Origin of the sequence: Bartonella acomydis, assembly GCF_039543025.1 — a bacterium.
GTDB lineage: Bacteria > Pseudomonadota > Alphaproteobacteria > Rhizobiales > Rhizobiaceae > Bartonella > Bartonella acomydis.
The window spans coordinates 1-42,743 of record NZ_BAABIY010000096.1; the positions used below are offsets into that span (position 1 = coordinate 1).

34 protein-coding genes and 9 pseudogenes are annotated in these 42,743 nt (G+C 38.4%); 33 read left to right on the forward strand and 10 right to left on the reverse strand.

The features are described 5' to 3' along the window. Nucleotides 1–28: 28 nt before the first annotated feature. From ABD909_RS07770 to ABD909_RS07800, 7 genes are all read left to right on the forward strand, one after another. On the forward strand, nucleotides 29–2,365 hold the full coding sequence (locus ABD909_RS07770) for an autotransporter outer membrane beta-barrel domain-containing protein (RefSeq protein WP_345097360.1): 2,337 nt from the start codon (nucleotides 29–31) through the stop codon (nucleotides 2,363–2,365). A gap of 143 nt (nucleotides 2,366–2,508) precedes the next feature. Continuing rightward, nucleotides 2,509–2,694: a hypothetical protein gene (locus tag ABD909_RS07775; RefSeq protein ID WP_345097361.1), complete on the forward strand. Its 186-nt coding sequence runs from the start codon at nucleotides 2,509–2,511 to the stop codon at nucleotides 2,692–2,694. Beyond that, nucleotides 2,691–3,110 carry a hypothetical protein gene (locus ABD909_RS07780; protein WP_345097362.1) on the forward strand — a complete coding sequence of 140 codons (420 nt, stop codon included), beginning with the start codon at nucleotides 2,691–2,693 and terminating at the stop codon, nucleotides 3,108–3,110. The genes ABD909_RS07775 and ABD909_RS07780 overlap by 4 nt, the downstream gene beginning before the upstream one ends. Nucleotides 3,111–3,272: 162 nt before the next feature. Beyond that, a complete protein-coding gene (locus tag ABD909_RS07785; RefSeq protein WP_345097364.1) occupies nucleotides 3,273–3,560 on the forward strand; it encodes a hypothetical protein in 288 nt (95 codons plus the stop codon). Between the two features lie 63 nt (nucleotides 3,561–3,623). Continuing rightward, on the forward strand, nucleotides 3,624–3,956 hold the full coding sequence (locus ABD909_RS07790; RefSeq protein WP_345097365.1) for a hypothetical protein: 333 nt from the start codon (nucleotides 3,624–3,626) through the stop codon (nucleotides 3,954–3,956). Nucleotides 3,957–4,047: 91 nt separating this feature from the next. Then, the gene (locus ABD909_RS07795; RefSeq protein ID WP_345097395.1) at nucleotides 4,048–4,416 is read left to right on the forward strand and encodes an autotransporter outer membrane beta-barrel domain-containing protein; all 369 of its coding nucleotides are present in this window, start codon (nucleotides 4,048–4,050) and stop codon (nucleotides 4,414–4,416) included. Between the two features lie 253 nt (nucleotides 4,417–4,669). Continuing rightward, on the forward strand, nucleotides 4,670–7,585 hold the full coding sequence (locus tag ABD909_RS07800; RefSeq protein WP_345097366.1) for an autotransporter outer membrane beta-barrel domain-containing protein: 2,916 nt from the start codon (nucleotides 4,670–4,672) through the stop codon (nucleotides 7,583–7,585). Between the two features lie 601 nt (nucleotides 7,586–8,186). Here the strand turns inward: ABD909_RS07800 and ABD909_RS07805 are convergent. From ABD909_RS07805 to parA, 5 genes are all read right to left on the reverse strand, one after another. Continuing rightward, entirely contained in the window at nucleotides 8,187–8,594 is a 408-nt protein-coding gene (locus tag ABD909_RS07805; RefSeq protein ID WP_345097367.1) for a flagellar protein FlgN, read from the reverse strand. Between the two features lie 1,710 nt (nucleotides 8,595–10,304). After that, nucleotides 10,305–10,412: an EexN family lipoprotein gene (locus ABD909_RS07810; RefSeq protein WP_345097368.1), complete on the reverse strand. Its 108-nt coding sequence runs from the start codon at nucleotides 10,410–10,412 to the stop codon at nucleotides 10,305–10,307. Nucleotides 10,413–10,467: 55 nt separating this feature from the next. Beyond that, the gene (locus ABD909_RS07815; RefSeq protein WP_345097369.1) at nucleotides 10,468–10,680 is read right to left on the reverse strand and encodes an EexN family lipoprotein; all 213 of its coding nucleotides are present in this window, start codon (nucleotides 10,678–10,680) and stop codon (nucleotides 10,468–10,470) included. A 693-nt stretch (nucleotides 10,681–11,373) separates the two neighbouring features. Continuing rightward, complete coding sequence (locus ABD909_RS07820) at nucleotides 11,374–11,607, reverse strand: plasmid partition protein ParG (RefSeq protein WP_345097370.1); 234 nt, start codon at nucleotides 11,605–11,607, stop codon at nucleotides 11,374–11,376. Continuing rightward, nucleotides 11,604–12,233 carry a ParA family partition ATPase gene (parA, locus tag ABD909_RS07825; RefSeq protein ID WP_345097371.1) on the reverse strand — a complete coding sequence of 210 codons (630 nt, stop codon included), beginning with the start codon at nucleotides 12,231–12,233 and terminating at the stop codon, nucleotides 11,604–11,606. Before parA ends, ABD909_RS07820 begins: the two co-directional genes overlap by 4 nt. Before the next feature lie 422 nt (nucleotides 12,234–12,655). Between parA and ABD909_RS07830 the strand changes: the two genes are divergently transcribed. Continuing rightward, nucleotides 12,656–12,994 carry a protein tyrosine phosphatase family protein gene (locus ABD909_RS07830; protein ID WP_345097372.1) on the forward strand — a complete coding sequence of 113 codons (339 nt, stop codon included), beginning with the start codon at nucleotides 12,656–12,658 and terminating at the stop codon, nucleotides 12,992–12,994. A gap of 680 nt (nucleotides 12,995–13,674) precedes the next feature. Here ABD909_RS07830 and ABD909_RS07835 read toward each other — a convergent pair. The 3 genes and pseudogenes from ABD909_RS07835 to ABD909_RS08625 form a co-directional block, all read right to left on the reverse strand. Further along, complete coding sequence (locus ABD909_RS07835) at nucleotides 13,675–14,676, reverse strand: bifunctional riboflavin kinase/FAD synthetase (protein ID WP_345097373.1); 1,002 nt, start codon at nucleotides 14,674–14,676, stop codon at nucleotides 13,675–13,677. Then, the gene (locus tag ABD909_RS07840) at nucleotides 14,676–15,521 is read right to left on the reverse strand and encodes a TIGR01459 family HAD-type hydrolase (RefSeq protein WP_345097374.1); all 846 of its coding nucleotides are present in this window, start codon (nucleotides 15,519–15,521) and stop codon (nucleotides 14,676–14,678) included. The genes ABD909_RS07835 and ABD909_RS07840 overlap by 1 nt, the downstream gene beginning before the upstream one ends. A 1,341-nt stretch (nucleotides 15,522–16,862) precedes the next feature. Further along, nucleotides 16,863–17,548: pseudogene (locus ABD909_RS08625) on the reverse strand (nuclease). A 188-nt stretch (nucleotides 17,549–17,736) separates the two neighbouring features. Here ABD909_RS08625 and ABD909_RS07850 point away from each other — a divergent pair. The 11 genes and pseudogenes from ABD909_RS07850 to virB11 (ABD909_RS07900) all read left to right on the forward strand — a co-directional run bounded on the left by ABD909_RS07850 (nucleotide 17,737) and on the right by virB11 (ABD909_RS07900) (nucleotide 26,103). After that, a pseudogene (locus ABD909_RS07850) lies at nucleotides 17,737–18,083 on the forward strand (TrbC/VirB2 family protein). 28 nt (nucleotides 18,084–18,111) lie between these two features. Beyond that, nucleotides 18,112–18,438, forward strand: a pseudogene (locus ABD909_RS07855) (VirB3 family type IV secretion system protein). After that, nucleotides 18,435–19,782 (forward strand): annotated as a pseudogene (locus tag ABD909_RS07860) (VirB4 family type IV secretion/conjugal transfer ATPase); the annotation flags it as partial. The pseudogenes ABD909_RS07855 and ABD909_RS07860, both read left to right, overlap by 4 nt. Before the next feature lie 32 nt (nucleotides 19,783–19,814). Next, nucleotides 19,815–20,540: a TrbJ/VirB5 family protein gene (locus ABD909_RS07865; RefSeq protein WP_345097376.1), complete on the forward strand. Its 726-nt coding sequence runs from the start codon at nucleotides 19,815–19,817 to the stop codon at nucleotides 20,538–20,540. Nucleotides 20,541–20,600: 60 nt separating this feature from the next. Then, nucleotides 20,601–21,003 (forward strand): annotated as a pseudogene (locus tag ABD909_RS07870) (EexN family lipoprotein). A 26-nt stretch (nucleotides 21,004–21,029) separates the two neighbouring features. Continuing rightward, a pseudogene (locus tag ABD909_RS07875) lies at nucleotides 21,030–21,948 on the forward strand (TrbL/VirB6 family protein). A 17-nt stretch (nucleotides 21,949–21,965) separates the two neighbouring features. Beyond that, the gene (locus ABD909_RS07880) at nucleotides 21,966–22,253 is read left to right on the forward strand and encodes a type IV secretion protein VblB7 (RefSeq protein WP_345097377.1); all 288 of its coding nucleotides are present in this window, start codon (nucleotides 21,966–21,968) and stop codon (nucleotides 22,251–22,253) included. Next, nucleotides 22,250–22,918, forward strand: a pseudogene (locus tag ABD909_RS07885) (VirB8 family type IV secretion system protein). The gene ABD909_RS07880 and the pseudogene ABD909_RS07885 overlap by 4 nt, the downstream one beginning before the upstream one ends. Continuing rightward, nucleotides 22,918–23,770: pseudogene (gene virB9, locus ABD909_RS07890) on the forward strand (P-type conjugative transfer protein VirB9). The pseudogenes ABD909_RS07885 and virB9 (ABD909_RS07890) overlap by 1 nt, the downstream one beginning before the upstream one ends. Before the next feature lie 28 nt (nucleotides 23,771–23,798). Then, on the forward strand, nucleotides 23,799–25,010 hold the full coding sequence (gene virB10, locus ABD909_RS07895) for a type IV secretion system protein VirB10 (RefSeq protein ID WP_345097378.1): 1,212 nt from the start codon (nucleotides 23,799–23,801) through the stop codon (nucleotides 25,008–25,010). 12 nt (nucleotides 25,011–25,022) lie between these two features. Further along, a pseudogene (gene virB11, locus ABD909_RS07900) lies at nucleotides 25,023–26,103 on the forward strand (P-type DNA transfer ATPase VirB11). Between the two features lie 449 nt (nucleotides 26,104–26,552). Here the strand turns inward: virB11 (ABD909_RS07900) and ABD909_RS07905 are convergent. After that, nucleotides 26,553–26,900, reverse strand: coding sequence for a hypothetical protein (locus ABD909_RS07905; protein WP_345097379.1), 348 nt, complete (start codon nucleotides 26,898–26,900; stop codon nucleotides 26,553–26,555). Nucleotides 26,901–28,284: 1,384 nt separating this feature from the next. On the opposite strand from ABD909_RS07905, the gene ABD909_RS07910 reads away from it, so the two are divergent. Beyond that, nucleotides 28,285–28,653: a helix-turn-helix domain-containing protein gene (locus ABD909_RS07910; protein WP_345097380.1), complete on the forward strand. Its 369-nt coding sequence runs from the start codon at nucleotides 28,285–28,287 to the stop codon at nucleotides 28,651–28,653. 331 nt (nucleotides 28,654–28,984) lie between these two features. Here ABD909_RS07910 and ABD909_RS07915 read toward each other — a convergent pair whose 3' ends face one another. After that, nucleotides 28,985–29,728, reverse strand: coding sequence for a hypothetical protein (locus tag ABD909_RS07915; protein WP_345097381.1), 744 nt, complete (start codon nucleotides 29,726–29,728; stop codon nucleotides 28,985–28,987). A 352-nt stretch (nucleotides 29,729–30,080) separates the two neighbouring features. Here ABD909_RS07915 and ABD909_RS07920 point away from each other — a divergent pair, with 352 nt between their 5' ends. From ABD909_RS07920 to traG, 13 genes are all read left to right on the forward strand, one after another. Next, nucleotides 30,081–30,407 carry a TrbC/VirB2 family protein gene (locus ABD909_RS07920; RefSeq protein ID WP_345097382.1) on the forward strand — a complete coding sequence of 109 codons (327 nt, stop codon included), beginning with the start codon at nucleotides 30,081–30,083 and terminating at the stop codon, nucleotides 30,405–30,407. Then, on the forward strand, nucleotides 30,408–30,719 hold the full coding sequence (locus ABD909_RS07925) for a VirB3 family type IV secretion system protein (RefSeq protein WP_345097383.1): 312 nt from the start codon (nucleotides 30,408–30,410) through the stop codon (nucleotides 30,717–30,719). Next, nucleotides 30,716–33,079 carry a VirB4 family type IV secretion/conjugal transfer ATPase gene (locus tag ABD909_RS07930; RefSeq protein ID WP_345097384.1) on the forward strand — a complete coding sequence of 788 codons (2,364 nt, stop codon included), beginning with the start codon at nucleotides 30,716–30,718 and terminating at the stop codon, nucleotides 33,077–33,079. Before ABD909_RS07925 ends, ABD909_RS07930 begins: the two co-directional genes overlap by 4 nt. Beyond that, nucleotides 33,076–33,513: a type IV secretion system protein VirB5 gene (locus tag ABD909_RS07935; RefSeq protein WP_345097385.1), complete on the forward strand. Its 438-nt coding sequence runs from the start codon at nucleotides 33,076–33,078 to the stop codon at nucleotides 33,511–33,513. The genes ABD909_RS07930 and ABD909_RS07935 overlap by 4 nt, the downstream gene beginning before the upstream one ends. Continuing rightward, complete coding sequence (locus ABD909_RS07940; RefSeq protein WP_345097386.1) at nucleotides 33,500–34,504, forward strand: TrbL/VirB6 family protein; 1,005 nt, start codon at nucleotides 33,500–33,502, stop codon at nucleotides 34,502–34,504. The genes ABD909_RS07935 and ABD909_RS07940 overlap by 14 nt, the downstream gene beginning before the upstream one ends. A 202-nt stretch (nucleotides 34,505–34,706) precedes the next feature. Continuing rightward, nucleotides 34,707–35,018, forward strand: a complete 312-nt coding sequence (locus tag ABD909_RS07945) for a type IV secretion system protein VirB7 (RefSeq protein WP_345097387.1) — start codon at nucleotides 34,707–34,709, stop codon at nucleotides 35,016–35,018. Beyond that, nucleotides 35,008–35,676: a VirB8 family type IV secretion system protein gene (locus ABD909_RS07950; RefSeq protein ID WP_345097388.1), complete on the forward strand. Its 669-nt coding sequence runs from the start codon at nucleotides 35,008–35,010 to the stop codon at nucleotides 35,674–35,676. Before ABD909_RS07945 ends, ABD909_RS07950 begins: the two co-directional genes overlap by 11 nt. Next, the gene (virB9, locus tag ABD909_RS07955; RefSeq protein ID WP_345097389.1) at nucleotides 35,673–36,536 is read left to right on the forward strand and encodes a P-type conjugative transfer protein VirB9; all 864 of its coding nucleotides are present in this window, start codon (nucleotides 35,673–35,675) and stop codon (nucleotides 36,534–36,536) included. Before ABD909_RS07950 ends, virB9 (ABD909_RS07955) begins: the two co-directional genes overlap by 4 nt. Then, on the forward strand, nucleotides 36,529–37,689 hold the full coding sequence (gene virB10 / locus ABD909_RS07960; RefSeq protein WP_345097390.1) for a type IV secretion system protein VirB10: 1,161 nt from the start codon (nucleotides 36,529–36,531) through the stop codon (nucleotides 37,687–37,689). Before virB9 (ABD909_RS07955) ends, virB10 (ABD909_RS07960) begins: the two co-directional genes overlap by 8 nt. Continuing rightward, nucleotides 37,686–38,756, forward strand: a complete 1,071-nt coding sequence (gene virB11 / locus ABD909_RS07965) for a P-type DNA transfer ATPase VirB11 (RefSeq protein ID WP_345097391.1) — start codon at nucleotides 37,686–37,688, stop codon at nucleotides 38,754–38,756. Before virB10 (ABD909_RS07960) ends, virB11 (ABD909_RS07965) begins: the two co-directional genes overlap by 4 nt. 68 nt (nucleotides 38,757–38,824) lie before the next feature. Beyond that, complete coding sequence (locus ABD909_RS07970; protein WP_345097392.1) at nucleotides 38,825–39,031, forward strand: antitoxin VbhA family protein; 207 nt, start codon at nucleotides 38,825–38,827, stop codon at nucleotides 39,029–39,031. Nucleotides 39,032–39,041: 10 nt separating this feature from the next. Then, nucleotides 39,042–40,676 carry a BID domain-containing T4SS effector gene (locus ABD909_RS07975; RefSeq protein ID WP_345097393.1) on the forward strand — a complete coding sequence of 545 codons (1,635 nt, stop codon included), beginning with the start codon at nucleotides 39,042–39,044 and terminating at the stop codon, nucleotides 40,674–40,676. A gap of 153 nt (nucleotides 40,677–40,829) precedes the next feature. Then, a partial coding sequence (gene traG / locus ABD909_RS07980) for a Ti-type conjugative transfer system protein TraG (RefSeq protein WP_345097394.1) occupies nucleotides 40,830–42,743 on the forward strand: 1,914 nt, incomplete at its 3' end.

Below are 42,743 nucleotides of genomic sequence, written 5' to 3' on the forward strand. Positions count from 1 at the left end.
AAGACATACCAATACTAAAGGCATATCTATGTGTAAGAAATCTATTTATAAGAAAAATCTTTTGTTATGTACAATTGCTGGAACTTTCATTTTTTCTCATTTCGCTCAAACTTATGCAAATACACAACCCCCTACAATGACTATGGTTCGTGCAGATAAGGCAGAAGAAGAAAAAACCTTTAAGAATGTTTTTGTCCGCAGTCGTTATACTACAGGGGTTGCTGATGACAAAGCCTTTATTATCATTAAAGATTCCACAATGCGCTCAGATGGCACTGTGCTTTCTGCATCAACAGGTGGACACATGCACGCTAAAAAAATTGTGGGTAAGGCAGATGTGCGTGGTTTAGATATTACCAACGGAACAATCCATGTTGAGGATTCCATCATAACCGTTCCCGGACACCATAAAAGCTACGGTATCCGTTTTGATTACATTTCGGATTCTTACGTAAAAGAAGGAGAAAAGGTTATCAATAAAGCAATTCTTACCAATACAAAACTTCTTATGACAGATGGCATTGGTATTGTAGGACCACTTTCCTCAAAATCTATTGCTGAGGTCTCTCTTAAAAATTCAGAAATTCGTGCTGATATGTTGTTGAAAAATAAAAGTGTGCGAGAAGATAATAAGCCTAAGATTCTCACATTAACAGCTGATCATTCAATTATGGAAGGAAAAGTAAAAACATTGCCTCAAAATGTAACAGCTTTTACTCTGAACAACGGCAGTAAGTGGCACTTAAAGGCTAGCCAATTTGAAGTAGAAGATGAATTAAGTTCATCTCATTCGTACACGCTCCTTGATATTAAACAACGAACACAATCTGTTGTTTCAATACTGAACCTTAATAATAGCTCTATCATATTTAATGCACCGCATGACTCGGTAAAGGGTTATTATCAAACCTTAAATGTAGGAAAACATCCACAAGCTGAAGAGTCTGAAGCGCAGGAAAATGCATCTCCTAATGAAGCAATAGTTTACAATGCAACGGGTGATGCAAAGATTTATTTCAATACTGAGTGGAGCAATGGTTTAGAGAAAGAACAACAAAAAACGGACCGTCTTCTTGTTCGTGGGAATGTATCAGGCACCACAACAATTTATTTTAATAATCTTTCCAATAGTGAAATATCAAATACCGAGGATTTTCTCCCCTTAAACACACGGGGTCTTTCCCTCATTCAAGTGTTTGGAAAAGCCGATGAAACTGCCTTCAAACTGGCAAATGGCTACGTCACAATGAATGAATTGCCCTATAAATATGTATTAAACGCCTATGGACCAACATCTAGCCGTGGGAATTCTGATGATGAGCAGAGCTTTTTAGAAGAAGGTAAAGATTTTTGGGACTTCCGTCTACAAAATGCTACTCTTGATCTACAAGCTGAAATCAGAGCTCTTGTTCCTCAAGTGGCAAGCTATTTGGTAATGCCTAACGCTGTATTCTCCACTGGACTTTCTGATGTAAGCCAACAAAATGCATTATTAGATCATATGCGCTCATCAACGGTTGGAGCAGCAGACAATAAAAACAAAGGCATCTTCTTCTCAGGCTATGGTAATAAGATGACATTGTCTTCTCACCGCACCCCATTGCAATATGGCTATGGTGCCGATGTTCACTATGGCGCCTTACAAGCAGGCATTACATTAGCAACACTAGAAGATCAAAACATCACGACAAATCTTGGTCTTTTAGGAACCTATGGAAAACTGGCTTTTACCCCAAAAGATATAGAAGGGGCTGATAAGAGTACACTCGATAAATGGTCTCTTGTAGCGTATGGTAGCTTCCACCATGACATTGGTTTTTATGGTAATGCCCTCTTCTCTTACGGCGCTCTTAATGGAAATATTACCACAGCTTTCAGAGGAAAAACCGCAGAATTAAAGAACACTGCAGTATTGAATATATCAGCCACCGTTGGGCAAAGACTAGCAACTGGTACGAAAGGTTTAATCTTTGAACCACAAGCACAACTTATTTATCAACATGTTGCGTTTGGTACTCTTTCAGATGTTGATAGCTTTAATGTAGATATGGAGACCCCTCATCAATGGTTGCTACGTGTTGGTGGACGTTTAACGCAAACAACACTTCCTCTTGAAAAAGATTGTGCCGTTTCTTTCTATGGCAAATTAAACGTTATTAAAACTTTTTCCGGTAAGGGCACCATACAAATTGGTGATACTTTCCATCTTGATCCTATGGGAGCTGCCATTGAAGGTGGATTTGGTGTGAATGCAAAATTATCACAAAATATCGCCCTTCATGCTGATGTTAATTACCAACAAAAACTTCAAAAAGCAGGTATATCTGGAATAAATGTTTCTGGTGGAATGCGTTACCACTTTTAAAAATCTCTGGTCGTTATTTTAAAACATATGCAGCGCTGAAATATCAACAGCGCTGTTTAAGTTATGAAAATTGCAAAAAGCCTAATGCAGCAAAAAATTATAAAGTTTTTATCAAAAAAGAAAAATATCTCAGGAGCATTTCTATGCATAAAAAACATTTATTATTATGTACAGCCGCTTGTGCTTTGTTTTTTTCTTATTTTAATGCAACTTATACAAGAAACGCTTCTGACTTACCCCCTCAAACACGCTATGCACTTGAAGGTCTTCATCATTCTCAAAAGGACTTTATCAATTCCCCAACAATGAAAACAAACATAAAGCGATGAGTTCCTTTGGCATAGTTGGAAAGAATCCATATTTCAATGAGGCAATCCAAGATAATTTAAGTGAAATGAAAAATCGCATTAACCGTTTTGCCTTATTTTCTGGTTATTATAGATCTAGTACCCATAGAAATGAATTGATGGATAAGCTTGGTCATATGTATGCAAATGCCTTAGCTGATCAATACAATTTAGAGGTTTTGAATAGTATTCCAATAGCAACAATAGAAGAGCTTGAAAATATGGCTTCTGGTAGCATGATGGGAGAAAATTCATATTTCAGTAAAGAGTTGAAAGAGGGATTAAACAAAATAGCAAATGATATTAGAAAACAATTCAAAGATGCTAGTAGAGATCTGTCAGATAAAAAAATAACATATATAACCACGCTATGGCAAACCAATACAATCATGATATAAAACACATGATGTTAACTAATGCCAAGCTTGAAAAATATAACCAATATCAATTGAAAGAAACGAAGAGCGCCTTACAAAGACAAAACGAAGAACTTTCTGATACCATACGCACAGCAGTAATAGACACTTGAAACACTAGTACAATAAAAAATGCAGAAGAAAGTGCTGTCAATAAATTCTCCTCTGCACTTGCTATTACAAAAGATTAAAGGCAATGCATCCACAATAACAAGTCATGCAATTATTCTGCAACCTAAAATCGATAAAGCTTTGCAAGCGAATATTTATCTAAAAAACAAAACTGCTTCTTCATCCTCGAAAATAACTCTTAAATCATCAGCAGATCATATGACTTTGCCAGCAAAGATTGATGCTTCCAATCAAACGACAATCAAAGCTGAGAATGGATCTAAGTTTGCAAATGATAAAGAAAACACAGCTTTATCTTAAACCTTAACCAGTTCTGAAGTAAAAACCAAACCTCTTACAGCACAAATAGCGAGCGACTTGGTAATGTCTCATGCTTTGTTAGCTGTTGGAATTGCAGATGTAAACAATCAAGATATCCTGTTGGACAATATGCGAATAACAATGTTTGAACCAAAGGATAATAAAGAGACAGGTTTTTCTTTTTCCACTTATAGAGAGAGAATGACCTTATCTTCTAACCATCATTCGCCACAACAGAGTACGGATGCCGATATTCGCTACGCTGCATTACAAGCAGTACTTACCTTAATTGTCTTAGAAAATAAAAATACCAGCACACATTTTGGTCTTTTTGAAACATATGGCAAATTAGCTTTCACTCCCAAAAATACACAAACCTCTCAAAAAATATGCTGAATAAATGATCTCTCAGCGCATATGGCAACATTCAGCATGACAGTGGCGTCTATGCAAGGCATCGCTTTCCTATGGAATTTTCAAAGGGGATATCACCACCGCTCTCACTCAAAATACCAAACAAATAAGTGGCACCAGAACATTGGGAGCTTCTGTCACCATTGGTCAGAAATTGCCAACTATTGTTGAGGGAATAATATTTGAACCCCAAGCACAATTTTCTTATCAGCGTCTCATGCTTGGCATTCTTTCAGATACAGAAAACTTTAAAGCGAACATGGGCAATCCTTATCAATGGTTATTGCGGATTGGCGAACGTTTAATGCAAAACAAAGGCTATGCTATCTCCTTCTATGGTAAATTCAATGTGATAAACACTTTCGATAAAAAGAGTACCTTACAGATTGGTAAAAAGAGTTTTCAATTTACTCCTTTGGAACTTCCCTCGAAGGAGGGTTAGGTGTTAACGCACATTTATCGCCAAATATCACCCTTCATGGAGACATCAGCTATCAACATACACTTAAAAAAGTTGGTATCTTTGGAATACACGTCTTCGGTGCGATGCGTTATCACTTTAAAAATCTCTATTTCATAGCCTTGAAATATCAAGAGTCCCCCATATGTTTTATTATGTATTTTATAAAAAAACATAATGGGTGAAATTCCCATTTTTTTAAAGAAGGGGAAGATAATGCTCGAGGATATTTTATATGAAAAAAAGCTTTTTACTATACACTGTTTCTGGAGTTCTATTTTGCTCTTCTTCTAGTTTGTCCTATGCTTTTCCGGGAGTTTTTCTATTACCCAATGCTAAACCCTCGTTTGCACAACTTATATCAGAGAGTAAGCGTGAGGCGAGTACATCTACAAACGGCATGCCTCTCCTAACAAAAGTAGCATCTACAGGAGGACAAGGAGGCGTGCAAGCAAAGTCCCCTTCATCTGGAACAAATCCTCAACCTACAGCAGATAACGCGATGACGTCTGCAGCGCCCGTCGTTAAATCTAGAAGACGTCCAACCCTTTCTTCCTCTTCTACACCGCCTACCACAGAGGGAACCTTATCGAGTTCTTCTATATCCTCACAATCTGTATCAAAAAACCCAACACCAGAAGCATCTACAAAACCTGAAGCTATTACAAGACCAGCATCAGAAACACAAGCCGCACTGACAAGATCTGAAACTGCAAAACGCGTAGGAGAAGAACCATCAGCAGCGTTTGCGCTACCTAGTGCATTACGCCCCGTAGCAGGATCGTTACCAATAGTTGCAAAAGAAATGGTAAAGCTAGCAGATGGAGGGCAGTCAATCTCTGTAAAATCAGAACCTAAACAGTCAGCACCTGTACAGCTTGAAAAACCAGAACAAGGTGAGAGTATAAAAATTGAAGTAGCAGATGGTAAAACTGTAACTTTTCAGAATGCTAAAATTCAAGACGATTTTTTTGCTGTGCATGCAGAAGGAAAAAATTCACTCGTCAAAATACAAGAAGGAACAGTCTCTGCAAAGTTTGTTGCATTGAGTGCATCGAATGAGGGAGCAATTGATGCCACAAGAATTACTGCAACAGCAGAAACAGCTGGTTTGCTCAGCGTCAATGGCAAAATCAGCCTTAAGGATTCAACCATAAATGTCACAGGTGATTATGAAACAAGTGGTATTGTTTTCCAGAAAAATCCGTATTATGCGCCTGAAAAGCCCCATGCACCCAGTGCTGAACAAAAAGCAAATACCGTCCAAGAACAAAATTTTGCCAATACAGTGATCTTCGATAAAACAAAGCTTTTCGTTGAAAATGGTGTAGGCATTAGCATTTATGGATTAGACAAGGATGCTGAAGTTAGTCTCAAAGATTCAGAAATCCGTGCTGATCTTTTGCTAAAAAATACAAAAAGAGAGCAACCGCATGCACAGACCTTTACATTAACGACCAATCATTCTCACTTAGAAGGTCGCGTGAGAACATTAGAAGAGAACAAAACCATCTTTGATCTTACAAACGGCACAAAATGGCTTTTAAAGGCAAATAAAAATATGTTGAATAATGATAAGGATTCATCTGACTATGTACAGTTTGCTGTTGATGAGAAGTCATATTCCAATCTTTCCAAACTCAGTCTTACAGACAGCATGATTGAATTTGCGGAACCAACAGCAGGACAATTCCAAACCTTATTGGTAGGACTTAACCCACAGCAAGAAAATACAGAACAAGATACGACGGCTGTGTATAGTGCAAAAGGTACTGCAGAAATTTATTTGAATTCTCGCTGGAGCAATCATTCTCCAGTGTCGGAGCAAAAAACCGACCGCCTTGTCATTCATGGTGATGTCTCTGGAGCTACTAAAGTTCACATTAATCTTCTAGAAAAGGATAAAAAGCTAACTGATAGTAGTTCTGTTTGGGGAGAACAGATGGCTTCACTCCCCTTAGAAGCTCAGGGAATTTCAGTTATTCAAGTTTCTGGAAAAGCGGATGAAAATTCCTTCAGGTTAGCAGGAGACTATATAACAATGGGTGGTTTGCCTTATAAATATACCCTCAATGCCTATGCACCAGGAGCATCCCATGAAAATCAAAACCTCTTTGGTAAAAATGATCGTGATTTTTGGGATTTTCGCTTACAAAATGCTTATCTTGATAAAGACAAGAAAATCAGAGCCCTTCTACCACAGGTAGCAAATTATTTGGTGATGCCTGGTGCTTTATTTTCTGCTGGATTTACGGATGTAAACAAACAAAACACATTGTTAGATAATCTATATACCACAGTGTTTGAAGCAAAAAATAAAGAGAAAAACTCAATCTTTTTATCCTCTTATGGTGAAAAAGTTACCTTGTCTTCCCATCGTGATCCCCTACATTATGGTTACGGTGCTGATATAAATTATGGTGCACTACAAATAGGTATCGTATTAGCAACATTAGAAGGAAAAGATATCAATACACATTTTGGTCTTTTAGGAAGCTATGGAAAACTTGCCTTTACTCCAAAGGACATGCAAGATTCTGAAAAAACTACGCTTGATAAATGGTCTCTCACCGCTTACAGTGGTCTTCAACATAGAAACGGGGTGTACGTAAATGCGCTTCTTTCTTACGGGGCTTTAAAAGGAAATATCACCACAGCTCTCATTGGCAACGCTGCAAAATTGGATGGTAGCAAAACGCTCAATATGTCTGCAACGATTGGCCAAAAATTAGCAACTGGTATGGAAGGATTTCTATTTGAGCCACAGATGCAATTTATTTATCAAAAACTTACGTTTGATATAATTTCAGATGCCAACAATTTGGCAGTTGATATGGGCAATCCGCATCAATGGTTAGTACGAGTTGGTGGACGTTTAACACAAACTCTTAATACAACAGAAGAAGGCAATGCTTTTTCTTTTTATGGTAAACTAAATGTTATCAAAGCCTTTGCTGATGGTAAAACAATAAAAATTGCCGACACTTTTCATCTCGATTCTATTGGTTCCTCCATTGAAGGTGGTATTGGTGTTAATGCCTTCCTCTCTTCAAATATCGCTCTCCATGGTGATATTAGTTATCGGCAAAAACTGCAAAAAGCCGGTGTATCTGGAACAAATTTTTCTGGCGGAATACGTTATCATTTCTAAAACAAAGTCAGTATTAATTTTAATAAAGGCAGCATTTTATGCTGCCTTTTATGATTCCTATTTCACAAAAATTTTATGAGAAAATACTAAAGAACTATTCAATAGGCGGACAAGCCTTCTGCCAATTATCAAAATGGAAAATAACCTTCTCTTACTTACAAAAGTTTGATTTATAATGATAATCTACTGTTATGTAACTTGAATGAGAACCTTAAAACCGTAAGATTCTCCCATTCGAAATCTGTGTAGTTGAATCAATCAAAATCATTTTCTTGCACACCAAAAGCGAAATTGGCGTGCAGATAAAATTATACACGAAAGGACTAAAAATGCCTCTTACTAAAGCTTCTCAAGCCAAAAACTGTCGGCAGCATTAAACGCTGGCAAAGTATATGATGGAGCCGGCTTACAATACCATTCTCTCTAGTTTACAACGCCTTTCTCTCTAATTAATGGAGCTTAAGTTAAAAGGCAGATCTTTTGCTATAAGTATCAAATTTATCTCATTAGGTTACGCTCAAAATGAAAAGATGCATAAGCTAAACAAATCCATCCCCTCTCATTCTTTCAGTGAAAATTTCCTCTATTAACTGAACTTTGCTCACAGACCTTCTGCTTCTTTCGCCCGAACCGCAACTTGCACCACTTGTGAAAGATCATTGACAGCACCCAAATGTGTTTGAAGCAATTCACTATTACGCTGTAATTTTTCCTGTAAATCTGCGAGCAAACTTTCAACCTCATTTTCAATATCTTCATTCATATAGCGTTTCACATCGTTTATAGACTTATTAAGGTCACGTAAGCCACGTATTTTACATAAATTGATTTCTTCATAATCTGGAACACCACTGCTTTCTAGCATATTGCTTTCATAATCGACCACTTGTGCCAATCCTTTAACAGCAGCAACAAATTTTGTCATAGCCCAATCCCGATCAATAAGATTATTATCAAGGACTTTTGCTTTTGCTGCAAAACTATCATCACCATATTGCATGACAGACATTTTATTTCCCCTTCATTTTGCTCAATCTTGCTCTCAAATATCAAATAAGGAAGATTATATAGCTTTCTCTTTAAATACTGATACACTTAAATTGCATACACACTCAATTACACCCATTGTACGCACAATCATTGTGAAAATATTGCTCCAACACCAGCCCAATAATTCTAAAAAGCGTATAGTTCTTCGGCTTTCAACACATTATTCTTCACGCATTATCTAGAATATCTCTTCGCTCCCCTCCACTCTTAGTGCAATAATAATTCAGCAAAATGCTGTAAATTATCATATCATTCTGCAGTGGATATTAGAAAGCTTCAAATTTATTCTGACGCAAAGCCGTTTTATTGTCCAAATCTTTTTCTCTGTTTATCGACCTTAGACAAAAAACGATAATGTGTTAACACGCACATATGCCAATAAAAATTCGTAGCTTATAAAAACTGAAACGCATTACAGATTTCAGCAAGTTAAAGATTTTAGCATTTCACCCTCCATAGCCCTTGGCTTTTTATGCACCCGACACGACATGCACTTTAGCATACAGACAAATCCGGTTTGCACACACCCAGAAAGATTGCCTCTTCCATACCCTTTTTGCACATACAGAATTTTGCATAAAACCCAAAAAGAGCAATCTTTCGAACAAATCAGCCACATGGCATTCTCAAAAAAGACATTTTAAATAACCAAACAGCCACCAATCTGCCTTTTTTAACGATCATTAGCTTTTCTTTGCAATGAGAGACTATATAGGATTTTTGCCTACCTTGCAAGAGTTCCTAAAAACATACAGTTTTATAAATTTTCAAAAACTTTAAATTGTCTCACTTTGAGGTTTACGGTATTTCTTTACAACATTATCTTCTCCATATCCTTGCATTAAATAATGTGTAAGTTTGCCTGTTAATGCCACTTTGTTACACTGAAACTCCATAGGTAAAAATCATCAAAACAAGAAGTTTCTACAAAATATAAAACGTCACCTATTCCATGCTCCCAGTTTTAAAGCACTTCCCATCCTTCATAAGAAAAAATTTAAGCTTGCTGTATATGTGATATCAGCATATATTACAGACTGTAACATATTGTTATAAACAAGCTTGATCCACAAAGAACAGTGAGAGGTTCTTATGGCTGATATGATAAAAACTGCTATGCTTTATTCAACCTTTATTGTTACTATCAATGCTGTTGTCGTGCTAGCTCTCATAATAGAAACACAATAGGCAGACTCTCTCAAGCTTTTGTATGATCTGCAATGAATGAATTCTATCATCATACTGAAAAATATCTTTTACAACATTCACAGATCATTTTCCCTTCTATAAAAGGTAGAAAACAACAAGCACTACCACCAATGGTGATAAGGTGTATAAACAGAGTGCAGCTTGTACTGATATTTTAAATGCAAATCTGTATTCTTTTATGACTACTAAAGACTTAGCATCCAGAAAAAGAAAAAACTCTCCACAAAGGAGAGGTTTTTTTTATTTAAAGTATTCCTCTTTAGCTTGCAGCAGAAAAAACAAGATACCCATTTGTTTAGAAAAACGCTGCTATCCTTTTATTTTCAGATCCAGGAGATTTTAAGTACAGTTTTCCAACCTCATGTTAAAATTCACATACCAAGTTCATTACTTGCTTTTAAAACATTTTTACAATTCTCAGATGCTTGAAAAGACGGACCTGCAGCCTCACATTTCTTATCTATTTATCGAGTAATTTTCCATCTTTCTTAAAATCTTCTACGCTATAGACCTTTTCTTTACAACCAGTAACAGCAAATCCAATGCAAAGCAGCAATGCTATGATCATGACTTTGTTTATAAATAAATGCCCCTCTTTTCGGATTTATAAAGTTTAGACACAATCAGTGCCTCATAAAAAGCTCCATATATGCTTGTCGAAGATTTTTACAATTTTGAGAAGACTTTAGAGGTGAATCGTCCTTCTCACATTTTTTTGTCCATTCCTCATATAATTTTTCATTTTTCTTAAAATCTTCTACGCTGTAAGTTTTTTCGCAACCTGCAACAGCAAATCCAATACAAAGCAGCAAGACTGTGATAATGACTTTATTCATAATTTTACCCCTCTTTTGTTTTACACTTTAATTGGCTATAGAGTTGTTTCCCATCATCTCTGTACGCGCTTAAAATATTTTCTTTGAAAAATTCTCACAGCTGCAACACAAACATAGGAAATGATAAGAGCCGCTTACATTGGTAAGACTAACATTTGCAACTCTCCCAGCAAAGCTTTGATATAACCTCGCATATCCTCACAACAATACTGAGAGTGACATTTAAAAAGAATCTTACATATTCTCAGCAAAACAAAGAAATTAAGCCCTATATCCTCAAGAAATCATCACAGTTCATGAAAAAATGCACACCGATAAAACAGCACAAATGCAAGAAACAATATCAGTGAATAAAAAACTTATTTTCAGCCCCCCTTCCGAACTTTAAGAATAACTTATAGCTAAAGAAATTGGCGATAATGCTAACTATTTTATCATAAAGTAAACAAATACTAATTTCACATTGAGAAACGTTATCAACACAATTCTATCAAGAAAACTTCTGCATTTCTTCAACAATTTTCGTACAAGTAATCCTATGAATGATCACGCCCATAGATGAGGAATGGAGAAACATCATATATTTCATTGTATGTGAATGCCGTAAAACACAGCAATTTTCTTTATACAATTGAGCATATTTGCCTATTAGAAAAAGGCTTCAAACCAATGAAAGCATATTATCGTGTATTATTATTTTAGTTTTCCATATTTCTGTGCAAGCAATTCGCGCACCTCATCCGCTATTTTCGTTCCACGACTTGCACAACTCACCTTAATCAAGCGATGCAAACTTTCCGATACATCAATTGTAAGGCGCTTCATACCGCCCTCTATACTGCCTTTATTATTTTCCACCCATGCATCAGCTGTTAAAGGAATTGACTTATTGGTTGGCTTTGTGCCAATTTTAATTTTTTTACTCATCCTAAGAACTCCTTGATTTCCGTTGCAACAGCTTCAATTTCTGCTGCCGCTTGTCCATGCTTATCGATTTCATAAACGGCTTTTCCCTGTGCAGCAGCTTCCGCAAAAATCACGCGCTGAGCAATGTAAGCAGAAAGCACATGCACAGGATATACTCCAAGAGCCTCTGCCACATCACGCCCTATCGCGGTATTAACTATTTTACGATTAATAACAAAAGCAGATTTGAGATTTTCTTTATAAACCCGTGCTTCGTCAATAAGTTTTACAATACCATCGGCTGCCCAAATATCATAGGGACTAGGTTGCACAGGAATAAGCACAAAATCCGAAGCCATAAGAGCACTGCGAGCAAGATCAGTCACCCGAGGGGGACCATCAATAATGATATGATCGTAATCATGACAAATCTGTGTAATCTCTTTATGAACCGTTGCACGCGGCAAACCAAGCACTGGAAATAAGGGAGCCTCCTCACGCGCAGCAGCCCAATCCAAGGCACTCCCTTGCGGATCAGCATCAATAAGCAAGACACGTGTTCCAGAATGCGCAAAACTGGCAGCAAGATTCACACTCAAAGTGGTTTTTCCTACCCCTCCCTTTTGATTCAAAATTCCAATGATCATTCATTACGCCTTTCAGCTTTATCGTTTTTACGATTATACAGAAAACAACAAAGCAGGCAAGCATCTCACACGCACAAAAACAAAAACTTCCCCCATTCTATCATAAAGAAACAGTCAAATTTTTCCTTTATGATGTTCTTTTAAATAGATGAAAGAAAAAATATTGTCTCACTTGGGGAGCGAAGGTTAGATGAGAGAAAACAATAGGCGATCCAATATCAATCAAAGCGTTCATGAAGATACAGCAAATAAAATTTACCACGGTACAATTTATTGTTTCAAAACCAAGCCTCTTTTTCTCGACAAAAAAGGCTTTTTTAAGATACAAGCAAATGCTCAGCTTTCATTATATTTCCCTTCATTATATTTTTTAAATATAGCAGAAAACATCATGAAGAGAGCGCTATGGGAGAAAAACAAAAATGCATTTACAACAAATTGACCCCGACACTTTTATTAGTGGTCAAATTAGCATCGAAAATGTCAAAATATTAGCACAAGCAGGCTTTAAAACGATTATCTGTAACCGCCCCGATCAAGAAGAGCCTCACCAACCTGATTTTTTCACCATTAAAGCAACAGCAGAGGAATATGGCATAACAGCCCATTATATTCCTATCGTGCCACCAACTATAAAACCATCAGATATTGAAACCATGAAAACAATTTTAAAAACAGCACAAAAACCTCTTCTCGCCTATTGCCACCACGGAACACGCTCAAGATATCTTTATCAGTTGTCCTGCCTTGACTTGCCTTAAAGGGGGGATTACACCCTCAGGCAAAAGAGCACTGCCAAAAATGCTATCCAAATCCTATGATATTTCACACCTACGCGCTCATTTTAAAGAGACATCTCGCCATACTCACCTCATCTAACGACTTCGCCCATAAACAGTATAACAGTAAAACCCCAATATCACGATAAAACATTAATGCATCAGAGTCCTTACACTCACAAAAAAGTAAGTTGGTACCATCACACGCTTGACCAGCGCAAAATATTGCGAAAATCCTTGGTGCTTGAAAGCGTTCATAACAGGCATTTTTATTCTTTTCTAAACAGTTTCACAAACCAATCTTGCTTGTAACATGCAAGACAAGGATTTTGATGAGCTTTACAAGCAATTTTTAAAACAGCATTTTTTCATCTGCCACTGTCATAAAATAAGTTCTCTACACTTTATTGGTGAGCACATTTTTCATCATAGCTCTTAACGGATCAGAAAGAAACAAGCAGTAAAGTTTTACAGAAGAACCATAAAATTCTATAAAATTATGAAAAAGATAAAGACAATGCTTAAATCAGATCAGCATATATTCGATACCGCCTCCCAACAACGCAAAAAGCATATACTTCATGATGTTTTAGAATACATCTTCGTGATCATAGTCAGCTTAAGTGCTATTTTTGCTGCCCTTATTTCTTTTTCAGATCAACTTAAGACATATTTTTAAAAGTAAGCCGCTCATCCAGCTGTGATAACGGTTGTACTTTTGCTAAAATTGCTTTTGCTACCCTCTCATCACATTGCATTTGTGCAATTAAAGGCTCTAGCCCATCAAATTTTTCCTGCCCGCGTAAAAATTGAAAAAAAGACACGGTGCAACTTTCTCCATAAAGATCATCATGAAAATCAAACAAATAAGTTTCTAACAGCGGAGCACCATTTTTGACAACCGTTGGACGACAACCAAAACTTGCCACCCCATCATGCAAAACACCGTTAGCACGACGCAATCGTACGGCATAAACCCCATGCGCCAAACTGGCTTGTTGAGAGAGCATTTGATTAGCGGTCGGAAATCCTAAAAGGCGTCCAAGTTGCTCGCCTTGAATAACTTTTGAGCGCACGCGATAACGCGTGCCTAACAAAAGCGCAGCTTTTTCCACCTGTCCTTGAGAGAGAAGTTTACGAATAGAACTAGAGGAAACAATCAATTTCTGTGAATCCTGCCTGCTTAATAAGCAAGGCATTTGTACAACCTCAAATCCATATTCTTTTCCCTTTTGATAAAGCAGCTGTGAATTTCCACTTTTTTTGTGACCAAATTGAAAATTTTCACCCGTTACCACCACACAAACATCAAAAGCTTCTTTTAAAATAGCCTGAATAAATTGCTCCGCTGAAAGAGCAGAAAATTGTGCATCGAAGGGCTGTTCAATCACTCCATCAAAGCCGAGGATTTTAAAAATTTCAGCCTTTTCAGCCGCCTCTGTCAACCGATCAACAGGGGTTGAGGGCTGGAAAAAGCTCCTTGGATGCGGTTCAAAGGTTAAAACAACAGCCGGTTTATTTTTTATGCATGCTAAATCAAGTGCTTTTTGTAACACCATCTGATGCCCACAATGGACACCGTCAAAATTTCCAAGTGCCAACACCGCTCCCCGCCAAGCCATAGGAAACTTATCAATCCCCTTAAGACGCAAAAAATCAGACATTACTGAAGTGCCCACATAATTGCTTGTGGCCTATAGCCATGACGGTCAAGAAAAGAATGCAAAGCTTGCTTATCCACCACACCGTTTTGCATATAATCATAACGGTGAATACCACCTGTGATATAAAGAACATCAAGACCAAAATGGATAGCACCTTTAACATCGGTCAAAAGACCATCACCAATAGCCAAAACCTGACTTTTTTCCACGATTCCACGAATTTTTTGTAACTTTTCAAAGGCACATTCATAAATAGGTGCGTGGGGTTTTCCGGCAATACGCACTTCGCCTCCCAATTGCTGGTAAAGACGTGCCAACGCACCAGCGCACCAAAATTCTTTATTTCCATAATGAACAATTACATCGGGATTGGCACAAATAAAAGGCAAATTGCGCGCACGCATACGCAAAAACATCTCTTTATAAGCAGCTGGTTCTTCATCAAACTCTTCAAGAAAACCACTACAAACCACAACAGCAGCGTCTCGTTCTTCCACCAATTCACAATCCAACCCTTCAAACAACATCAAATCACGTTGTTGACCAATAAAAAAAACTTTCCGTGGAGCAGCACGAAGAAGATCACGCGTGACATCCCCTGAAGTAATAATGGCATCATAATAATCACCATGCACATTCATACTTTGTAATTGAGCAATGACATCTTCTCGTGGCCTAGGTGAATTGGTTAAGAAAATGACACTTTTTCCCATTCTTCGAATTTTGTACAACACTTCCAATGCTGGTGCAAATGCATGCACACCATTATGCACCACACCCCACACATCGCAAAAAACAGCATCATAGCGCGCTATAACAGTCTCAATATGAGTAAGTTCATTCATCTTGCACCTAATTTATATCTTTGCCATTTATTAAACTGTCTTTTGCTTTAAAATTTCTTATCGAAAGAATATTTTTCTATTATCTGCTTTCTCAACGCTGTGTTTCCCCTTCTCATCAAGCAAAGCACAGCCTAGAGGAGAAAAATTCTAAAACACCTCATACGAAAAATGAGGAATTCTACGATACCATTTCTCCTCATAAAAACTTGAATTCTCAAAATGACTGTCTATAGTTTTTATTGTAAAATACTCAAGTTTTTATTTTAACAATCAACGAATAAATATTTGCAGAAGAAAAAAGAAATTTTTTCATTTTCCTAAAACACTTTTGCTTGAAGAAAAACAGCAGATTGAGCCTAGAAACTCTGCAACAGAGTTTATATATACAATAACTCTTTAGTAAAAAGATTGAAGATTATTTAAGATTTATTGTTTAATAATAACTTAATTATAGTAATAATACAAAAGATAATTCAAGAATATATTACAAATAATTTTAAAAAATTTATCTCTATACAAAAAAATACTATAAAAATTGTTTATTCATTCACTTTTTATTTTTTCAGCATAAAAGAAGCAAAATCAGCATGTTATGCTTTTTGCGCAGCAGAAGATAGGTTTTTATCATCTACTGATGAGGCAAAAAACACCAGAAGTATCAAGCATCAACTTTTATGATCACTAGCAGCATTTATTACAATACACACGATAATCTCCTCTTATACCACCCAAACTTGGCTTTTACGCCTATAAATAAAGTAACGGTTGCATATTTTATTTCTGCTATGTAACGAAAAATGCAGTGAAAGCTAGCTGTGCCTATCGAATGGAGAAATTGAGGGGGCGTAATAGAAGATTTGATCACGCGTCAAGAAATTGAAGAAGAAGTAGAAGAAATAAGCTCAGAGGAAGAACGAGAGATCTTACGCCGTATATATAGAAAAAATATGGAAAATTAAGGTACGTACTCTTTCTCTTCCTTAAAAAGCTTCGTAGACCAATTAGAAAGATATTAAAAATCATAAAAAAGCTAACTATATCTTTCTTGGTTTTTGTTTTGTTTGTAACGGATTCAGAATAGCAGACCAACTAGCAGAATTATTTAGACTACCTTTTATATTCTTATGCATTCTATTTTTACCTTTGATTTTAGTGCTTCATGCCTCAGTTGGTTTTATGACATCCTTTTATTTCGTCTTAAACCACCAGGTATTCGTCTAATACTCTCGGAGTAATATTAGGCAACAGGGCATGCCCTCAACAACGGCTCTCATACACGAGCACGGTTAGCGACCTAACCGTTCTGCTATCTGCCTTACTTCTCAGTTTGTTTAAAAAGCTTTAAGGATCGATGGGATTATAGCTGCCATGGTCTCTTCTCCACTCTTCTGGCTGGTCAAATTGGCTAGACCACAATTCCACTTGTGCTTTTTGCGCAGCAGACTGTAAGTTTTTATAATCCGCTGGTGAGGGAAAATGCTGCTGATCTTTTGTCAACACCATCATGCCTTCTGCAAGTCCCAAGCGTGCCAGGTCAACCCCATCAACAAAACATTGTGCATAATGAACTTGTTGAAGAACACGTGTTTGCCGACAAGTAACATTTTTATCGATTGTTTTGGCCACAAGCCACGCCGTAACAAAAGCCCCACAGAGCCATTTACGCCGTAGCGTGAGACAAATTGCCGCATTTCGCATGTTTCAACACCATATAGTCGGATATTGCGCACGATTCTTTTTCTCCACCCCTCATCCATGGGTGTGATCACTTTAAAAGTAACATCGCTTGTTACCTCTATAGCACCGGAATAAACGGGGAGATTTTCTTCATAAAATTCTGTTGACAATGATTCCAAAGGAGAAGGCAACTCTTGTCTTTGTGCATGATCATTCCCTTTTAAATCTGGTTTTTGAAACTGTTTTTCCACTGTTTGTCTTATTTTTTGCACAACAGGATTTTGTATAAAATCTTCAGAATTTTGACTGAAATAAAAAACAACTGCAAGAATAATATAAATAAAAATCAGATATTTAAATGATGATCGAAAAGGTTTTTAAAAAAATATCATTTTGTATATTATAAAGAATTATATTTATTTTATAAATAAAAAGAAAATACTATAAATGAAACAGTAGCATTTTTTATTTATTTCCATTATACATTACAGTAAATTAATATTAAGCAATTTTTATTTTAACACGCGGGGAAATTTCTATGCTGAAAATACAACATCAGTTTACGAACGATCGTCTTTTACAAAAATTAGCCTTTTCAAACAGCCAAAAGAAATGGATAACGACAATCCTTATGTTGTTCATTGCCTTTATAGCACTCAGTGAGCCAGCATTTGCAGAGGGCTTTGGAAAAATCGATGATGCTTTTCAAAAAGTCGTCAAAGCCTTACAGGAACCATTGCAAAATCGATAGCCACAATTGCCGTTGCTGGTGTTGGTCTTGCGTGGATTGCTGGTTATGTCGAAATGCGCAAAGCTTTTTTCGTTTGTGTTGGCATCGGCATTGTCTTTGGTGCACCGCAAATCGTATTAATGCTTAAAGCTTAATTAACGTGCTCTAGCATTTTCAAAAATCATGAAAGAGCACGATAAGCTAACGGAAGATACGTTGTTTCTTGCTTGCACACGTCCTGCAATGATTGCAGGGGTGACGGTGGAAACTATGGGGTTAAATGCCATGGGGACGATGATCTTATTTATTATAACAGGCAATTTTTTTCTTATAACCTTTGGTGTGACAGCGCACTTCATATTTAAGGAAATTCTCAAACACGACCATAATAAATTTCGTATCCTCCTGACATAGCAAAAAACACACCTCTTTGCCAGAAATTCTAGTCTATGGGGTGGGAGAAGTCTTTCTCCATTACGATTAATTCGTAATTATGAGAAATTAAAATGAAAACACTAGAGCGCAAGCGTGAAAAACAGCCGGAATCGATTATTCCTTATGTGCGCCATGTCAACAAGCATGTCATTGCACTGGATTCACGCGCGCTCATGATGGTTGTGAAACTTGAAGGGATTAACTTTGAGACAGCTGATATTATTGATCTCAATGTGCTTCACGAACAATTAAACAATCTGTTTAAGAATATCGCTGATGAACGCATCGCCCTTTACAGCCATATTATCAGAAAGCGTGAGACAGTTTATCCGGATAGCACTTTTCGATTGGCATTTGCCAAGCAGCTAGATGACAAATACCGTGAACGGATGGTTTCTCAAGAACTTTATCGAAAATCTTTATCTTTCTATCTTGTGGAATCCCCATGTTGACAAAGCAGATAAAATAGCGGAATTTTTTAAACGTTTAGGCAAAGCAAAAGCGGAAGTTGATGAAGAATCCATTCGCAAGCTTGTAGATGTTACAACAGATATTATTCAAAATTTAGAGCGCTATGGTGCAAAAAGGGTGAGCCTTTTTATGAACATGAAGGCAATATTTTCGCAGCGAAGTGAATTTATTCACCAATTGGTAGGTGAGCGTCGTGAACGTATACCGCTCACATGGGGGACGATAGCATCCTCTGTCTATTCAGACCGTTTTATTTTTGGCAAAGAAGTCATAGAAATACGCCCCGAGGCGGGGCAGCGCTTTGCTGGTATGTTTGGTTGGAAAGAATATCCAGCCAAGACCAAAGCAGGCATGAAAGATGGTCTACTCACCCTGCCCTTTGTGTTTATTTTCACGCAATCTTTTGTCTTCAAAAGCAAAAACATTGCCAAGCAGATTATGGGGCGTAAACAAAATCAAATGGTCAATGCCGGAGACCGTGCCGGCTCACAAATCATGGAATTGGATGATGCCCTCGATGATCTTGAATCCAACCGTTTTGTTTTAGGCTAGCATCATTTATCCTTAGCCGTTTTTGCCGATAACACCCAAGAATTAGCGGATAATCTTGCCAAAGCCCGTTCTCGTCTCACCGATGGTGGCGCTGTTATTGCGCGGGAAGATTTTGGGCTTGCAGCGACTTGGTGGGCACAATTGCCTGGAAATTATGCCTATCGTATCCGCTCTGGTGCCATTACCAGCCGCAATTATGCTGCCCTTTCTTCTTTTCATTCCTTTCCGGTTGGCAAAATAGATGACAATGTATGGGGCCTAGCCGTAGCACTGATGAAAACCTCTACTGGTTCGCCGTTTTATTTTAATTTTCACTTTGGTAATTTAGGCAACACCTTTGTTTGTGGTCCCTCTGGTTCTGGAAAAACCGTCATTGTTAACTTTCTCCTTGCACAATGGCTTCTTCTTTTTCAAGAAAGGTCAAAACAATGAAAAAACTTTTATATGCAACAGCCCTCTGTTCAACTTTTTTGGGCTTAAAAACAAATGCCTTTGCCATTATGGTCTATGATCCCGCCGCTGTTGGCCAAATGATGAAACAAGTCGAACAAAGTACACAACAGTTAAAGCAAGGGTTCGAACAGCTTGAACAATTAAAAGGTCAACTTGGTCAAATGCAAGAGCTCTATAAATCCTTAAATGTCAAGCCTAACATTCCGGGATTGAAAGATATGTTCAACAAGCAAGGAAGCAATGGCGCCCTGCCTTCTGATTTTAATCATTTTCAACAATCAATGGGCAGCGGTAGTGGTAGTGGCGGCAACGGCGGCGGTGGCGGCAGCAAAAACACGCAAAAATGGCAAGAAGAACTCTTATACAAAGAGCCAGCGGGGGGGGGTGCAGAATCAAAAGAGGTGGTGGATACTTTTTACGCAGAGGAGGTGAAAAAAGCACAACAGCGCACCGTAGGGCAAGCGGCAAAAGGCCAAGATGTTTACGAAGAAGCCACTGAAACACAAAAAAACATTAACAAACTTCTTGATAAACTTGGCAGTACGAAAGACGCTGGTGAAATTCAAGGCATTCAAGCACAATTAGCAGCAATACAAGCAAAACTCCAAACACAAGTGCTCCAAATGCAAGCCGCAGCAATGATTCAACAAGCGGAAGACAAAGCAGCAGAAAAACGTGAAATGGAAGAATTTAAAGCATGATACAAAGCTTTGGCAAAACAACTCCGTGGGCAATAAAAGTAAAAAAAGAGGGGCTTGAATATTAACAAAATCATCATCACCACATTGCTCCTTTGTACTGGAATTATCACCGCTGGATGTGAAAAAAACTATAGCGTCGCAGAATTTAAAAAAGATCAAAAATTGATGGAAGAGTGGGATGCTAAATGCGGATTCGCAGGGACTTCAAAAAATTGTGAAAATCTAAGATTAGCACAACTTGAACTTGAAAAGGAATATGAAGCAAAAACAGCAGAAAGAAGTCGTAAAATTGAAGAAAAAAAATCGCAAATCAACGGAAAAATTGAAAGCTCAAATAAGGGCCGATATGGAAAAAATGAGAGCAGAGACTCAAAAAATAATAGCTGAACAAGAAGCAAAGCGACGTGCTGAAGAAGAACGAAAAGCAAAAGAGCGCGCGGCAGAAGAACAAAATAACCATTAATACACGATAAATAGCGGAGCATCTAAATGGCAATAGTACCTAAAGGCGTATTTACTGATATAGATGATATGTTGATGAATCCCATTACAGATACAATGGATAAAACCATTGCTAATCTTTCATCGTCTTTAAGTACTCCGCTTAAACTATCTTGTACGCTTTATATTATATTTGTGGAGTACAATATCATCTATGGACGCTCTTCCATGCCACTGTGGGAGTTTATAGTGACAACTTTCAAACTCGGCATCATTGCTTGCACTCGCCACAAACGCTGCTCTTTATAATGAGTGGGTTAGGGATATATTTTTCCATGATCTACCGAATGCCATTGCAAATGTCACACAAGATGCAGCACACTCGGATCGAAATGTATGGGATAATATGATGGGCCAAGCTAGAGGACAGGTTTTGGACGCCGCAAACCAGTACACAGGGCTGACTCAAAAGGGAAAGTTTATTACGACATGGATTGTTGGTGCTATCTGCTTAGTTATTGCTGCGTTTTTTTGTATAGTCGGTTTTATCATTTCACTATTTGCTAAACTGGGATCATTTCTTGTCCTATCAATAGGACCACTCTTCATAAGTCTCTATATGTTTTCCTCAACCAGAAGGTTCACAGAAGCATGGTTAAATCAAACAGCCAACTTCATCATTTTATATGTATTAGTTGTGCTGCTTGGTGGCTTATACGTTAAAATTTCAATGAACATTTTTTCAAGAGGTGTTGACGATATCATCACTACTTTAATTCAATTCTTGGTTGTTGGTCTTGGTGGTATTTTCCTTTTCCTCAAATTACCTGACATAGCATCGGGTTTAGCCTCTGGAGGAGCCTCCCTTACAGACTCAGCGCCAGTAGCGAAAAAAACTGCTGAACTAAGTGGTCGCGCTGCTAAAGCTACTCTTCATGGTCTAAAAAAACTCATCTCAAAAATATGAAGGATATAAATTAAAAAATGCGGGAATTTAAAAAAATTGAGGTCATTTTATCGCTTATCCTCTTAAATGGTTGTATGTCTTCATCAAACACTCTGAAGTCACTCCCAAAATGCGATGGATATTCTAAGCAGCCATTAAACAAATCGATGTGGAATTGGGAAGGAAAAAATCCCTCCTCCATGCCCATCATCATCAGCAACAACATCCCATCATCTGTTAAAGAGAGCAAGCTGGAAACGCTTCTCAGCCAAACATTAACCGATGAGGAAATGGAATCCTACAAAGACTGCGGGCAAAAAGCATGAAAGAACAAGACATAGAACAATATATTGCTGAGGCGCGCTCCTTTGATCAATACCGTATCCTAGCCTCACAGAGCATCACCCGCGCTTCCCTCGCTATCGCCGCGATAGCCGTTATCGTCGCGGTCATCTCTTCTCTAGCGGTCATCACCCTCACCCCGCTTAAAACCGTTGAACCCTTTGTCATCCGTGTCGACAATTCAACCGGCATCACAGAGGTTGTGGAATCCTTAAAAGAAGGTCCCACCAATGTTGATGAAGCGATCCCCCGCTATTTTGCCGCAAATATGTCCACTCCCGTGAAGGATTTGAAACGGAAGAAGTATAACACAACTTTCAAACCATTTATCTACTCCTTCTCCAGAAGAGCAAGAAAGATTTGCCAGATGGTACGGAGCAAAAAATCCACAAAGCCCACAAATTCTCTACAAACACGCCAACGTCACCGTAACGATAAAATCAATCTCCTTTATCAATCAAGATGTCGCCCAGGTCCGCTACTACAGAACAGTGCGCGATGATGAAACCAACAAAGAATTCATCAGCCACTGGGTTGCAACACTCACCTTTGAATATATCAACGCCCCCATCTCTGGACAAACCGTTTGATAAATCCTCTCGACTTTATTGTTAGTGAATATAGAACAGATCCAGAAGTGCTCAACTGATCCATGAAAAAAAATTCCTTTTTCTTTTTCTAAGTGCTATCGTCCTTTCTCCTGCTCATTTGGGCAATGCCAGTGTATTTCCCCCCGTGCACCCAATGATAGCCGCATTCGCTTTATCAATTATGATGCCTATAATGTCACAAAAATTATTGGCACCATACGCTCCTCCATACAAATAGAATTTTCTGCTGATGAAGAAATTGGCCATGTGGCGATTGGCAACAGCGTTGCCTGGCAAGTGGCTCCCGCTGGCAATATTCTGTTCCTCAAAGCACGAGAAGTCCAGCCTACGACCAATCTGCAAGTGGTCACCACCCGCCGTGATGGCTCAAAACGCTCCTATCAATTTGAACTCATGGTCAAAGATGGAGAAATTTCCACCGCCCAAGAAACCTATTTCCTGGTCAAATTTCGCTATCCATAAGACGAAGCCGAACGTAGAAGACTCGCAGCACTTTTACGACAAGAAAAAAACAAGCCAGACAAATTGATGGTCTTTTTGATACCTCTGAAACCTATGGACCACGCAATTGGGCTTATAGTGCACAAGGATCGAGTAATCTTGAACACTCTTTTGTTTATGACAATGGCAAAACCACAACTTTTACCTTCCCTGACAATCAGGAAATCCTTGCCATTTATATTGTAGGCAGTGACGGCACAGAATCGCTGGTTCCCAAAACCACCAAAGGCAATATGGTCATTGTCCATGCCATTAGTGCCAGATTCACCTTAAGAAATGGCAGAAATGTTTTATGCATCTTTAATGAAGCCTATCAACAAAAAGGCATAAATCCAGGAACCAGAACAACCTCACCATCTGTTGAACGCAAAATCGCATCAGATCTTTAAAGAAACGGGTATAAAGGGGGGCTCATCTATGAGTGATAAAACAACTATCGAAGATCGTGGTGCAATTGGCGATAAACGCAACAATATCTCACAAAGCCTTGGCAAAAAAATCGTCATTGTCATAGCCTGTATAGGATTTTGTGGCTATGCGCTCTGGAACATTTTATCCACCCCGGAAGAAAAAAAAGACACCGCAAAGTCTCATAAAAAACAAGCACAAAACTTTCACAATACACTGGCACCTTTAGAATTAGCCCCCGCTGACCCACGTGCAAAACTTGGTCCCATAACGCTCCCCCCCCCCCACACACAACCACTTGCACCAGAACTCAAAAAAGATAATCCCTTACTTGATGCGGCAAGACGCGCGCCCGTTCTCGCTTTTGCTAGGGGCACGAAAACTGAATTAAAAGACATCGTCAACAATGGTCTTACCAACGTCTTTGATAAATTGAATCCTTTTGAAAATCTCGGGCATATGCAAAATTCTCCTGCCCTTCAAAACACCAAAAATTTTGCAACCCTGTTAAAACCAACCAAAACAGAAGAGACAAAAGCAAGTTTCTTCGGTAATAGAAACTTTATCATCGCCATGGGAACCTCTATCCCCTGTATCTTAGAAACAGCATTAAACAGTGACCAACCAGGCTTTGCAAGCTGTGTTATTAACCGCGATATCCTCTCTGATAATGGGCACGTTGTTCTGCTCGATAAAGGAACCCTAGTGATTGGTGAATACCGCGGAGGGATAAAACAAGGGCAATCCCGCCTCTTTGTCCTCTGGACCAGAGCAAAAACCCCCACGGGTGTCATCATTCCCCTTGCCTCACCCGCAACCGATAGTTTAGAGCGCGCCGGCTTTGATGGCAATATCAACACCCATTGGTGGGAACGCTTTGGTTCCTCCCTGTTGCTTAGCGTTATTGATGGTGTTACGGCAACCCTCACCAATAAAATGACAAACAAGTCCAACAAAGCGGGCGCAAACAATGCAGGTGGAGGCAATAGTAATGACTTTAGCGGCGTCAGCAACACTGGAAAAGATGCAGCAAGTGTCGCTCTTGAAAACCAAATCAATATTCCCTCTACCTTAGAAAAATACCAAGGTGAACTGGTCAACATTTTTGTGGCACGCGATTTGGATTTTTCATCTGTCTATAAACTTACTGTGACAACAAGAAGAAACAAAATCTGCCCACGCTCTATTCCAAGAAATTTCTTTTACCATTCTCAAATGTAGTAAAAACAAATTATGGCCACAGAAAAAAATTCAGAACGCGCTTCTATCGTTTTAACCAAGCTAAAGATTTTAGGGGACTATCTCAATGACGATAATTTATTTGAAATTGTCATCAATCGCCCTGGTGAAGTGATCGTTGAAAGTTCTAACGGTTGGCAAAACCACACCCTTAAAAACCTAACATACAGTGAATTAGAAGGCATTGCAAAAGTTGTTGTAGCCTATACAACACAAAAGATCAGTGTAGAAAACCCAGTTCTCTCTGCAACACTGCCCAATAATGAACGCATACAAATTGTCATGCCTCCTGCCGTTGCCCCCAACACCATCAGCATGACAATTCGCAAACCTTCATCACGCACTTTTTCTCTTGAAAGTTTACAAGAAAATCAATTGTTTTCTGTGACAAGAAATGTCACCTTTACACCTCTTGAACAAATGAAAAAGCGAGCAGGTGAACTTTCTGACGCAGAACAAGAATTAACCAATCTTTTTATCGCCAAAGATTTTTGTAAGTTTTTAGAGAGAGCTGTTATTACCCAACAAAATATTTTGATCTCTGGCTAAACCGGTTTGGGGAAAACCACATTGTCAAAAGCTTTGATTGCCAAAATCCCTGAAGATGAACGCATTCTCACTATTGAGGATACTCCAGAACTTGTTGTTCCCCACTCAAACAAAGTGCAACTTTTTTACTCAAAAGATAATCAAGGGTTACAAAAGCAGACGCAAAAGAACTGCTTGAATCGGGATTGCGTATGCGCCCCGACCGCATACTTTTGCAAGAGTGCGCGATGGTACAGCTTTCTATTATATCCGCAATGTCAATTCTGGTCATCCAGGCTCGATAACCACGGTCCACTCCTCCACAGCACTTTCAGCCTTTGAACAAATGACCCTTCTTGTCAAAGAAAGTGAGGGCGGTGGAAATTTAGCACGAGAAGATATCCGCGGCTTATTGATTTCCATGATTGATGTCATCATCCAACGCAAACGCCTTGAAGGAAAATTTCGTGTCACAGAAATTTATTATGATCCTTTCAAACGCCGTGATGCTTTTAAAAAAAACGCAACGCCAAGTAAAAAAACATGAAAAAAGTGAAGCCGAAAAGCAACAGGATAGCAATTAAATTTTAAACAAAATATTTATGGCAATATTCTGTCTGCACCCTAGATTTGCCATCACGGATTACAAAAACCTAAAACACAGAGCAGAATATAAAAGAAGAAGTGCCTGTTTTCATTTCAAAAACGGAAAAGGACGAAGTTATTACAGTGCACCAAATAAAACTTTCTAACAAAAGATCTAAGAAATTAAAGGAACTTCTTTTAAGCTTTTCAACAAAAACAAAAGCTGCAATTTAACCTATTTGATAACACTTCACTTGCTATTACAGTTGATATATCTGAGAAGCCCACCAATCAATCTGTTTTTCCAAGACCTAAACCACTGAAAAATGCGCTTCTTCGTAAGACCGTGCATCTTGCATTACAGCAAGATGCACTTCGTCTATCAAGAGAATCTCTCTACATCTATTATTTTTACTTCAAAGAGCATTCCATCCTTTTTTGGCCGTCATACAGTCCTTCAAGATCTTTGCAACGTTTTTTAAATCCAAGATCTGCAGCAAAGCCATAATCCCTTTCTCTAATTTGAAATCTGTCTTGGTGATATGGAGACTCATATAAAGAAGGATTTTTTCTCACAGGAATCACAATTCTCGCAAGAAGATCTATCGCCTGTTGCCCAAAACCTTCGATTCCTGCATAATTTTCGTGTTTTGCAATGCTATCCACGACCTCAGAGCTACCACCTACCGACGATGCATTAACGGTTAGCGCTGAAGAAAAGAAGGAAAACAAAGCCGCAGCTAAAATAACTTGTTTCATAGGATAAACTCCTTGTAAGAATTAACATAAACGGTCTCTGCTATCAAATAAAGCAGTACCACATTCCGCGTCATACACATTATGTGTTATACGCATCTCCGTAATACACATTTTGGTTATAGTTGTCAAATTTATGTTATAATTATTTTATTTTAATGATGCGCCTTCTTTGCGCCTTACATAAACCCTATTTTTCATTGTCGGTTGGATAGGTACGGCGTATCGTTTAACTAGCTATGCTATAGTCAATCTGATCTCATCATCATTCCAATGAAGGAACAGCCACAAGATGCTTTGTCCGCCATTGCAATTATCTTTTACGCCATAAAAATTCGTCCTTTAGGACAAAGAAGAGGTCAGTACTTTTGAAAATAACAGGATTTTTCCTTTTTAGAAGGGCTCTCTCTCCGCATTTTCTGCAAAATTCCTCTTGCAGAATGCATTTCCATAGACCAAAGCGTTATCACTTACCTGCTCATGGACATAAATCTTGGTTTTTTTAGCTAACCAATAAATCTTTTACGTGAAGTGCCATCTCTTAGCTCCATTTCTTATCGCCCTTTAATCTCTCTCAAAACGCATCTTTATAAAAAACCAATGCTTGGGACATATGAATATCTAGCGAAAGTGAACCCTCTATGCTAAAGAAATGCACTTTAATTTAAAATATAAAAGGCCTTTGCCTTAAAAGTCTCAAGAGTAAATTTGTTTTTTCCGCTGAGAAAAGCAGAATTTTAAAGAAAATTAACGGGGGGAGACGAATGAGGTCATTGTTAATTGATGTGAAGAACGTCTCAAAAACAACCGCAGCATAAACAATGCAACTGGCTTCAAAAACAAAGTGGTTTCTCTTCTATTCAGCACTGTTTTCACTATCAGCATAACTTTTATGGTCTATAAAAAAACAATCCGTAAATTTAATAGGCTTGGAGGATGAAATAAAATCAGCATAACACCAGCAACATTATTATTAAAATAAAGAAGACTATTAAAAATCGGATGTTTTCTCATTATTTGCACATTATCAAGGTGTGGTTAGATACCCCTATCTCCCCTATCATGATGATTTTGGTGAGCAGATATAAAGCTTGAAAAATATGCTGCCTCTCATAAAAAAACACTGTCTTCATTTTTATTGTAAATCCTCACAAATTACTTTATAAATAAAAGGGTGTTTTGGTCGTCTACGCACCGACCAATAGGGATTCAAAAAACCGAAACCTCGATCATAAAATGCATCCGCTTTGCGGTTATCCCGGGATTCCGGGAGTTTTTGCTATGTCCAGGTGCTCTCATGCACTAAAAGCAAAAAAGTTGATTCGAGGTCAGTATTTTTGACTCCCGGAATACCAATGCGAGGGCGCTCGCAACCGGCGGGAGGAAAATGCAAACCAGAAATTCTCATAACGACATTTTTGTTGGCAAAAAAATTCGCTTTAGGCGAAAAATGTTGAAAATGTCTCAAAAAACATTAGCTCAACATTTAGGGGTAAGCTTCCAACAAATTCAAAAATATGAAAAGGGATTAAATCGTGTGAGCGCCGGGCGATTAAAGGAAATTGCCGATATTTTAAATGTTTCTATTGCCTTTTTTCATGCCGATAGCATCACAAAACAACATGTGCGCGGCCCTCATGATGAAATCGCCTCAAGCAGAGAAGAATATCTGCGGCTCAAAAATTTTAGAGTCCTCACCACAGTAAAACAAAAAGCAATTTTACAATTAATCTCTGACCCAAATGAAAGCTTTTAACAGCATCCCTACAATACTACTGACTCCGTTCATCAACATTCATGCGCATTGTTAAGAACAGCCTCTCCTCTTATTACACATGTTTTGTGATTTAAAGCGCTCTACCCTTAAACAAAAGAGGGCTGCTACCCAATGCTTGAAACCCTGTTAACAAAGTTTCCTACCAGTACAGTTCTATAAACAGTCAACTTCTTATCTCACGCCCTCACTTAACTTCCCATGCATGGGATCAACTTCACAAACAATAATTGCCATTTTCCTATAGTCTATTTTCATTTTCTTTGTAGATTCTTCGCTATAAATCATCAAATGAATGTATCAGTATAATCAATCATAAACTGTCAAAGGGATTATAAGAGCCATTATCCCGCCGCCATTGTAAAGGTTCAGTAAAATCACTAGACCAAAGACCAATTTTCTTGTTGCGAGCAATTTCTTCCGCATGACGATATTGTGCTGGAACAGGATTTTTATTGTCTTTTGCAAGCACCAACATGCCCTCTGCAAGACCTGCTTCAGCGAGATCAACCCCATCCACAAAACATTGCGCATAAGAAATACCACCACGCATAAGAGCCTGCTTACAAGATAAATTTTGCCCCAGTGTTTTGGTAACCAGCCAAGCCATTGTAACCGCACCACAAGGCCATTCTTGATCATTTAATTTTGCCCTTTGACGTGGCGCACAACTATCGACACCATAGAGATGAATACTGCGCGTAATATGTTTACGCCACGATTGCGCAACAGGGGTCAGCAATTTAAATGTCACACCACTGGTGACCGATGCCCTGCCCTGAAAAACAACCCCATTACCCAATGAAACACTCTCCTGTAAAGCAACAGCTGGTTCATTTTTTGCTAATTGCTGTTTGATAATGGGTTTCGTTGGCTTTTTTCCTACCAAACGCATATCCATAATATCTTGAACATTATGCATCGTAAATGTTTTAAGAGCATTCAAATCCATTTTATCTTTATATTTACTCATCCCCCATAATATAGAACCCACAATGTAAATAATAACGATTAATTTAAATCGCCCTAGCTTCATAAATTTACTTAAAAATTCCATTGTTACTCTGCCTTTTCATGTTTTTATCAACGATTTACATGCTTTTTACAGAGAAAAATCTAAGCAAGAAATGTTGAGAGTTAATTCCGTTGTGTAATAAAAAATATTACTTTTACAATGTTGGATCTTTTCTTAAAAAATCAAATACAACTTAAAATTGCCATTTTTATGCAAGAGAATCAAAATATGTAAAAATCTTCTGTCTCTTGAGAAGGGGATTTTGAGAGTGAGCAACAACCACTATCAATAAAAAAATAATTGAGGGGGGATTTGCGCTGCAAATTGTCAAGGAAAAAAATTCTTCGCTCATGAGAGACAAGAGGATCAAAAAACAATTTTAAAGAGAGGTAAAATGACAAACACTTTATCCAAGAACGGCTTTTTTATCATTATAATGCTGCTTTTAACGGCATTCGTTATCTTAGATCCGTCTTATGCTGCTACTTCTACTACTACGAGTGGTCTGGGAAACATCGATAATGTTTTACAAAATATTGTTGATATGATGACAGGTAATACAGCAAAGCTCATTGCCATTTTGTGTGTTGCTGCCGTAGGTATTGCTTGGATGTATGGTTTCTTTGATTTACGCAAAGCAGCCTTTGTTATTATCGGTATTGGCATTGTTTTTGGGGCGCCTGCCCTCGTTGGTAAATTAATGGGAAGTGGTACAACATAAATGAATGAAGATCCTCTTTTCCTTGCCTGTACAAGACCTGCCATGTTTGCTGGTGTTACCATAGAAGCAATGGCACTGAATGTTATGGTGACCACCATTCTTTTTATTCTCACAAGCGATTTTACCATGCTTGGTTTTGGTATTGGTCTGCACTTTGTTTTGCGTGAAGTGACAAAACACGATCACAATCAGTTTCGCGTACTCTTTGCTTGGCTCAATACAAGGGGCAAACAAAAAAATCTTAACAGATGGGGAGGAGGATCTACATCGCCCCTATGCCTTATTCGTACTTATAAGGAACTGAAAAGATGAAACAGTCGTCAATCATGAAGCGAGAATCTTTGCCTGAGGACTATATTCCCTATATACGCTACGTCAATCAACATGTCATTGCACTAAATTCACGCTGCTTAATGACGGTGATCGCCATTGAAGGTGTAAATTTTGACACTGTAGATATTGATCAATTAAATTCTTTACACAACCAATTAAACACGTTGTTAAAAAATATTGCTGATGAACGGGTTGCTTTATACTCCCATATCATCCGCCGTCGCGAAACGATTTATCCAGAAGGGCGCTTTTTTTCATCTTTTGCAGCAACATTAGATGAAAAATACAAAAAGAAAATGATTTCGCACGAGCTTTACAGAAATGATCTATTTGTTTCACTGCTTTGGAATCCGGTATCCGACAAAACCGAAAAACTTGCTTCATTTTTTCAACGCTTGAGCAAAGCGAAAAAGACACAATCTGAACCGGATCAAGACGCTATTCATAAAATTGAAGAATTAAGCCAAGATTTTATACACGGTTTGGAAGCCTATGATGCACGACTGTTGTCCATTTATGAACATGAAGGGATTTTATTTTCTGAACAAAGTGAATTTCTCCATCAGTTGGTAGGAGGCAGACGAGAACGTATTCCCCTCACCTTTGGTACCATTGCTTCAACGATTTACTCAGACCGTATTATTTTCGGCAAAGAAATCATTGAAATTCGCCATGAAAGCAATGAGCGCTTTGTTGGCATGTTTGGCTGGAAAGAATATCCCTCAAGAACTCGCCCTGGCATGACCGATGAATTGCTGACTGCTCCTTTTGAATTTATTTTAACACAATCTTTTGTCTTTAAAAGTAAAGCAGCTGCCATTGCCATTATGGGTCGCAAGCAAAATCAAATGATTAATACAGCCGATCGTGCCAGCTCACAAATTGAAGCACTCGATGAAGCACTCGATGATTTAGAGTCAAACCGTTTTGTTTTGGGAGAACATCATCTCTCTTTGGCGGTTTTTGCCAATCACCCTAAAATATTAGCGGAAAACCTTTCCAAGGCACGTTCGCATTTAACCAATGGTGGTGCTGTTATTGCCAGAGAAGATTTAGGATTAGAAGCTGCATGGTGGGCACAATTACCTGGAAATTTCAGCTACCGAGCACGCTCTGGAGCTATTACCAGTAGAAATTTTGCTGCCCTATCGCCCTTTCACTCCTTTCCTATTGGCAAATTAGAAGGCAATGTTTGGGGAGCCGCTGTAGCATTGCTTAAAACCCAAGCGGGTTCGCCTTATTATTTTAATTTCCATTATGGTGACCTTGGTAACACTTTTGTTTGTGGTCCATCAGGATCGGGAAAAACAGTGATTGTTAATTTTCTTCTAGCCCAATTACAAAAACATAATCCAACCATGGTATTTTTTGACAAAGATCAAGGTGCAGAAATTTTTGTGCGTGCAGGAGGTGGAAAATATAAGCCATTAAAAAACGGACAGCCAACAGGTATTGCCCCCTTAAAAGGCTTGGAATACACGGAAAAAAATAAAATCTTTCTTCGCAATTGGATCTTAAAGCTTGTCACAGCTGAAGGACAAACAGTCACAGAAGAAGAGCGACAAGATATCAGCAATGCTATAGATTCCTTAGAGAGTTTGCCTCGAACACAACGTTCTCTTGGTGCCCTCCAACTGTTTTTTGATAACACATCAAAAGAAGGAATTGCCATACGATTACAACCTTGGATTAAAGGAGAGGTTTTAGGCTGGGTTTTTGATAATGACCAAGATAATCTTAATTTAGATGCCCAATTCATTGGTTATGATATGACGGATTTCTTAGACAATGAAGAAATTCGGCGCCCTTTAATGATGTATTTGTTTCACCGCATCCTCGATCTCATTGATGGACGACGCATTATTATTGTTATTGATGAATTCTGGAAAGCTTTGGAAGACGATTCCTTCAAAGCTTTTGCACAGGATCGCCTTAAAACAATTCGTAAACAAAATGGCATGATGCTATTTGCTACTCAAAGTCCTAAAGATGCTTTAAACTCAACAATTGCCCATACAATCATTGAGCAATGCCCCACACAAATATTTTTTCCCAATCAAAAAGCAAATTATAACGATTATGTTGAGGATTTCAAACTGAGTGAACGTGAATTTGAACTGATACAGTCAGAATTAAGCAGAGAATCCCGTCGTTTTCTTATCAAACAGGGGCAAAATTCCGTTGTTGCAGAACTTAACTTACGTGGAATGAATGATGAGATCGCCGTCTTAAGTGGTACCACAAAAAACATCGAACTTATGAACCAAATTATCAACGAACATGGAACAGCCCCTGACCAGTGGCTGCCCATATTTTATCAAAAGAGAGAACGTCAATGAAAAAATATGGCTTAATCACATTGTTGTCTTTGTCTTTCACCTCCCATACGATCGCGCAAGATACTGAAGAATATTATAAAAATGCATTAGAAAGCACACAAAAATTAAACGCAGTAAAATCAGAAACCGCTGAATCAATTTACATGTCTACAACTGAACATGTAAAAAAAATTGAAAATATAAATCAACAGCTTGAAACTATTAAAGCAAAAACAGAAGTGAAACCTGAAGAGTTTCAAGCACTTCAAATACAGCTCACCCTTCTTCAAGCAAAGCTTCAGACCGATATCGTAAAACTTCAATCTCTTTCTATGATTGAAGCAAAAGATAAAAAAACAACAGAAGAAATCCGCGAAGAAGAAGCCCAAAAACAACACGAAGAGCTTGCCGAACAATTAAAACAGAAACTTGAGAGTTCTAATGTCGGACTTTAAATTTTCCCCATTTGAGAGCATTGCTGAATATATTTTAGCCCCTCTCGATAATGCGATGAACACCATAGTAAGTAATTTGTCTGCTGCTATTTCAGCACCACTCAATCTTGCTTCGATCATTTTCATTTTTCTATATGGCTATAATGTTATGACAGGTCGTGTTGCTCTTTCCATGCACAGTCTTCTCAACAACGTCGTTAAAATTGTTGTTGTGACAACCATGGCAACAAATGCGGATACATTTAATATCTATGTCAAAGATATTTTCTTTGATGATTTAGCCAATGCCATTGGCAATGCACTCAACAAAAATCCCACCGACTCTAATGTTTTTGATTATATTTTGTTACAAGCAAGTACACGCTATCAAGAAGTTTTATCGAAAGCTTGGTTTCTTGAAAAGATTATGGTTGGCCTTCTTGGTTCTTTAATGATCTTAGCTGTTATTATCTTTTGTATAGGTGGCTTTATTGTGCAAATGTTTGCACAGGTTGCACTTGTTATGATTATTGGTCTTGGACCATTGTTTATTAGCCTTTATTTATTCAATGCCACCAGAAAATTTACCGATGCATGGATTAGTACACTGGTTAATTTTACCATTTTGCAAGTTTTAGTGATCATGCTTGGTACAATTATGTGCAAAATTATCGTGCACGTTCTCAAAGATTCCTATAATTCAATTTATTATCTTTTCCCCCCTGTCGTCATCATCTCAATAGTAGGAGCCATTCTTTTCCGTGCACTCCCTGGCATTGCCACGGCACTTGCCTCTGGTGGACCATATTTTAACGCTGGTATCTCTTCAGGAGGACAGATTGTCTCAATGCTTTCTGGTGGGGCTAGCACTGGTGGGAATATCGCCAAAAGTGCAATTTCAAAACTTTCCGGTGCAGCAAGTCGTGCATCCGGAAGTGCAATAGGTGGAGCAACCAAAGGGGCACTGAGGAGTGCAGCAAAAACAGGAGGACAAGGCCGTGGACGTTTTTAATATCAGACATCTTTCTAAAAACATCCAGTTTTTTGTTTTTGCATGGCGTGTGCCCTCATCTGCCCAGACCACGGGTCTTTTGTATCGAACATTTGCGACCCTTGGTTTTGGACGACCAATCAAAACCTTTCATCCTCTGTTTTTGTAAGATCTTTTAGAGCAAAAACCTCCGTACGATGTATTTCCTTTGTGAGTTCAAAAAATGAAACGAAAAATAACTTTTTTTGTGATCCTGACAATCGTCCTTACCGGCTGTGCCTCTCTGAGTGGCCCGAAAAAGCCACCGCGCTGTAATGGGAAGCATACCCGTGCCTTAAATAAAGATAAGTGGTATTTGGACAATAAAGGCGTCATCTACCAAGAAAAAATCGTCAAGCCTGTAACACCCATCATTCTCAATACCTTAGAAAGTGAAAAAACAATAGCAAATGTAACGCCTAAAGCAGCCTCATTGAATTTCATAAACCAAGAAACACTTTTTGATAAAACTGTGGAGACCACACGTGAAAAGTAATGAATTTGATGAATATATAAAAGAAGCACGTTCATTTGATATTGATCGCATGCATGGCATGCGTATACGAATGAAAATTGCCATGGCTTTAACAGTGCTTTTTGGCTTAATGACAATTGCCCTAGCTTTGGCTGTGGCAGCATTAACCCCCTTAAAAACCGTAGAGCCTTTTGTTATCCGCGTTGATAACTCAACAGGCATTGTAGATACGGTGAGTGCCCTAAAAGAGTCACCAAACAACTATGATGAAGCGATAACACGCTATTTTGCCAGCAAATATGTTCGTGCTCGCGAAAGTTTTCAATCTTCAGAGGCAGAAAACAATTTTCGCTTGATATCACTTTTATCTTCACCAGGGGAGCAGAACCGTTTTGCCAAATGGTATGCAGGCAACAATCCAGAAAGTCCACAAAATATCTATCAAAACATGACAGTTAAGGTTGAAATCAAATCAATCTCCTTTTTAAGCAAAAATCTTATTCAAGTGCGTTACTATAAAACGATCAGAGAACCCAATGGCAAAGAGAATATTTCCCATTGGGTTTCAATTTTAAACTTTTCCTACATTAATGCACGTATTTCAACAAAAGACCGCTTAATCAACCCACTTGGCTTTCAAGTATCAGAATATCGCTCCGATCCAGAGGTGATAAAATGATCAGATTTTCTCATATAATTTTAGCGTTCATTATCGCGATGAGCTGTCATAACACTTTCTCCTTTGCAGAAACAGCACCTGTAAGTGCACGCAAAGATAATCGCATCAGATTTGTCAATTATGATCCACACAATGTCACACAAGTGATTGGTTCTATTCGTTCTTCGGTCCAATTAGAATTTGCCGAAGATGAAGAAGTAACCTATGTGGGAATTGGCAATTCCGTTGCTTGGCAAGTTGCACCAGCTAGTCACTTTGTTTTTCTCAAACCACGCGAAGTTCAGCCTATTACCAATTTACAAATTGTCACAACCCGCAAAGATGGGACAAAACGCTCTTATCAATTTGAATTACAAGTGCGCGAAGGAGATGTTTCAGCAGGAAATGATACCTATTTCTTGGTCAAGTTTCGCTATCCAGAAGATGAAGCCTTGCGTCGAAAATTAGCAGAAGCAGAAAAAGCAAAACAGCGTGAAGAAAATTTTGTGAATGATGTTCTCAATATCCATGAAGATTTTGGACCACGAAATTGGGCTTATGAAGCACAAGGCTCCCCCCTGATTGAACCTACTTCTGTCTATGACAATGGCAAAACAACAACATTCACATTTGTAGGCAATACCGAAATTCCTGCCATTTACCTTGTATCTCTTGATGGTCAAGAATCACTCGTTCCAAAATCCATTAAAGGCAATCAGGTTATTGTTCATGCCATAGCTGCACAATTTACTTTGCGCCGTGGCAATGACGTATTGTGTATTTTCAATAAAAATTTTGTGCCTGCAGGGGTTAATCCTGAAACCGGCACAACATCCCCATCCGTACAACGTAAAGTGAACACAGGAAACAGCCATGAATAACACAATGGATGAAAAAATTATCAATGATCGCGATACGATAACAAATTTGCAAGGAAAGAAACAACAGAACAATGTGGGCAAAGTAATAGCTCTTGTTATTCTTTTTGGTGTTTGCCTTTATTTAGCATATTCAACGCTTGCAACAGATAAAAAGCAACCCATTGAGCCTCCAAAAGAAGGAATTATTAAGCAAACAGAGTTTTTTCGCCCAGCAGAATTAAAACCTATACCTGTTGAACAGCCATCACAAAATAATGCTTTGTTACCCAAAGTTGAATTACCAACACCCAAAATAAATCAATCAAAACATGAAGATGACAAACTCTTAGAAGCTGCCCAGCGTGCTCCGGTACTTGCCTATGCAAGTACTCAACAAACCACAGCAAACACATTAGCAAATAATAGCGTTTTACTAAACCAAGCAGAAAACAAACCAGATAAAACAGCACAGCAGTTTAATCACCTTCTCAAGCCAACCACCCTTGCAGGTGTTCGCGCTTCTAACCTTGGCAATCGCAATTACATCATTGCCATGGGCGCTTCCATTCCCTGTATCTTAGAAACAGCAATTAGCAGTGACCAACCAGGTTTTACCAGTTGTATTGTCTCTAGAGATATTTTATCGGACAATGGTCGCGTTGTCCTTCTTGATAAAGGCACACAAATTATTGGCGAATATCGTGCAGGATTAAAAAAGGGGCAAAACCGTCTCTTTGTGCTCTGGAACAGAGCCAAAACACCAGATGGTGTCATTATCACACTCGCCTCACCAGCAACGGATGCTTTAGGACGTTCTGGTATGGATGGAGATATTGATAACCATTGGTTTGAGAGGATTGGCTCAGCGCTTCTTGTATCGATTGTCAAAGATGCAACAAGCTATGCAAAAGGCCGATTTTTAAAAGGTCCAGAAAAGGACAATGTTGCGACAACCTCTTCTGGAGAAAATATTGCAAATATTATTACAGAAAATTACGCCAACATTCCTCCAACCTTGACCAAGAACCAAGGAGAAATGGTGAATGTTTTTGTTGCTCACGATTTAGATTTTTCCAATGTTTATAAATTGAAAGTCATCGAAAACAAACAACAGATTACCAATCGCGCTCTTTCAAGGAATTTTTATACAAATTCTGCGGTGATTTTAAAATGAACCAGAACTTGCAAAGCTTAAACGATGAAACCATTGCAATTGTTTTAACAAAACTCGAACCCATCAGTGCTTTTTTAAAAGACGACAGTCTTTTTGAAATTGTCATCAATCGTCCCTATCAAGTGATGATTGAAGGAAGGGAGGGATGGAAAACCATAGAAGCACCAGCTCTCTCTTTTCATGAACTTATGGGGATTGCTAAAGTTATCGCTTCCTATTCTAAGCAAAATATATCGGATAAAAATCCTATATTATCTGCTACTCTTCCCGGGAATGAACGTATTCAAATTGTCATTCCTCCAGCGGTAGAAAAAGGCACAATCAGTATGACAATTCGCAAGCCCTCCTCGCAGAGTTTTTCTCTCGAAGATCTTGCTAACAAAGATCTTTTTTCTCTGTGTGAACAAGTGTCATTTACCCCCTTAAATGATTACCCATCACGTTTTAATGAGCTCAAAAACGCTGAACATGACTTAGCAACTGCTTACTGTAATAAGGATTTTGTCTCTTTTTTAAATCAGGCTGTAAAAAGCCAAAAAAATATTTTAATTGCTGGGAAAACGGGATCTGGCAAAACAACATTATCCAAAGCATTAATCGCCAAAATTCCTTGTGATGAGCGCATTATCACCATTGAAGATACGCAAGAATTGGTTGTCTCTCAACCCAACCATGTTTCTATGATCTATTCAAAAGATGGGCAAGGTTTATCCTCTGTTGGTCCCAAAGAACTGCTTGAATCTGCTTTACGCATGCGTCCTGACCGCATTCTTTTACAAGAGCTTCGAGATGGTACAGCTTTTTATTATATCCGCAATGTCAATTCAGGACACCCTGGATCAATTACCACGGTTCACGCCTCAACAGCCCTTGCTGCCTTCGAACAAATGACTCTTTTGGTCAAAGAAAGTGAAGGAGGAAGTGATTTAGAGCGTGATGATATCCGCGGTCTGTTAATTTCAATGATTGATATTATCATTCAATGCAAACGGCTTGAAGGCAAATTTAAAGTCACAGAAATCTATTATGATCCATTCAAGCAACGCAACATCTTTGGCGGAAGCTAGAAAAGAATTTAGCTTGCTAAAAAAGGCTTTTTAAAGGCAGTTCTTGAAAAGCTGGGAAGGAAGAATAGATGCCCAAAACGACGACAGAAAATCTTTTATCGATAACAGCAGAAGAATTACAACAGCGCCGTGAAACTGTTGATGCCACCATCAACAGTCATGCGCTTGAAGGAATAACGCTTCATTCCAAAACGCTTAAAATTTTAGAAGAATATGCGCGAGGGAATATTTCCCTAGAGGAATTTAACACTCTCATGGACAGCGCAGTATTATAAGGAGGTAACGATGCCAAAAGCAAAAACAAAAACAAAAAATATACAAACCACTTCCCCCCATCATTATGTCTATCCAAATACCACAACACTGAAAAATAAATATGGTGAAAGAAATTTAAAATCCTTTCTGGAAAAATGCTCGCATGATACAGCAAAAGCAATGGTTAATCTACGTGAAGAACCTCTACCAGAACAGTTTGACACAACCTATCTATGCCATATTCATCACCAGTTGTTTAAAAATACCTTTGAATGGGCTGGATATCTCCGCCATATCCCCTTTAAATTTGAAGATGGTACAACAGCCGCCATGCCAGAAATGAAAAGAACAGGATGGGAAAATGCTTTTGCATTGGGTGATGAAATTCAAGAAGGCTTACAAAAATTAGATCAAACGCTTGCCGAAAAAAATAATTTGCAAGGCTTAACGCGCGAAGAATTTAACTCTGAAGCAATAAGCTTATTTAACTCTCTTAACCAAATTCATCCTTTTAGAGAAGGCAATGGACGCACACAACGGGTATTTTTTGAAAATCTCGCCAAAGCCGCAAGCCATCAACTTGATTTCTCGCTTGTCACCAAAGAACGCATGATGCTGGCTAGTGTTGCAGTAGCAGAAAATGATGATTTAGAGCCTATGCAACATCTGTTTGAAGATATCTCCAATCCAGAAAAAATTCACCTTTTAAAAGAATTTATGGATAACATGAAAGCGCTTGGACGCACTGTGGATGATCGCCCTGTTATGGTTGCAAAGGAAGGAAAAAACTACACAGGAACTTACAGAGGTGCTGGCCAAGATGGCTTTGCCTGTAATGTGAAAGGCGCTTACATCATCGGCAATAAAGAACATCTCACGCCAGAACAACTCAAAACATTAAAGCCTGGTGATAGATTTACCTTTACCGTTCCAGAAGCGACAGAGTTAAAAAACACGCTCATCCCCAAAAAAACGTTAGCCCCTTTGAAAAAAACTGAAATAGCAGAACTAATTGCAGAAGATGCTTGTGTCCACACCGCTCGAAACCAAATTCAACAATTGTCAAAAATTGTTTATGGGAGCTCGAAAAAATGTGATGAAAAGATAATTGCCATTATTAAAAGCCCTATTTGTGGCCAAGATATTGCCAATCAAATTGAACAATCCCCCAATTCTGTTGCTCATCTTGCAGGCTTCAGTTTGTGTGGCCTACAAAGTCATGCACGTGCAAACGCTAAAAATCATGTTGATGCACTTTGTAATGCAATTGTAAATTTTGCATGTGCGGTACAACATGCTAAAAAAGAAATCACGCAAGAACACCAACGCAAACAAAATCGCTGTGCAAAATCGGTAGAAATGCCAAGCAAAGAACTGCAAGATCTCCTTGCCCTACCGAAAGAATTGCAGCAAGACATTTTAGCGCACAATTCTGTTCTTCAAAAAGAACTTGGTAATCTTGTAAAAAACGTTAATGCGCGTCTTTCCTCACAAGAGCATAGAGCGATCAAAAACGGTGATTTTGAAACACTTGCGCAAGCTCTTGGCACATCAGTTAAGAAAGCAGCAGAAATTACCCACACCATTCAAAAAGCCAAAGAAGCCTACCCACGAACCCAAGAGCGCACACTCAGTCATTCAAATATACTTGCTATGGCCAGTTAAAAGAGTGGAGCTCTTGTTGTTTGCTTTGAACGTCGTGTGGAAGAGAGATTTTATACTCTTCCACAATTAAAAAGAACAAATCATTGAGCGCCCTACCAACCGATTTTGCAAAGAACCACGCCATATCTTGAGAAAATCGAAAGTAAGACAAAAATGAAATACACAAAGACACAACTAGCAATAATTTTAGCACCAATCGCTTTAGGAGCTTTAACAATATTTCTCGTTCCTTATTTGTTGTGGTTTGTCACTAAAGAACTGAACACTAAACAACTTTATTGGTATCTTCGCTCAGAGCCCTTATTAGTACTGGTCATGGTTGCTAGTGTCTCACTTTTTTATACTCTCTTACAAAAACTGCACCTACGCAAAGCAATCACATTTGTCTCAGCACTTTTTTTTGGCATCACTGCCCTTTATCATATTATTGGTGAAATAAAACGCTTAAGTCCTTATGTTGGCCAACAAGGGATAACTTGGAGTTATGCTCTACAGTTCATGGATCCAATGGTTGTTTTTGGCGTTATAACCGGTGTTATGCTTTTAGCTATTCAGGTCTTAACAACCTCTCCGCGTACAAACAAAATCAAGCGTGCCAAAAAAGGAATTTTTGGAGATGCCTCATGGATGAATTTAAAAGAAGCAGCGAAGATTTTTCCTGCCAATGGTCAAATTGTTGTTGGTGAAAGATACCGTGTTGATCAAGACAGCGTACACAATATTCCCTTTGCACCTGGTAATAAAACAACATGGGGCAAGGGAGGGAGAGCGCCTTTATTGAGCTTTAATCTTGATTTTGGTTCAACACACATGATTTTTTTTGCTGGTTCTGGTGGATATAAAACAACCAGTACAGTTGTTCCAACATGTTTAACCTATCCAGGCTCTATTGTTTGCCTAGACCCTTCAACAGAAGTTGCGCCAATGGTTAGATTTGCGCGCAAAAAAATGGACAATAGAAATGTTATTGTTCTTGATCCCAATTCAATTTTAACAAAAAATTTTAATGTCCTGGATTGGCTTTTAGATGATAGCGTTCCACGCACAAAGCGTGAAGCCAATATTGTAGGTTTTGCCAAATTACTTCTTAGCGATAAAAAATCAGAAAATTCTTCAGCAGAATATTTTTCCACACAAGCGCATAACCTTTTAACTGCTCTTCTTGCACATGTAATATTTTCCGATGAATATGAAGACAGTGAACGCAATTTAAAAACATTACGCGCTATTCTTTCTCAATCGGAAACGGCTGTTGTCAATCAATTACGCATCATTCAAGAAACAACACCTTCTCCTTTTATTCGTGAAATGGTGGGCATTTTCACAGAAATGGCAGAACAAACCTTTTCAGGTGTCTATACAACGGCTTCAAAAGACACCCAATGGCTTTCTTTGTCCAATTATGCTGATCTTGTTTGTGGGGATGATTTTGCCTCATCGGATATCACAAATGGCAATACAGATGTTTTTCTCAACCTTCCCGCCAGTATTTTAAACAGTTATCCAGCAATTGGACGGGTGATTATTGGAGCCTTTCTCAATGCCATGATTACAGCTGATGGAAATTACAAAAAGCGTGTTTTGTTTGTCTTAGATGAAGTGGATCTTCTTGGTTATATGAATATTTTAGAAGAAGCACGCGACCGCGGTCGTAAATATGGTACCTCTTTGATGCTCTTTTATCAATCCTCTGGTCAGTTGGTCAATCACTTTGGTGAATCTGGAGCACGTTCATGGTTTGAAAGCTGCTCCTTTGTAAGTTATGCGGCTATTAAAGACCTGCAAACGGCCAAAGACATTTCAGAACGCTGTGGTCAAATGACTGTTGAAGTGGCAAGCACAAGCAAATCGAGAGGAGCATCTTTGGGAAAGAGCTCTTACAACATCAATTATCAACAAAGGGCGCTCATTCTACCCCATGAAATTATTCAAGAAATGCGTCAAGATGAACAAATTATTCTTATGCAAGGACAACCCCCTTTACGATGTGGTCGCGCGATCTATTTTAGAAGGAAAGAAATGTTAAAAGCTGCTGAAAAGAACCGTTTTGCCCCCAAAGCACAGAAA

What these genes read in the sequence shown, in the direction of transcription:
- ABD909_RS07770 (WP_345097360.1), top strand. Translation starts at nt 29, where the DNA reads ATGTGTAAGAAATCTATTTATAAGAAAAATCTTTTGTTATGTACAATT.
- ABD909_RS07775 (WP_345097361.1), top strand. Translation starts at nt 2,509, where the DNA reads ATGCATAAAAAACATTTATTATTATGTACAGCCGCTTGTGCTTTGTTT.
- ABD909_RS07780 (WP_345097362.1), top strand. Translation starts at nt 2,691, where the DNA reads ATGAGTTCCTTTGGCATAGTTGGAAAGAATCCATATTTCAATGAGGCA.
- ABD909_RS07790 (WP_345097365.1), top strand. Translation starts at nt 3,624, where the DNA reads ATGTCTCATGCTTTGTTAGCTGTTGGAATTGCAGATGTAAACAATCAA.
- ABD909_RS07800 (WP_345097366.1), top strand. Translation starts at nt 4,670, where the DNA reads ATGAAAAAAAGCTTTTTACTATACACTGTTTCTGGAGTTCTATTTTGC.
- ABD909_RS07805 (WP_345097367.1), bottom strand. Translation starts at nt 8,594, where the DNA reads ATGTCTGTCATGCAATATGGTGATGATAGTTTTGCAGCAAAAGCAAAA.
- ABD909_RS07810 (WP_345097368.1), bottom strand. Translation starts at nt 10,412, where the DNA reads ATGATCATAGCATTGCTGCTTTGCATTGGATTTGCTGTTACTGGTTGT.
- ABD909_RS07815 (WP_345097369.1), bottom strand. Translation starts at nt 10,680, where the DNA reads ATGAATAAAGTCATTATCACAGTCTTGCTGCTTTGTATTGGATTTGCT.
- ABD909_RS07820 (WP_345097370.1), bottom strand. Translation starts at nt 11,607, where the DNA reads ATGAGTAAAAAAATTAAAATTGGCACAAAGCCAACCAATAAGTCAATT.
- parA (WP_345097371.1), bottom strand. Translation starts at nt 12,233, where the DNA reads ATGATCATTGGAATTTTGAATCAAAAGGGAGGGGTAGGAAAAACCACT.
- ABD909_RS07830 (WP_345097372.1), top strand. Translation starts at nt 12,656, where the DNA reads ATGCATTTACAACAAATTGACCCCGACACTTTTATTAGTGGTCAAATT.
- ABD909_RS07835 (WP_345097373.1), bottom strand. Translation starts at nt 14,676, where the DNA reads ATGTCTGATTTTTTGCGTCTTAAGGGGATTGATAAGTTTCCTATGGCT.
- ABD909_RS07840 (WP_345097374.1), bottom strand. Translation starts at nt 15,521, where the DNA reads ATGAATGAACTTACTCATATTGAGACTGTTATAGCGCGCTATGATGCT.
- ABD909_RS07865 (WP_345097376.1), top strand. Translation starts at nt 19,815, where the DNA reads ATGAAAAAACTTTTATATGCAACAGCCCTCTGTTCAACTTTTTTGGGC.
- ABD909_RS07880 (WP_345097377.1), top strand. Translation starts at nt 21,966, where the DNA reads ATGCGGGAATTTAAAAAAATTGAGGTCATTTTATCGCTTATCCTCTTA.
- virB10 (WP_345097378.1), top strand. Translation starts at nt 23,799, where the DNA reads ATGAGTGATAAAACAACTATCGAAGATCGTGGTGCAATTGGCGATAAA.
- ABD909_RS07905 (WP_345097379.1), bottom strand. Translation starts at nt 26,900, where the DNA reads ATGAAACAAGTTATTTTAGCTGCGGCTTTGTTTTCCTTCTTTTCTTCA.
- ABD909_RS07910 (WP_345097380.1), top strand. Translation starts at nt 28,285, where the DNA reads ATGCAAACCAGAAATTCTCATAACGACATTTTTGTTGGCAAAAAAATT.
- ABD909_RS07915 (WP_345097381.1), bottom strand. Translation starts at nt 29,728, where the DNA reads ATGGAATTTTTAAGTAAATTTATGAAGCTAGGGCGATTTAAATTAATC.
- ABD909_RS07920 (WP_345097382.1), top strand. Translation starts at nt 30,081, where the DNA reads ATGACAAACACTTTATCCAAGAACGGCTTTTTTATCATTATAATGCTG.
- ABD909_RS07925 (WP_345097383.1), top strand. Translation starts at nt 30,408, where the DNA reads ATGAATGAAGATCCTCTTTTCCTTGCCTGTACAAGACCTGCCATGTTT.
- ABD909_RS07930 (WP_345097384.1), top strand. Translation starts at nt 30,716, where the DNA reads ATGAAACAGTCGTCAATCATGAAGCGAGAATCTTTGCCTGAGGACTAT.
- ABD909_RS07935 (WP_345097385.1), top strand. Translation starts at nt 33,076, where the DNA reads ATGAAAAAATATGGCTTAATCACATTGTTGTCTTTGTCTTTCACCTCC.
- ABD909_RS07940 (WP_345097386.1), top strand. Translation starts at nt 33,500, where the DNA reads ATGTCGGACTTTAAATTTTCCCCATTTGAGAGCATTGCTGAATATATT.
- ABD909_RS07945 (WP_345097387.1), top strand. Translation starts at nt 34,707, where the DNA reads ATGAAACGAAAAATAACTTTTTTTGTGATCCTGACAATCGTCCTTACC.
- virB9 (WP_345097389.1), top strand. Translation starts at nt 35,673, where the DNA reads ATGATCAGATTTTCTCATATAATTTTAGCGTTCATTATCGCGATGAGC.
- virB10 (WP_345097390.1), top strand. Translation starts at nt 36,529, where the DNA reads ATGAATAACACAATGGATGAAAAAATTATCAATGATCGCGATACGATA.
- virB11 (WP_345097391.1), top strand. Translation starts at nt 37,686, where the DNA reads ATGAACCAGAACTTGCAAAGCTTAAACGATGAAACCATTGCAATTGTT.
- ABD909_RS07970 (WP_345097392.1), top strand. Translation starts at nt 38,825, where the DNA reads ATGCCCAAAACGACGACAGAAAATCTTTTATCGATAACAGCAGAAGAA.
- ABD909_RS07975 (WP_345097393.1), top strand. Translation starts at nt 39,042, where the DNA reads ATGCCAAAAGCAAAAACAAAAACAAAAAATATACAAACCACTTCCCCC.